This is a genomic window from Aquicella siphonis (genome assembly GCF_902459485.1).
In the GTDB taxonomy this organism is placed as follows: domain Bacteria; phylum Pseudomonadota; class Gammaproteobacteria; order DSM-16500; family DSM-16500; genus Aquicella; species Aquicella siphonis.
This window is the reverse complement of record NZ_LR699119.1, coordinates 288,358-344,665: the sequence shown is the minus strand read 5'-3', so window position 1 is coordinate 344,665 and position 56,308 is coordinate 288,358. Positions and strand designations below refer to the sequence as shown.

Here is a 56,308-nt window from a genome sequence, read left to right as displayed (position 1 = left end):
GAGCATGGAACTGCTTGCATCCTTTATTTCATAAAGTCAAAATGATCGGTCTCAATCATTGTTATCATTGATCAAAAATGAATTATTCCCATCGCGCTTATCTGAACACCCTGGAAATCCTGGCCTGGCAGCAACGGAATCCCCGCGCCGCAGACTCAACCCCGGCCTGTCCGCGCTTGCCTGACTGGGCTTCCCTGCAATCCCGGGTCGCCGCCTGTACAGCCTGCGGCCTGCACTCCTCGCGGACGCAAACAGTATTTGGCACAGGCTCCCGGACAGCCAGCCTCATGGTTATCGGGGAAGCGCCAGGCTTTCATGAAGACCAGCAGGGCGAGCCTTTTGTCGGCCGCGCCGGCCAATTGCTGACTGCCATGCTCAAAAGCATCGGTTTTGAACGCAGCCAGGTCTATATCGCCAATATTCTTAAATGCAGACCGCCCAATAACCGCGACCCGCAGCCAGAGGAAGTCGCGCAATGCACGCCGTTTCTAGATCAGCAAATTATACTCATCCAGCCGGATGTCATCCTGGCCGTAGGAAGAATCGCTTCGCATTACCTGTTAAAAACCCGGTCCTCACTGGAATCATTGCGCGGCAAAGTGCATTCTTACAGCGACCGTCAGATCCCCCTCATTGTTACCTATCATCCCGCGTATTTATTGAGGAATCCCATAGACAAGAAAAAAGCCTATGTGGATTTGCGATTTGCACGAACATTGTTACAACCATCAGGAGCTTCAACAAATGGAACAATACCCCTCTCTGCCCAGCAAACGCTATCACGAACTCAGACATGAAATCCGTTCCGGTGACATTTTGTTGTGTTCAGGCAATTCTGTATTTTCAACGCTGATCAAGAAAGCCACAAACAGCGTCTGGAGCCATGTAGGATTCATTTTGCGGCTGGACGCGATTGAACGCATCATGGTACTTGAAAGCGTGGAAAGCATAGGCGTGCGCGCCATTCCCCTGAGCAATTATGTACACGATTACAACGCCACTGGTAAGGGCTATGAAGGCAAACTGATGCTGGCCCGCCACCAGGATGTCAGGGAAGAAAATATCAGCAAGCTGTCACGTTCCGCGGTGGATTTGCTGGGATACCCTTACCGCACGGAAGAAATAGTCCATATCGCCGCGCGGCTTGGTTTTCATACGCTGGGCTTGCCCGGCCAGAAAGCGGATGCGGAATCCCAACGCGCATTTATCTGTTCTGAATATGCTTATACCTGTTTCAAATCTATTGGCGTGACCATTAACTACAATACAGTCGGATTCATCTCGCCCGATGATTTTGCCAGACACGAAAAAGTGGAGCCTATCTGTTTCATCGAATCCGAGGCCGGCCAGCGCAAACCCGCAAACCTGCTGAATCACTTGAAAGTCGCCAAATAAACCGGCCTGGCGCCAGCGAGGACGTTTATTGCCCTGGTACGGTGCGTCCTCGCGCAATCAACCATGCGGCCCCTGAACGCCAGGGCTGGCGGCGCATTAGAATATTTCCGGCATATCCAGTCTGCGGTATTCAGAAATGATGTTTAACTCCGCGGGTTCAGTGGTCGGAATGAGATGAATGTGGTGTTGATCGATTTCATACACTGAAATGATATCATCGATAGACAAATTGTCATCGCAATGCCGCTCCATCAGCGCAAGACATAACTCTTCTTTGGCGCGGGCCAGCACTTCAGGCTTGGATGTTCCCACATAAAATGCGGTTTCATGCACTTCGCCAAAATACCCAGGCTTGTAAGCGCCAAAATTCACGAAAAATAATTTTTTATCATCTGCCGGCGCTTCCCTGCTGATCACGATCTCATGACCGTCTACGTATTTAAGCTCCACTGTTGAGTCGATGTGCAGACGCTTTTTGCTGCCAAACCATTTTCCTATCAGCTTAGGGTAGGTTTCTTCCAGCGTGCGTCCCGCCACGAAAACCACATCATGCAATTCTATATTGCAGCCATTTGCGCGGCCGCCCAGTAACACAGCAAATAGTTTCATTATCAGACACCTCTCGTTTAAAACGTTTCGCGCCGCTGTTAACGAATCAATTGCGAACTGATGGCACTGCTTACCAATTCAATCTGTTTGCTGAGTGCTCCCCGGTTGCGGGAAATGACCTGCAAGGCCCGCGCACCCATTTGTTCGCGCTCCTGCGGATGCCGCATCAAATTCATGAGGCCTTCCGCAAGCGACTGCGCATCCGTCACTTTATTCAGAGCGTTTGCGGCTACAAATAACTCACTGATTTCTGCAAAATTAAACAAATGCGGCCCGGTCAGTATCGGCTTGCCCAGCGCTCCGGGCTCCAGCATATTATGCCCTCCGCGCGGAATCAGACTGCCCGCAACAAACGCCACATCAGATGCGCCGTACATAAGCAGCAGTTCTCCCATCGTGTCACCCAGATAAACGGCTGTATCGGGCGTGCATTTCTCTTGCCGGCTGCGGCGCGCTGTCATAAACATCTGCGCGGCCAGATGCGCGATCGCATCGAATCGGGCAGGATGGCGCGGCACAAGAATCAACAAGGCACTGGGGTTTTGCGCCCGTATCAACTCATGCGCGGCAAGAATGATTTCTTCCTCGCCTTCATGTGTGCTGGCGGCTATCCAGACAAACCGCGCGCCGCCCATCTCCGCGCGCAGGGAAGCGCTGCGCTCCTGCAAATCCTGCGGCAATTCGATATCAAATTTTATATTTCCCGTGGTAATCATGCGTTCCCTGTAGGCGCCCAGTGCTACAAACCGTTCCGCATCCGCCTGCCCATGCGCCGCAATCAAATCAATTCTCCTCAGCATTTCCCTGGCCAGAGATGCAATCCGCCCATACCCCTTCGCGGATTTTTCCGAAAGCCGGGCATTCACGAGACAAACGGGTATTTTGCGGCGGCTGCAAGCAGCCAGTAAATTCGGCCATAATTCGGTTTCCATGATCACGCACACGACAGGATGCATAGTGGCGATAAAACGCTGCATCGCGCCCGGCAAGTCATAGGGAATATACGCATGCTTCACACTGTCGCCAAACGCGGATTTGACCCGTTCCGCGCCTGTAGGCGTCATGGTTGTCACCAGCAGAGGCACATGGGGATAGCGCGCCTTCAGGCCTTTGATCAGGGGGATAGCGGCAAGCGTCTCACCCACTGACACGGCATGCACCCAGATGCATTTTTCCAGCCTGAAGGGATAATATCCCAGCCGTTCGCCCAGGCGTTCGCGGTATTCCGGCTGATTCCGTGACTTCCACCACAAGCGCAGAAAAACAAACGGTAATGCAAGATAAAACAAGAAGGTATACAGGTATCGCACGTTTAATGTCCCGGTGCCCGTCAATTAATATTCATATAGTCCGTGCGGTCTCAACCCGCGCAAACGAGGGCTAATGTTGCAAGATCAGCCTGGCATTTGCAAGTCATGATGCTGCCCTGCCGCGTGAGCCGGCAGCCTGGAGCGGTACTGATAGTTTTGCCCCCCTCTATTGAAAATGATAGAATCTCGCAAATTTGAATTCAGCCAGGGATAACATGCAATACCCACTGCCGCAGTCATTACCCGATTTTGGCACCGCTTCGGTCCTCGTGATCGGCGATGTCATGCTTGACCGTTACTGGTTCGGAGATACGTCACGAATTTCCCCCGAGGCGCCGGTTCCCATTGTGAAAATTGAAGGCGCGGATAATCGTCCGGGCGGAGCGGGTAATGTCGCGCTGAATATCGCTGCCCTGGGTGCGAAAACCACGTTGCTCGGCATCACCGGCAACGACGAGGCCGCTGGCCTGCTGGACCGCCAGTTGACTGCCGCCGGGGTGATCCATGATTTATGCAGGCTGGACAACCTTTCCACCATCATCAAGCTGCGCGTGATCAGCCGGCATCAGCAATTATTACGCATGGATTTCGAAGAAAAAGTCGTTGCTTCCAGCAAGGATTTGCTGATCGAGCGCTGCAGAAAATACCTGGGCGGCGCGAACCTTTTGATCCTGTCAGACTATAAAAAGGGCACCTTGTCCAACCCCCAGGCCTTGATACAGCTCGCGCGCGAAGCCGGCGTGCCCGTTCTTGTAGATCCCAAGGGACAGGATTTCAGTATTTACCGGCATGCGAATATCATTACCCCGAACTTCAAGGAATTCGAAGCGGTGGTGGGTTACTGTGGAAGCGAGCAGGAAATACTTCAAAAAGGCCGTGAATTACTCGCCCGCTATGCCATTGATACGCTTCTCGTCACCCGCGGGGAAGACGGAATGACGCTCATAGAGAAAGACTCTTCCCTGCATTTGCCCGCTTATGCACGAGAAGTCCTGGATGTGACTGGCGCCGGCGACACCGTTATCAGCATGCTGGGCACCGCCGTCGCGGCCGGCATGGCTCTGCCGCAAGCCACCGCGCTCGCCAATCTAGCAGCCAGTATCGCCGTTGGCAAACTGGGTGCCGCTATCGTGAGCACACCCGAACTGCAAGTCGCCCTGACGGGCAAAACCAGTTTTGCCACTGGCATCATGAATGAAGAGCAATTGCTTAGAGCTGTCAAGGAAGCCCGCGCCCAAGGAAAAAGAATTATCTTCACCAACGGCTGCTTCGACATCATCCACGCAGGCCATGTCACCTGCCTGCAAATGGCCAAACAACTGGGCGACTTCCTGGTTGTAGCCGTCAATGACGATGCTTCCATACAAAAGCTGAAAGGCCCCAGCCGCCCCGTCAACCACCTGGAACACCGTATGACGGTGTTGGCTGGTTTGGATGCCGTGGATTGGGTCGTGCCTTTTGCCGATGACACGCCTGAACGGCTTCTGCGCATTCTTAAACCGGATGTGCTGGTCAAGGGCGGCGAATACCGGCTGGACCAGGTGGTAGGCGCAGACATTGTGCGCTCGTACGGCGGTGAGGTGCGAATACTGGGAAACAAGATTTCCTCTAGCAGCACCATTATCAACCGCATTCTGGATCTCGCGGGAGAAACAGGCAATAACCTGGATGAGGCTCGCCAATATGGCTGAAACCGGGAATCTTTACATCATCGCCGCCCCTTCCGGCGCCGGCAAGACCTCGCTGGTCAAAGCTGTGGTGGATTCCATTCCTAAAATCACGGTGTCCATTTCCCATACCACCCGTCCCAAACGCCCCGGAGAGACGCACGGCGTCAATTATTATTTCGTGGACAATATGGAATTCCAGCGCATGATAGAACATCATGATTTTCTTGAGCATGCGATGATTTTCGGCAACCAGTACGGCACTTCAAAAAGCTGGGTGGAGAAAACACTGGCACAAGGAATGGATGTCATACTGGAAATTGACTGGCAGGGGCAGCAGCAAATCAAGCGCCTGTTTCCTCAATCAACAGGAATTTTTATACTTCCTCCCTCCTTGAATGATTTGCAAGACCGGCTGATCAAACGCAATCAAGACCATCCTGAAGTTATCAAAAAACGGCTGGCGGATGTGCAAGAAACGGTTTCTCATATTCACGAATTTGATTATGTCGTGGTCAACGATGAATTTTCCCGCGCCCAGCATGACATCACCGTCATTATCGAAGCGGGACGACTGGTGCAAAAACGCCAGGCATCCCGGTATGCCAAACTGATCGATGAACTCGTCACTATCCGCCCGGCCTGATAAGCCTGGGAGAGATTGCGCCTATTTTGCCAAATAAATCAGCGTCATGCCCTGCGCCGGTGGAAACGCCCGATGAAACATACCTTTTTAAGATAAATTCTTGTATCATATGTGGCTTTCTGTGAACCATAAAAGTTAAAGGTATAGACCATGGCGAGAGTGACAGTTGAAGATTGCTTGAAGAACGTCAAAAACCGGTTTGAATTGGTTATTGTGGCAGCCAAACGGGCACGCCAGTTAATGCGCGGCAAAGAACCCCGGGTGGATTGGGACAATGACAAGCCCACGGTGGTCGCCTTACGGGAAATCGCTGCGGGTTATACCAGCATGCAGAATGTGAACATGATGGAATCCCAGGAAGAACAACTGGGAAGCATATCCAATTCGCATCATGGCAGCGAATCCCACGATACGGCCATCGATCACGAAACCACTATCGCTCACCCGGCAACACCCTCTGACGAAGAATAAAATCATGCGCCTGAAAACTCTAGCTTCCTTATTGCTGGCCGGCACGCTGTCGGCTTCCATGCTGGTTTACGCCAAAGAACCCGTCAATTTGGCATTCATCAAAAAAGACCTCAAGCATTATCACGATTCCGGCGAATATGATCATGACATCAGCAGCATGATGCAGCAAGCCATGCGCTATCTGGAAATGCGTATCGACCAAGGAAAATTTCACGGTAAAAAGCCTGCCATAGTCCTGGATATTGATGAAACCTCATTATCAAATTATCCCGACATGGTCAGGCTGGATTTTGGCGGCACGCTGGAAGAAATTCGCCAGGATGAAGACAAGGGCGAGGATGAAGCCATCGCGCCAACGCTGAAACTGTATCGGTATGCCAAAGCCAATCAAATCGCCGTGTTTTTCATCACCGGCAGGCAGGAAGAAGAACGCGAAGTCACTGAAAAAAACCTGAAAAAAGCCGGGTATGTCAATCATGACGGATTAATCCTGCGCGCCGGAGAATATAAAAAGGCGCCGGCATCAGTTTACAAGATCGCCATGCGCAAACAGCTGGCCGATCAAGGGTATGACATCCTCCTGAATATCGGCGACCAAAAGAGCGATTTGCGCGGCGGATACGCAGACAAGACTTACAAGCTGCCTAATCCCTATTACCACATTCCGTGACTTGCTGTTCCGGTTTCCTCGCATAGGATTTCCTGCCAGTATACAGGTCTTCTAAAACATCTCCTGTGTTATGTTGCCAGCTTAAGAATCCTTGGGAGCAGTGCCTTTTCTGGATTCCGCTGCTTCTTTTTCCCGCAGGACTTGTTCAGCCCTAAGCTCGGCTTCTCTTGCCTTGGCAGTGGCCAGCTCGGCTTCAGCCTGCAATTTCGCGACGCGCTCCGCCGCTTCTTTCAACTCCTGCTGATGCCGCGCTTCCAATTCACGTTTTGCAAGCTCCGCCGCCTCCAGAAGTTTTTGCCGCGCCTCAGCTTCCCGCACGGCCTGTTCATGCCTGGATTCCAGCTCGCGTTTCGCGCGCTCTGCCAAATCAAGCTGTCTTTGACGTTCTTCAGCGTCTCTAAGCACTCTCTCGTGCTGCAAGACCAGTTCACGCTTCGCATCTTCAGCCGCCTGCAACTCCCGGCGATGAAGCTCCGCTTCCCTTAACGCCTGCTCATGCTGTTCCGCGAGAACATTTTTTTCACGATCCACCGCGGTGAACCTTTCCCGTTCATGATGCAATTCATCCATGATGCGCAATGTTGTGTTCCTGACTTCCTGAGTTTCAGCAAGCAGCAGGTTTTTGTCATGCTCCAGATTTAGCGCGCGCTGTTCGTGCTGGTACGCATTCGCGGCATGCTGCTGTATTTGCAGCATTTGCCGCATGCTGGTATTGATTTTCCGCAAGCCGGTCTGGGTATTTTCCAGTCCCGCCTTGGTGGTGGACAAACTATCAATTTTTTTCTGCTGGGCACGCGATACCGTGTAATTGATGACTACCGCAAGCGTACCAACCGCGACCGCGCCGGCAATAATGCCCAGCATCGCCCAACCTACCGGATTGGACAAGAGAGCGCCCGCCGCCGCTGCGCCCGCAACGAAAGACATAATACCTACGCCTATCGCAACGCCTGCCGTCGCGCCGCCCAAAAAATCCAGGGCACGGTTGCCCAGTTTTTGAAAAAACACTCTGGGGCTGTGAAACCAGCCTTTTTCCGCTTTTACCGGAGTGACCCTGGCAATGTGACGGTGATGCTCCTGGTGCGCAGATCCCGGAACATCTCTGAGCCGGTCTATTCGCGCCTTGCAACTACGAATACGCTGTTCGACATCATGGGTGCGCAAATAGGTTTCGTAGCGGGCCGCCGGCGTATGGGGATTGTCCGGATCCATGGTTTTTTTGACTGCCGCAAGCGGCTTCAGGCGATTCAGCGACTCTTCCATTTCACAGACATGCGCATATAGCATCTCCCTGTCCGGCTTGACCGCAGCATGGCTTTCCAGGGAGTCCACCAGCGTTTCCAGCATGTCAATATCAGTATTCCTTTGAAATTCATCCATGCTTTCATCCACCAGCCGGTTCACTTCACTGGTCAGGTGTTTTTCTTCCTGGTGCTTCTTGCGAATATCCCAGACAGTCTTTGCTGTATAGGCGATCGCTCCCGCAGCAAGCAGACCGATAATGAGAAAGTGTGCGGTCGGAACCAGCGCCATAATGCCCACCAGAGTGCCGGCGCCCAATAAAACTCCCCAAAGAATTTTCATGGCATATCCGCCTAGCCGCTGGCGGGTGGGAAAAGCCAGATGCCTTTTTGCGCTTTTCAATTGCGCAGGCTCGACCTGGAGGGGTTCCACAGGATGCCCATGCCCATCGTCAGCCGGGTGAGCTGACCGTAACAGCGGCTGGCGCGGGGCAAGCAGACGCTGTCTTTCTTCTTCAATCTCGCGCGCATCTTCATCAACGCTCAAACTGTGACGACGCCGCGCTTCGTCAGACAATCTGTCATTCCTGTTTTCAGTCATGCTTACGTCCTCTCAGTTCTTTGCTTAAAAAACGCCGCAAGTTAACGAACAACGCGAGACTCGCCATCCGTTTGATATCTTTTGTTAATTATAAATCAAATTCACGGTAAATTTTTTAATGAAATCTTATCAAGGCGCCTCGACGCCTGATCAAAAACTTCTTTGGATTCGGCGTCCAGCCACTCAAGGTTGTTCCAGGAACGCAGCCAGGTCATTTGGCGTTTTGCCAGTTGACGGGTCGCCGCGACAGCTTTTTCACGCATGTCGTCATAACCCACGTCGCCAGCCAGGTATTCCCATATTTGCCGATAGCCGACCGAACGCATGGAGGGTAAATCCGGAGACAAATCAGTCCGTAAAAATAAACGCCGCACTTCCTCCACTAACCCTGATGAAAGCATTTGGTCAAAGCGCAATGCGATCCGCTCATGAAGGCGCAAGCGGTCTGACGGCGCCAGGGCAAGCTGATAAACATGATATCCGGATAACGGGCGGGTCTGGTCCCTCAGCCAGGAAGACAGGTTTTTACCGGTCAGAAGAAAAACTTCCAGAGCGCGCTGGATCCGCTGGCTGTCAGACGGATGAATGCGCCGCGCCGCCGCGGGATCCACACTGGATAAATAGGCATGCAATGCTTCCCAGCCTTCCTGGCGGGCGCGTGACTGCAATTCATGCCGCAGTGCATGATCGGCCTGCGGCAGTTCAGCCAATCCCTGCAACAAGATGCGGAAATACATCATTGTGCCGCCTACCAGCAGGGGAATTTTATTCCCGGCAAGTATGTCGTCGATTTCGCGCAGTGCATCACGTCTGAATTGTCCCGCAGAATAAGCTTCCCGCGGATCAAGAATATCAATCAAACGATGCGGAGCGGCGCTCAGAGTTTCCTTGTCCGGCTTGGCGGTACCGATATCCATGCCTCGATAAATCATCGCCGAATCCACACTGATAATTTCACAGGGAAACTGCTGAACCAGTTTTATTGCAAGCGGCGTCTTGCCCGATGCGGTAGGCCCCATCAGACAGATAACAGGTTTTTGAACCGTATCGCTGCTCATTCATGGTCCTTTAATGACACGGGAATCAACGGCCGCGCATAAATAATTTGTCCAGATCATCCATGGACAGCCGCACACAAGTCGGACGACCATGGTTGCATTGGCCGCTGTGTTCAGTTTTCTCCATATCCCTCAAAAGCGCGTTCATTTCCGGAACCGTGAGTTTACGGTGCGCGCGCACGGAACTGCGGCAAGCCAGCGTTCCCAGCAGCCGGTGAATAGTTTCCTGCGCGCGCGTGCTTGCGCCCTGGTCCAGAAGGTCCGCAAGAATATCGCGTATCAATTGCTCAATCGGTCCGTGCGCCAACAATTGCGGCACCGCCCGCAACGCCAAAGTTTCCTTGCCAATACGCTGCAGATTAAAACCCAGCTTCACAAAAAGTTCTTGCGCTGAATCCGCCAGATCAGCTTCTCTTTCACTGACCGAGAGGGTGAGAGGGACCAGCAGGGCTTGTACCGGAAGTGAGTGAACTGAAAGTTCCGCCTTCATTTTTTCATACAGGATACGCTCATGCGCGGCATGCATGTCTACCATCACCAGGCCCTGGTCATTTTCCGCAAGGATGTAAATACCCTGAAGCTGCCCCAGCGCATAACCCAGTGAAGGAACAGGAGCGTGACCGGCAGGCGCCGGCGGCGGGTCATCGGCGCGTAAAGCCTGATAAATCGCCATTTTTTCCTGAATGACTTCTGCATGCTTGTCATGACAGGCAGACACGCTCTGCGGCCTTTCATTCAAAACAGGAGCGGCGGACGGCGCGCATACGGTATGCGGCGCCGCGTTTAGGCGCTCATCGCCAGGACGCGTGTTTGCCAGGGCATCATGCACCGCCCTGGAAATGAAATCATGCACAAGACGGCCGTCACGGAACCGCACTTCGTGTTTAGCCGGATGGACATTCACGTCCACCTGTGTGGACAAGATCTCCAGAAAAAGAATATACGCCGGGTGCCGGTCACGATAGAGAACATCATGGTAAGCGCGCTTGAGCGCATGAATGACCAGTTTGTCCCTGACCATACGTCCATTCACATAAAAATATTGCAAATCAGTCTGACTGCGGGAAAAAGACGGCAGTGCAATCCAGCCGGAAAGACGCATGCCTGCACCCTCGGCATCCAGGTGCAGCGCATGTTCTACAAATATCTTGCCGCAGAGCGCCGCCAGACGCTCTTCCGCCTGCAGGCGTGAGGAAGCAGGATGATACTGCCTGACCTGGCGCTGGTTGTGCTTCAGCGTAAATCCGGTCTCAAACGATGCCAAAGCCATCCGTTTGATTAAATCATCAATATGATCGAATTCCGTTTTTTCAGCACGCAAAAACTTGCGGCGCGCCGGGGTATTAAAAAACAGGTCCCGGACTTCGACGGTGGTTCCGCGCGGATGAGCAGCTGGAGCCACTTCCGGCTCCCCGTCACCCGCCACGGCAATTTGCCAGCCGGGGCTTTTATCTACGGCCGAAGCAAGCACCAGGCGTGAAACCGAACCCACACTGGCCAGAGCTTCCCCGCGGAATCCCAGCGTCATGATCCTGGCCAGATCCTCGGATCGATGTATCTTGCTGGTTGCATGACGGCTCAGCGCCAGCGGCAAATCTTCATGGTGAATGCCGCTGCCATTGTCTCGCACGCGTATCAGGCTGGCTCCGCCCTGTTCAATCTCGATGTCTATCCGGGTGGCGCCGGCATCCATGCTGTTTTCCACCAGTTCCTTGACCACAGATGCCGGACGTTCAATGACTTCGCCGGCCGCAATCTGATTGGCCAGAAGCGGAGTCAGCTTTTGGATTCGTTTAATCATGCGTTTCACCGCTATACAAGGATGCCTAACGATAAGATTTGCAGACTCCCGGGTCAAGTCCCTATGCCCGTCCGGCACGCCGGTCTGTGGTTTTATCACTGTAGAAACCCGGAGTTTACTGCCTCTTCACGGCGTATTGTTGAACATAGCGGGAAATCCCCAGGCTCAAGGCCTGGGCAAGCCTGTCCTGATACACCGGATCCGCCAGCCGTTTTTCTTCAGCTGGATTCGTGATAAATCCGGTTTCCACCAGAACGGAAGGAATATCCGGAGACTTGAGAACGACAAATGGAGCGCGCTCCACATGAGTGTAATGCAGCGAAGAAACATCATCCAGCGCATCCAGCACCTTATTACCCAGACGGATACTGTCCTGAATGGTGGCGGTTTGCGCAAGATCCAGCAGCACCGAACGCAGGACAGGGTCGCGATCCGCCACCGCATCCAGCTCCACTCCCCCCAGCTCGGAATAATTGTCCCGCTGCGCTAGCCAGCGCGCGGCTTCGTTGCTGGCGCCGCGCTGGGACAACGCATAGACAGATGCGCCGGTCGCATCATTCTCATAATAAGCATCTGCGTGAATAGCGACGAACAAATCAGCCTTTCCGCGGCGCGCAAGCATCAGCCGTTCGCGCAGCGGCACAAAATAATCTTTGCTGCGTGTCAGCACGGCGCGCATGTTCGCTTGTTCATTGATTTTTTTCGCCAGTTTTTTTGCAATGCCCAGCACAATATCTTTTTCTTTTGTTCCTCTGGATCCCAGCGCGCCAGAATCCTTGCCTCCATGTCCGGCGTCTATGACCACAATAAAGGTATGCGGTTTTTTCGCCTCCGTGCCCTGCCGCTGCGCACTCGTCTCGACAACAGTGGTTTCAGCTGCGTCCGTCTGTCTTTTGCTTAACTCAGAAGTGAAGGTATGGAATGAATTCATCACGCTTTTTTCAAACAATTGCCGCAATTCCGGACGCGCAGCAGGCTTGACGGTATGCTGCGCGGCGGACGCGGCTGTTTTTTTCACCGTAAGAATATCCAGCTGCAAGCGTGCGCCCCCGTCTTCTTCCGCGGGCAAAAATCGAACGGCGTAATCCGCGGGGCCGCTGACATTAAACACAAAACGCAGCGTGCCGTTCCCCGCATCCTGTAAATCGATAGATTTCACGTTTGAACCATGCAAAACCGCATCCTGCATGCTGAAGTTGCGATAAGTATCGGCAAATTCAATTTCCACGCGGTCCGGATCGGGAATATATTTCACACGGCCATAGGTTTTTCGACTGAGAGTAAAGGTAAAATGCGAAACGGTTTGCGACGGCTTGATCAGAAGGCCCAGAAGATAAACCGGCTCGGCTGCGAGCAGCGTAAACGGCAGCCACACCATAAGTAATGCGAGAGTCATGCGCCTCATGAACCATTCCCTTACAACAATTTTAAAATCTCATCACCGCGCTGTGAACGGGCTTCAAGCCTCAAACTTCTTCCTTCCGGCTCAATCGCGATATGACAGATCAGGTCCGCCTCCGGCAATACAGGATAACCTTTTTCCGGCCATTCAATCAGGCACACGGAGCCAGGATCGAAATACTCCGCGATGCCGATATGCATGAGTTCTTCGGGATGATCCAATCGATAAAAATCAAAATGAAATATTTTTTTCCCCGATACCTCATAAGGCTCTACCAGAGTAAATGTGGGACTTTTCACCTTGCCCTGATAGCCCAGGCCCCGGAGAAATCCGCGCGTGAGCGTGGTTTTTCCGGCGCCCAGCTGCCCATCCAGGTAAAGTATCACACCGCTTTTGACAGCTTGCGCAAGCCTGACGCCAAACGCGAGTGTCGCGCCTTCGTTGGTTAAGTGCGTTGTAAAACGGATGTGCTTATTCATGGAAGGTAAGTTATCACAGAACATTCATGCTGAATATTCTCTGCATACAAATGACAGCCAGCGGCCAGATGTCCTTCAGTACCAGGTTATCATTCCGGCGCACCTCGGACGGGCTTGTTCCGGGCGTGATATCACAGATGCGGCTGCACCGGATTGCATAGACGGCGCAGATATGGCAGCAAGTCGGTTGCAATCATCCCGCGCTCGCCGTCTTTCGCGGCCAGATCGCCAGCCATCGCATGCATGCAGACACCCAGTTTTGCCGCCTCGCCCATTGGAATGCCTTGAGCAATCAACCCGCCTATGACGCCGCTCAGGATATCTCCCATGCCGGCAGACGCCATGCCCGGATTACCTTTATCACACAAGGCGACGAGAGAACCGGGCGCGCATACCAGGCTGCCCGCTCCCTTTAACACACAGGTCCCGCCATAGCGGCGGCCTAGTTCCCTGATGCACGCCAGCCGGTCAGACTGGACTTCCTGGACGGTTACGCCTGTCAGACGCGCCGCCTCACCCGGATGGGGGGTCAATACCCAGTTCTCATTAAATCGCGCGGACTGTGAAAGTAAATTCAACCCATCCGCATCCACCACTAGCGGGAGATTTTGCTTGAGAACATACTCCCATAATGATCTGGACCATTGCGATTGCCCCAGGCCGGGACCCAGGACCGCCAGATCAGCACGGGCAATGAGCCTATCCATCTCCTCCGGGCTGGAAACGCCGCGGCACATGATTTCAGGCCGCGAGATATTCAGCATAGCCGCATGCTCAAGCCTCGTCACGATAGTCACAAGGCCCGCGCCCACTCGCAGCGCCGCTTCCGCAGCCATGCGCGGTGCGCCGGAATAACCCTCGTCACCCCCTATCACCAGCACATGGCCGGATAATCCCTTGTGCCAGTCACGCGGCCGGGATTTGAGCAGCGCGTGATAAGCACTCAAGTGAATTTTTTCGGCAACCGGATCGATGGATGAGAGCAAATCAGAGGGAAGCTGCAAATCATGACAAACCAGATCGCCCGCATTCGCTATGCCGCTGCCGGTCAGCAAACCCAGTTTTAAACCGATAAAAGTAATCGTTGCCGTTGCATGAACCGCTGCGCCCAGAATGCGTCCGGTATCCGCCTCCACACCGGTAGGCATATCGATGGCAAGCACCGGCACTTGTGCCTTATGAATTTTTCTGACCGCGGCTATCACTTCTTCACGCAAATTTTCATGCGCGCCTATGCCGCAGATCGCATCCACCACCACATCAGGATGCTGCAAATTGACTTTGTCATCAAAACGGCTCATCGGCACTTGCGCATGTCTGCAGGCATCCAAGGCCTGTTTTGCTTCTTCTTTCATATTATCGTGGCTGCCAACCTGCCAGACCGACACATCCAGGCCGCGTTCTTGCGCATTCAGCGCGAGCACATAACCATCGCCGCCGTTATTACCGCTGCCGCAAAATACCGCCACTTTATGCGCCTGCGGCCAGCGCCGGTGTAAAAAATCAAATGCCGCCTTGCCAGCGCGCTGCATCAAAACATGCCCGGTGACGCCAAACTTTTGCTGAGCAAGATTTTCAATTTCACGGATCTGCCGGGCTTGATAAATCGGCGTCTTGATGGATTGCATAATTACATCCTTGTCTGGAAAGATGGTAAATCCGGAAACAGCCTCTATTGTCATTCTAACAAATAAATGACGCAACCGCTGAAACAAGAGAGAGGACTCTCATCAGACAGTGTCAGCCAGAATGAATTTAAACGAAAGGGTAGAAAAACAGGAATAACGCTGTAAAGACAGCCGCATGCCGACCCATCTTCGCGTGTTTATCCAGCAAGATGGAAGATGGGTCTGAGACCGGCTCAAACAGCTTTTTGTGTCGTCTTCTCGGTAATGTAACCTACCGTGAGTGTCGCGATGATAAGAAGCAGCGCCGCAATTCCCCACTTACCGGAAATCAGCAGCATGATAGCGGCAAAAATCACCAGCAGCGCCAGTAATGCCTTGTTTGCCGGCACCCGGTAACCCGCGCGGGCAAAATCCTTTTGGTAGCGCCCAGCCCATGTCATTAACGGCGGCAGCAATATCATCAGGATAAAGACGCTGATTCCGGCAAATTCCAGGCCAAGCATAAAAGCATTGGGGTAAAACAGAACCAGGGCAATAGGGGGTCCGAACGTGGCCCCCATGACAATCGCATTGCCTACGATACCTTGCTTCTTGACTTTGAAGCCGTCAGACAAAAAATCTGACAAACTCAGTGAAACACTTAAAAAGGACGTCGCCATGCAGATGGAAGTAAAAAACTTGGCAATGACAGTCACATTATCTTTTTGCAGAATGGTTGTCAGCGCGGACACCAGATCGCTGTTGGTACTGTTTGAATGCAGCATGGCCCTTAATCCAGGCGTACCGTCCAGGGGAATGACACCCATAATGACCATGTCCCAGGTGATATAACAGATCAAGGGTATTAGCGTGCCTATCAGAATGGCTTTACGCAACGTCTTGACGTCTTCGCCAAAATACGTGCGCAAGCTGGGAATAATCATCAGACAGCCAAATGACACCGCCGTTACCGTCAAACTGGAAGGCGCAACAATATTCTTGAATTCACCACTGGAAAGATTCACGGAACTGACAAAAGGCAGCACCAGACAGATCAGCAGCAGCAATGCACCCAGCTTTCCGAACATGAGGCCGCGGTTTACATAATCAACCGACCGTATTCCCATGTAAACCACCGCTCCAAATAAAACCGTAAACAACAAGGACGCCAGTGAAAGGGGAATCTGGATTCCACTGGTCGCGAGGATATAATGAAACAGATCGCCGCCTCCGGCGATGTAAGCACATATAATGGAATACAAGAGCACCAGATAAACAACCCAGGCGACGGCCTGTCCGCCCTTCCCTAATGTGGCGCCCGCCATGGAGACAAGATTACTGTTCGGGGGAAGCCAGAGATTCACTTCCAGAAATAAAAAGGCACACGCGGTCATCACACCCCAGCACGCAAACAGCAACACCGTTGATCCCCAGAATCCGAGCTGGGCCGTGGCAACCGGCAATGCCAGCATGCCCGCACCGATTGTCGTGCCCACCACTAACAAAATACCGCCTAACAATTTTGAATTCATTCCAGAATCCTCAAGTATGTGATAAACGCCTATCCAACATCTTAACGATCAATACTTAACACTATCTGACCATGCGGGCGAGGACATCATTAATCTATTGATAAATAAAATTAAATTATTCCGTTTTAACCCTGACGGCGCGGCATGATATGCAATGACCGTTCAACTGGATTTATGAGAGAAGAACAACTCTTCTGGCGGTCCAGACTTTTATGTATTTTCATGAAATAACCGCAATTTCCCATGCTATAAAAATTTTATACAATTGTCAAAATGCGGCCGGTCGCCCAGTCCATTATCCCTGCAGCCCTTTTATCATCATCACAAAGGAAAACACCGCCAGCAAAACCAGCAGAAATTTTCCGCCCGGAACCATAAATCCATTAGAGATTTTTTTCCGATAACGGCCGACCCAGACCATCCACGCAGGCAGTAGAATGAGCAGAATGATGCAGTAAATTCCTGCGTATTCGATCGCACGGATAAAAACACCCGGGAAAAACAACACGGTGACCAGCGGCGGAAGAAAGGTGGCCGCATTGATAATCAGATTGTTTCTTCCCTTTTTTTCCATCTGCAATGCATCAGCCCAAAAGTCATTCAGGCATAACGACACCCCCAAAAAGGAAGTCAGTACGCAAATCGAAGTAAATAATTGCGCGAATAACGTGACCGACGGCTGCGCGGCGGCGGCGCTCAAGGTTTTCACCAGATCACTCGTAGAATTCTGCGATTTCAATATCGCGCCCAATCCATGAATACCTTCCAAGGGAACCACTCCCATAATGGCCATGTCCCAGAGGATATAACACACCAGCGGTATGAGGCTGCCTATGAATATGGCTTTCTTCAGACCGCGGACATCGCCGGCGAAATAGATACGCAGACTGGGAACAATCGCAGCGTAACCGAACGAAGTGATGGTAACAGTCATCGCCGAAGCCGACGTGATATTCTGAATCTGGCCTGCGGCGAGCTTGGCGGATGAAACCAGCGGCATCAACAGAATAACCAACAGAAAATAAGCGCTGAACTTCACAAACATCAATCCCCGGTTGACATAATCAACGGATTTAATACCCAGATAAACCACTGAGCCAAATATGGAAGTAAATATCAGAGACGACGCCCAGCGCGGGATCGATATGCCAGCTGCCGCCAGCAGATTATGGAACAAGTCACTGCCGCCGCCGATATATGCGCACAAAAGAGAGTAAAGCAAAAGTAAAAACGCGAGCCAGGAGACAATTTGCCCTATCGGACCTATGGTTGCCCTTGCCATGGTATTGAGATTGCTGTTAGAAGGCATCCACAAATTGACTTCCAATAACAAAAAAGCTCCCGCAGTCATGACAAACCAGCAGACCAGCAAGAGTATGATCGAACCCATGAATCCCAGCTGCGCTGTCGCGATGGGAAGCGCCAGCATGCCAGCGCCGATTGAGGTACCCACGATCAGCAGGATACTGCCCAGTAATTTGAAATTCATTCTGTTTTTCCTCTTTACATTCGTTATACATTACCTAGGGCCTGCTGACATTGCCACCATCCGCGGCAAAACGCTGGCTTCCCCCGCGTTTCTCAGCTTGACTGGCAGCCTGCATGACGCCTTTCAAAACTCGCCTTGCGACAGGCAAGCGCGAGCAGGATCAGGCTTCCCTTCAGGCCCGGTGTTTTTTAAGAATATGATTTGTAATATTAAGTTGAGTTACCTGCGTGCGCAGGCAAAATAAAAGGAAAAAAAGCGGATATAAGAAATGCGCCCGTCGCTGTGAAACAGCGGCACAGAAGAAAACCTGTTCAAGAGTGTTTGGCGCATAAGTAATTAATCTATTATAATCTGCATTAATATTACCTATTAATAGCAGTTTGTGTCAAAACATTTCCTATGCATTCAATAAAAGACAAAATCAGACAGTGGGGGCGCGAACTGGGTTTTCAGCAAATCGGCATCGCCGATACTGACCTTGCCCATTATGAGCAGCGTTTTCTTCAGTGGCTGGCTCAAGGCATGCACGGCAAAATGGATTATATGGAAAAACATGGCAGTAAACGCGCACGGCCAGGCGAACTGATCCCTGGCACCCTGCGCATCATCTCGGCGCGCCTGGACTACCTGCCGCCGGACACCCACTGCATGCAAGTACTGCGGGATACACAAAAAGGCTATATCTCCCGCTACGCTCTCGGGCGTGACTATCATAGACTGATGCGTAAACGGCTGGACCATCTGGCGGAAAAAATCAGCCTGCTCGCGGGCGAATTCGGTTACCGGGCATTTTGTGACAGCGCGCCCGTCCTGGAAAAACCCATTGCTGAAAAAGCCGGACTTGGCTGGATAGGCAAACATACCAATCTCATTCATCCCAAAACCGGCTCATGGTTTTTTCTCGGAGAAATCTACACAGACTTGCCCCTGCCGATTGATGAGCCCATGACAAAAAGCCATTGCGGCAGTTGCACAGCCTGTCTGGACGTTTGCCCCACCCAGGCCATTATCGGACCCTATCAGCTGGATGCGCGCCGCTGCATTTCCTATCTCACTATTGAATTACGTGACGCCATACCCGCGGAGCTGCGGCCATTGATAGGCAACCGCATCTATGGCTGCGATGACTGCCAGCTGGTTTGCCCATGGAACAAGTTCGCCAAACCCACACAAGAACAGGATTTTCACCCCCGTCATGATTTTTCGTCGCCCGATCTGATTGAATTGTTTGCCTGGACAGAAGAAATTTTCCTGAAAAAGACCGAGGGTTCCGCTATCCGCCGTATCGGCCATGCATGCTGGCTGCGAAATATCGCCGTCGCTCTGGGCAACGCACCACGCAGCGAAGCAGTTATCCACTCATTACGCAGCCGGCTGCAGCATCCCTCCGCCATGGTGCGGGAGCACACGACATGGGCGCTGGAAAGACAGCTGACAGCAGCCAAAGAAAGAACCTGAGCTTGGAGAACTAGCTTGTTTTTAACACGCCCTGATTCAGCAGGCGCTCCCGGTAATAACGCAGTTCGCCTATGGAATCATGAATGTCAGCCAGCGCAAGGTGTCTGGATTCTTTCTGATATCCGCCGTATATCTTGGGCGCCCAGCGTAGCGCGAGTTCTTTCAGCGTGCTGACGTCTATCATGCGATAGTGAAAATATTTTTCCAGCTCCGGCATGAATCGCGACAGAAAACGCCTGTCCTGCCAGACGCTGTTGCCGCACATGGGCGACTTTCCTTCCGGAACATATTTCCTCAAAAACTCCAGCGTAGCGGTTTCAGCCATTTGTTCGGTTATTACGCTTTCCTGTACACGCCCAACCAGTCCGGAATCATTATGCTGACGCGTATTCCATTCATCCATTTGCTCCAGCAGTGAACCGGACTGATGGATAGCAAACTCCGGGCCTTCAGCCAGCACATTCAAGTCTGAATCTGTCACCACGGTTGCGATTTCAATAATGCGGTCGCGTTCCGGATTAAGCCCGGTCATTTCGAGATCGATCCAGATAAGATTGCTTGGGTTGAGCGGCATGGCATTTTATCCTTGTGTCATACTATCTATCACCACCGGCATGGATGGATATCCTCCCCGGTAACCCGCCTGAATCCCAATTCAGACAGCGATTCAATCCTAGCATTTTTATACTGACTGTATAACCCATTTTTTTATCATAATTGACAAAACAGGAATCATAATGACATCATTTCGCGCTCAATCATCCATGAGGCCCAACATGAAATCAAGCAGAACCGCGCATCTCCCGCCCAAAAAACGCCTGCTTGCCGCATTTCGCAATAACAATACAAGCTCGGCAACCGTGGAAGAACCGGGGCGGCCTGATACGAGACTGGAAACAGTCAATCCAACGGAGTTTGACATCACAGATTGTTCGCAGCCGAAACGCATCAGAGGTGCAGAAACGACCTCACCCGGACTAAAACAGAATTCTCTATTTCCAGTCGTGCAGCCTGTGTTGGCCAAGCCACCTTTAGTGGTCGCCCTGGAACAACATCTGGGCCTCATGAATCCACAGGGATTGAAATATTTTCATCTCAGCGAAATTTTGCGTGAAATCGCTCTTTATCATCGGCAAAAACGGCATACACACACGCCGCAAGAAGCAGATATTCTCTCCGCCATTTTATTTTTATACGAGAAAGCCATTGTCATCGACCCGCACAATATCTACGCAGAAAATGAATACAAGACTTACCAAGAGCACGTGCCGCTATCGTTTACCGCCACGGAAACGCTGGCAAGAAAATCCCGCTATCAGAAGGAGTGCGCCCAGCATGGGACAGTGAATTTTTTCTGGGATTCACTGAACAAATATATTCAGCGTCTCGTGATAATTTTTCCGGACAAGGTGAATGACGTTCTGGCTGATTTGTGCAACCATCTCAATACCACGGCTGCCATCCTGCATATGCGAAACAAGCATATCGAACCCAAGCTGCATGACCAGTCTGTCGCTGCGTTTTCAAGTGCGGCGCTTTTGCTGCAGCCTCAGGAGACCGTCGTCAAATTCGGCTTTTAATCCATGCTCGCAAGGAGTTGGCAGCCGCCCCCTCCTCATGTAAATTATCCCCACCTTTTACCTGAAGGCACTTAAATCCTATGCCGAATTTCGAGATCGCTGCCGGCGTCATCGCTGCTTACCTCATGGGTTCAATATCAAGCGCCATCCTTGTCTGCAAAGTCATGGGATTACCCGATCCGCGCACCCAGGGTTCACGCAACCCCGGCGCAACAAATGTCTTGCGTATAGGCGGAAAAAAAGCCGCGGCCATTACCCTGCTGGGTGACTTGCTCAAAGGCGTCATCCCGGTGGTGATTGCGAAAGGATGGGGATTCGGATCAGAAGGTTTGGCACTGGTCGCCTTCGCTGCATTCCTTGGGCATTTGTATCCTGTGTATTTCCGCTTCGAGGGAGGCAAAGGTGTCGCGACCGCGCTAGGATGTCTGCTTGCGCTGAACTGGCCTACAGGTTTGTGCTGGATGGCAGCGTGGGGAGCGACCGCCGCGCTTTCGCGCTATTCCTCTCTTTCCTCGCTTACCGCCTCCCTGCTCGCCCCCGTTTTCATCTGGATTTTCACCGCAAACACGGCCTGGACTCTCACGGTCGCGGTCATGACTCTGATTTTATTTTTCCGCCACCGCAGCAATATCCTCAAACTGATTAACGGTGAAGAAAGCCGGATAGGCAGAAAAAACCGCTGAAACGGCGGCAGCGCGCCATGCTCACTCCAAACGATCCAACGGCCAGCGCGGATAGACTTCCACGCTTAAGTCATCCTGCGCGCCGGCAAGCAGCCGCTGACAGCCGACATATGCAATCATCGCCCCATTGTCAGTGCAGAATTCCAGCCTGGGAAAATACAGTAAGGCCTCGAGTTTCTTGCACATGACATGCAGCGCATGCCTTAACGCGGTATTCGCTCCCACTCCGCCCGCGACGACCAGCGTCCGCAGCCCTGTTTCCCGCAGTGCACGGCGGCATTTGATAGTCAGCGTTTCCACCACGGCTTCTTCAAACGCCCGCGCGATATCAGCGCGTGTTTGATCGTCCTTTTCATTTGCTTCAATCGTATTCAGGGCGAAAGTCTTGAGCCCGCTGAAGCTGAAATCCAGACCCGGCCGGTCTGTCATGGGACGGGGAAAATGAAAACGGCCCGAAGATCCCCGTTCCGCCAGTTTTGCCAGTGCGGCGCCGCCCGGGTATCCCAGACCCAATAACTTGGCGGTCTTGTCAAACGCTTCCCCAGCGGCGTCATCCAGGGTGTCGCCCAGGATTTCATATTTTCCCAGCTTTTCGACTTTCACCAATTCGGTATGCCCCCCGGAAACCAGCAACGCCAGAAATGGAAAGGCTGGCGGCTCGGGTTCCAGAAAGGGTGCCAGCAGATGCCCCTCCAGATGATGCACGCCGATAGCGGGGATCCCCCAGGCAAACCCCAGTGTACGTCCCAGCATGGCGCCGATTAATAGCGCTCCCACCAGGCCAGGCCCCTTGGTATAGGCAATGCCGTCCAGATCTTTTCCCGCCAGCCCTGCGCCGCCAAGCACTTCTTCTATCAAGGGAAGGGTCTTGCGCACATGGTCGCGCGATGCCAGCTCCGGCACCACCCCGCCCCACTGCGCATGAATCGCCGTCTGGCTGTAAAGCGCATGCGCAAGCAGGCCGCGATCGGAATCATAGATTGCAACACCCGTCTCATCGCAAGAAGTTTCTATGCCTAAAACACGCATGGCCGCCTTTACCTGGATCAAAAAAATGTGTCATATTCTAGCGGTTTTCGCTTAAAAATAGATAGCGTCAATGTCACTGGCCATGAATACACACCAGAATCCGTTGACTTTTTTCTTGCCGGCACAAACAACCGCGAAATATCGAGCCACTCAGGAGTAAAAAGACATGATACCCTCTTCCACAGACCTGACTTACTTCCTTGAAGTTGCCAATCTGTTAAATCTTTCGCGCGCCGCGGAAACCATAGGCATCAGCCAGCCCTCCCTGACGCTTGCCATGCAGCGGCTGGAAACAGCTGTCGGCACCGCCATCCTGATTCGTCACAAACGCGGCGTCTCTCTCACCAAGGCCGGGAAACAATTACTGCTGCACGCGAGAAAATTATTGCAGCAATGGGACACCATCAAGTCTGAAACCCTCGCTTCCGTGCATGAAGTGCAGGGATCGTTTAAAATCGGCTGCCATCCGTCGGTCGCGCTTTACTTCCTGCCTCGCGTTTTGGGCGATTTGCTGGAAAGCTATCCTGACCTGGAAATCCACCTGAAACATGACAGTTCACGCAAAGTCACTGAGCAAATCATCAATCTGTCTGTAGACATAGGCATAGTGGTCAACCCCGTCAAACACCCCGACCTGGTCATCAAAAAACTGGATGATGACAGAATCACGCTTTGGAAAGGCCAGGGACAGAGAGCCATTCAGGATATTCATTCTTCCCAGGCCTTGCTCATCTGCGACCCGGATTTGATGCAGACCCAGGCGATTTTAAGAAAACTGAAAAAAGCCGGCACGCTTCCCAGCCGGCTGCTCACGACAAATAGCCTGGAAGTCATTGCTGAACTGACGGCGAACAACTGCGGAATTGGTATTTTGCCGGAAAAAATCGCCCGCTCAAAACACCTTAATCCCCTCCCTAAAGCGCCGAATTATGATGATGAGATTTGTGTGCTGTATCATGGCAGCAACCGCGATATCAAAGCCATTCAGATGATTGTGGAATCCATCAGGAAAATATTGACAAAAAAGCCAAAAGCACATCAATAAGCATCCTATTGGCATTATAATGAATAATGTGTGGTTCATTTTTGATCATTGGCGGGAGCCGGGAAGAGGGAAGCATACCTAGTCTTTGCATTTCTCCGCTTCTGGCATTAGAATTGGCGCTCTTCATTGATTAATAATTTAGGATACAGCTTACGTTATGCCAACAGTACGTGTAAGAGATAATGAAAATTTTGAATTAAGCCTGCGCCGCTTTAAGCGTCTTTGTGAAAAAGCCGGCATTCTTGCTGACTTGAGACGTCATGAATTCTACGAAAAACCCACCTGGAAACGTAAGCGTAAAAAAGCTGCCGCCGTCAAGCGCTACCAGAAGAAGATTTTACGTGAGCATATGGCTTTAGAGCGTGACCGCCAGCCTATCGGCACGGGCGGCAAGAAAGAAGCTGCTTAACCATTTCTTTAGCGGGAGCAATCCGATGACATCTGTGATCAAGGACAAAATCCTTGAAGATATGAAAGTCGCCATGCGCAGCCAGGAAAAAGAACGCCTGGCCACCATACGCCTTATCATGGCCGCCCTCAAACAGCGGGAAGTGGATGAAAGGATTGAATTAAGCGATGAACAGATCATCGCCACCCTGAACAAAATGATCAAGCAGCGCCGGGATTCCATTTCCCAGTTCGAAGCCGGCAACCGCCAGGACCTGGCACAGAAAGAAATGGAAGAAGTCCGCATCATTCAGCAATACCTCCCTGCCCAGCTTTCCGAAACCGAAGTGGAACAAGCTGTTGTTGCCGCCATACAGGAATCCGGCGCGACTTCCGCAAAAGACATGGGCAAAGTCATGGGCGTTTTGAAGACCAAACTGCAAGGCAAGGCTGACATGACCGTAGTCAGCTCCAAGGTCAAGGAAAAACTGGCGGGATAATATCCGCCAGGCTCCATTCCCATTATCATCATAGGCACGTCGGCGTTATCCACAGGCATTCAAACCCGGCACTTGCCGGATCACGCCATTCCGGCTACCTAAACCTGTCCGGCTCTGTTATAACTATCACTCTAAAGAACAGTCACTCTCTTTTATAGTGATAGTGCGGCAGAACGGATCCGAGATGAGGTCACAACGTGAATATCCCACGGGAGTTTATCGAATTACTTTTAGCCAAGATTGACATTGTTGACCTCATCAACGCGCAAGTTCCCTTGCGGAAAAAATCGGGCAGCAATTACTTCGCTCGCTGCCCGTTTCATAATGAAAAAAGCGCTTCCTTTTCTGTCAGCCAGCCCAAACAATTCTATTATTGTTTCGGCTGCGGAGCACATGGCAATGCCATTGATTTCATGATCCAGCATGAGCGCCTGAGCTTCCCGGAAGCCATAGAAACACTGGCGCGCCAGGCCGGCATGGAAGTTCCGCATGCCGGTCCCGCCGCCAAAAAAGAAGATTCGCTCCCCGCCTTATTCGAGCTCATGCTGCAGGTCACGCAGGATTATTACGATCAGATGCGCCGCTCGCAGCGCGCCATCCGTTATTTAAAAAGCCGCGGCATTTCCGGAAAAATCGCAAAATTGTTCAGCCTCGGATACGCCCCCCCAGGCTGGAGCCATGTTCTTGATCAGTTCGGCAAATCTGAAGCTGAAAAAAAACGGCTGCTAGACGCCGGGCTTATCATCAAGAAGGAAGAAGGGGGATTTTACGACCGTTTTCGCGACCGTGTCATGTTTCCCATTCATGATTACCGCGGTCGAATCATCGGATTTGGAGGACGTATTCTGGACCAGGGCGAACCCAAGTATCTGAATTCGCCGGAAACCGCCTTGTTCCAGAAAGGCCATGAATTATACGGACTCTATCAAGCCCTGAAATCCAGCCATAAGCTGGACCGCATACTGGTGGTCGAAGGCTATATGGATGTAGTAGCACTCTTTCAACATGATATCACCTATGCAGTTGCCACACTGGGGACAGCAACCACCAGTCATCACTTGCACAGACTGATGCGCTATACTTCAGAAATCGTCTTCTGTTTTGACGGCGATGAGGCTGGGCGTACCGCCGCATGGCGCGCCCTGCAAGTCTTGTTCCCGCTCCTGCAGGACAACCTGCAAATCCGTTTCCTCTTTTTACCCGACGGCGAAGACCCTGACTCCCTGGTACGCAAGGAAGGCAAGCCTGCATTTGAAAAGCGCCTGGTATCAGCCGCGTCTCTTTCGGCTTTTTTCTTTCAAACCCTGGGACGCCAGTGCGATCTCGCCACCATGGAAGGGCGCGCGCGTTTTGCCGCATCCGCACTGGGTTTTATCAAGCAGATTCCTGGCGGCATTCTGCCGGAAATCCTGGTGGAAGAACTGGCCAAACGTGCCCGAATTGATGTCAATGAATTGAAGCTGCAAATCAAAAACCCGGGTGCCGCGGTGCCGCAGTCCATGCCCAATCCCCCGCAGGAAACCCAGACCGACCTTGCCAGACCCAAACTCAAACCGCCCATGCAAACCGCTCTGGCACTGATGGTGCAAAACCCGTCCCTGGCAGCCCTGCTCACGGATCCTTTGCCGGACAACCGCTTGCCGGGTTATACCTTTTTGAGACGCCTCACTGAACTCCTCAGACAACGTCCCGGCATGAATACCGCTTCCCTGATCGAATTTTGGCGCGGACAAAAAGAAGAGTCTTTTGTCGCCAGTCTGGCGTGCTGGGAACACATGATTCCCGAAACCGGTCTTGCCAGTGAGTTTCTCTGGGCCATGCGCCAGATCACCCTGCTCGGCATCGATGAAGAAATCAACCGCCTGCTCGCAAAAGCCTCTCAGGACAGTTTGTCCGATGAAGAAAAACAGGAATTATCCGGTTGGATTGTGAAAAAGAAAGTCGCCGCCGCTGAAACCAGATAAAATATTTCAATATAAATATATACATGAATTCCATTTTCCAGAAAACCGCGCCCGCGCGCGCCCTATCGCGCAGATCACAGGGTTGACCGGCGGGAAAGGAAAATTGCGGCCGTATCCCACAGGATAACTCGCTTATCACCATGACATTTTATTCAAAATAGTGGATAATATACGATTGTCTTGTTTTGCATGAATTTGGCTATACTATATACAGACAACCGTTTTAACTTCAGACAGGTTACCATACTATGGATCAACAAGATTCCCAAAAAGAATCACAGAAATCTCGCCTAAAAGAACTCATTACACGCGGCAAAGAACAAGGCTACCTCACTTACGCCGAGGTGAATGACCACTTGCCCGCGGATATCACCGATCCCGAACAGATCGAAGATATCATCAGCATGATTAACGACATGGGCATTAAAGTGTCTGAAGATGCGCCCGAGATGGAGGAATTGCTGCTCGCAGAAGGTGAAGCCTCGGAAGATGAAGTCGCGGCAGAAGAAGTTGCCAACGCCCTGGCTGTCGTGGATGGCGAGCTGGGCCGCACAACCGACCCTGTACGCATGTATATGCGGGAAATGGGACGCGTCGAACTGCTATCACGCGAAGGTGAAATTGCCATTGCGAAACGCATAGAGGAAGGCGTGAACCAGATGCTCACCACGCTTGCGTACCAGCCGCAGATGATCGCTGAAGTATTGAATGATTTTGACCGTGTTGAAAAAGGCGAACTGCGCCTGAGTGACGTGATCAGCGGCTATATTGAGCCTGATCTCGAAAATGTCGATGAAGAAAGCGAAGACGAGGAAGGCGGCGGCGGTAAAGTCAATAATGCCAAGGCAGCCGAACCGGCAGCCGATGTGGATGAAGACGCCGAAGACGCGGATCCGTTTGATGACGAAGCCGGACTGGATCCTGTGAAGGCGAAAGAACGCTTCGAAGAACTTCGTAAAATTTATACCGACACGCTCGCCATAGAAAAGAAACATGGCCAGAAGCATAAAAAAACCATTGCTCAGCGTGATGATCTTGCCAAGTTTTTCATGGATATTAAATTGTCGCCGCGCCAGTTTAACAAGCTGTCGAGAAAAATGCGCAGCATGCTGGATGAAATCCGCACACAGGAACGCATGATCATGGATTTGTGCGTGAATAAAGGAAAACTGCCGCGCAAGGCTTTTATTACTTCCTTCATCAATAATGAAACCAATGTCGACTGGGTACAAGAGCACAAAAACAAGGCCTACTACAGCGACCTGGAAAAATTCGTTCCGGATGTCCTGCGCGCGCAGAAAAAGCTGATTTCCCTGGAAGAACAGATGCGCATGACCATCGCTGAAATCAAGGAAGTAAACCGCAGGCTCTCTATTGGCGAAGCGAAAGCCCGCCGCGCCAAGAAGGAAATGGTGGAAGCGAATTTACGCCTCGTCATTTCCATCGCGAAGAAATACACCAACCGCGGACTGCAGTTCCTGGATCTCATACAGGAAGGCAATATCGGTCTGATGAAAGCCGTGGACAAATTTGAATATCAGCGCGGATACAAGTTTTCAACGTATGCGACCTGGTGGATACGCCAGGCCATTACACGGTCCATCGCCGACCAGGCGCGCACCATCCGCATCCCGGTTCACATGATAGAAACCATAAACAAGTTAAACCGTATTTCACGTCAGCTTTTGCAGGAAACCGGGCAGGAACCCACACCCGAAGAATTAAGCCGCCGCATGAATATTCCCGAGGATAAAATCCGCAAGATCCTCAAAATTGCCAAGGAACCGATTTCCATGGAAACGCCTATCGGCGATGATGAAGATTCGCATCTGGGTGATTTCATCGAAGATCTCAACACCTTGTCTCCGATAGACGCAGCCACCAATTTTGGCTTATCAGAAGCGGTACAAAAGGTATTGGGATCATTGACGCCGCGCGAAGCCAAAGTTTTACGCATGCGCTTCGGCATCAACATGAATACGGACCATACCCTGGAAGAAGTGGGCAAACAATTCGACGTGACCCGTGAACGTATCCGCCAGATCGAAGCCAAGGCGCTGCGAAAACTGCGTCACCCATCCCGAGCGGAGCAATTGCGCAGCTTCCTGGAAGAACAGGAATAAACCTCTCAATACCATCCCGCTGATTGAAATTTACCCAACCTGATCAGCGGGAATCCGGTATAATAAAATGGTAATCAGAGGAGCCGCGCCATGTTGATCATCAGTCTGCTGATCATTCTCGCCGTTGTCATCTTGTATATTATACTCACTTATAACCAGCTGGTCCGCTTGCAAAACCTCACACGCGAGGGCTGGAGCGGCATTGATGTCCAGCTTAAGCAGCGTGCGAACCTGATTCCCAATCTGGTTGAAACCGTCAAGGGATACATGGGACACGAGCGCGGCGTGCTGGAAAAAGTCACGGAATTGCGCAGCCAGGCGCTTGCTTCCGGCAGCGTCCCCGAGCGGGCCGCCAATGAAAACATGCTCACCAGCGCCCTGCGGCAGCTGTTTGCGGTCTCGGAAAACTACCCTGATCTGAAGGCAAGCCAGAATTTCATTGAATTGCAAAACACTCTTACTTCCATTGAAAACCAGATTCAGCTTTCAAGGCGATATTACAATGGCGCCGTCAGGGATCTTAATATCGCTATCCAGTCTTTCCCAAGCAATTTGATCGCTAAAAGTTTTCATTTCACTCCCGCCGAATTTTTTGAAATCGAAGATGCAAAAGAACGTGAAGTTCCAACTGTCAAGCTGGTCTGATTCGAACAGACAGGATACAGGAGGCGCTTTCATGAAAAAAATTCTTTTCTGGATTTCCCTCACAGGCATGCTTGCGCTTGCGTTGGGAAACAATGCACGGGCCGATCTTGCTTCTGAGAAAATTTACGATTTTGTCAGTCATGTTCTGGTCAATCCGGATGCCTCCATTGATATCACCGAATTCATTTCGGTGTACGCGAATCGAAACCGTATTGTACATGGCATTGTACGCCGGCTGCCGACCCGCTATACCGACAGCTACGGCATCACGCGGCACACTCAATACAATATCCAGGAAATACTCAAAAATAAAAATCCATCCGTTTATCATGTGCAAAAGAGCAATAACGAACTCGATATTTATATAGGCGAGAGAAATACGATTCTCCCATCGGGCGATTACGTTTATACCATTCGATATCACGTGAATAACGCAGTCAATTTTTTGCGCGATGGCGATGAAATCTATTGGAATATCACGGGAAACGGCTGGGATTTCACCATAGACAGAGCTCAAGCCGTCATCCAACTGCCCGCTCAGGCAAAAATTTCTCATTACGCGGCTTATACCGGTGCAAAAGGCGAAAAAGGCCAGAATTTTACCGTCAGCCAGACTGCGGATAATGAAATCACCTTTACCACCACCAAGCCTTTGCTGCCCGGAGAAGGTTTTACCGTTGCGGCCGCCTGGCAAAAAGGCATAGTACAACAGCCGCAGGGCATGACAGGGTTGCTGATGCAGTTTCAGAATGCTGAATGGCTCATCATAGGGTTGACTATCGCCGTGTTTATTTATTATTTTTCTGTCTGGCACGCTTATGGAAGAGACCTGGAAAAGGGAACCATTGTTCCGCTGTTTGAACCACCGGAAGGATTGACACCCGAAGCCCTGCGGTATATCGAGCGCATGGGATTCGACAATAAGACATTCAGCGCCGCTATCGTCAATATGGCCGCGAGCGGGTATTTGTCCATTGATAATCAGGACAATAACTTTGAACTCAAGCTGACTGCTTCTGTAAACCGGCCATTGCCGGACGAAGAACAAGCATTGGCGCAGAAACTGTTTTCCTCCGGATCTTCGTTTCAGATCTCCCAGACAAATCACGATACTATTCGCAAGGCACGCTCAGAACTAAACAGGATCTTGCGCGCGAATTATCAGGACAAGTATTTTCTCACCAACAGAAAATACCTTGCCGGGGGCTGGATCATGACAGCCCTGGCATTTTTATCCGCCATTCTGTTTTCCGATGATCCCGCGAATGCGGGATTTGCGGTTTTCTGGCTCAGCGGCTGGACAGCGGGCTGCGCCTTTTTGCTGTGGCAAGCATTTAATGCCATTCGGCTTGCATATATCACGCGCTCATGGCTAAAAACTACAGGCGCCGTATTTATGGCCTTGTTTGCCCTGCCTTTTCTGCTGGGGGAAGTCCTGGGAATATACGCACTGGGAGGCGCCATTCCCATTTTCACCATTCCCATGCTGTTTCTGCTTGTGGTGCTGAATATCTTGTTTTGGAACATCCTTAAAGCACCGACCCGGGACGGCAGGAGGCTGATGGATAAAATCGAGGGATTTAAGTTATTTTTTAAAACAACAGAAAAATATCGTCTGCAACAAATGTCCGCCCCGCAAAAAACACCTGAGTTGTATGAAAAATATTTGCCTTACGCCATTGCACTGGATGTGGAAAATGAATGGAGCGCGCAGTTTAATGACATTTTACGGCAGTCAGGCATAGAACCCGCCGGCTATCATCCCGGGTGGTATTCCGGCCCGGCATGGTCTACCCGGAATGTCGCCGCCCTGCCCGTTTTCCTGGGTGCAGGTCTTGCCTCATCACTGGCTGCCGCTTCCGTTTCATCCTCTTCCTCAGCCAGCGGCGGCGGAGGATCTTCCGGAGGCGGCGGGGGCGGCGGCGGGGGCGGCGGCTGGTGAAACGGTATCGAAGCACTCTTTATGATCATTTATTAATTAATTATTAATGTTTGCTTAATATTTATACTATAAAATACGGCCATTCTTATAATCCCAAGATGATGAGAGTGGCTTTCATGCAAAGACGAAAAATCCAACCCAACCGCATCATTGATATTGATGAATCCACATTAGGCGCGCTTGCTTCTTCTGGCGGTGATTATTCAGTATTGTCTACTGAAATCTATGAAAGCTTGTCTCTGTTGGGCAACATCCATACCGAAGATAACCGCTTTTATTTTCGCGCCACGCGTAACAGCAAAAAATGCGCCCAGACCTTTCTGTCATTAGTGATTAACACGCCGAAGGTTTGCGCCGCCATTACCGAGGCATTAGAATCAAAGCAACAAAATACCTCTGAAGAAGGCAGGAAAGTCTGGCCAAACTGCATTTCTTTTATCACCGCGACTTTAAACGGTGAAAATATCTGCCTGATCGCGCTCTCCGGAAAATCCGAAGAGAATTATGATAAATCCGAATTAATGAGAGAGCTGGACAACATAGCCAATACATTGAATAAATTTCGGCGCGGAAGAAACGATGCTTATCATTACGCCGTCATTATTGAAGGCAGTCCCAGATTTACCAGTCATATGAGAAAGCTCACCGGCGCCGTCAGAACATGCTCGGAATATGATTTTGGCGCGGTGCTGGCGAAACTGTATGAACAATACGGTGACGGGCTGAAAGTTGAAGGCGTGGTAAATTGTGCTTTTTATCCCTATGAAAACAGCCTGAACATCAGTTATACAAGCAACGGCCGGGGCGGAAAAGTCATGCGGGTAAAGCAAAAAGCTGTCGAATCCGGTATTGCGATGAAATTCAGGCATGGAGAACGCATGACCATTAACAATCTTGACAAAAAATATGAAATTCTTGTCATGCCGTGCTGTCAGACATGCCAGCAAAACAAGCATGCCTTCATGTGCACGCTGATGCAGATGCAGCAAGAAGGAATTGCCAGAAGGAATGAAAAGGGAAACAGTGCCGGCTCATGCAGAGCCAGACTGAAAATGTCGCAAATCAAGGAGCGTGCTGACCGCAGTACAAGCATTTACGCCTTTTTTAATCCGGGTGTTTATAGTGTTTATGAAAATGAGCCGGTCAAAAATACGCTTCCTGCGAGAAAATCATCGACCCAGACTTCCAGGGAAGAGGTAAACGAGTTATTTACCATTGAATTTGCAGCAAACACGACAGAACAGGCCGAATCGGAAAAATCTCAAACAGACGATTATGTCAGGCCAAAGCGGTGCCAGAAAAGGCAGGCCTTTATTTATAACCCGCCTGCGCGCAGGAAAAACAGCAAAAACAAGGGCAAACAGGAAAAGGACACGATCTCTGAGCATGAAACAAAGACCAGCACAGGCAGCCATCAGCATCCCGCTGTCAGCAAGCGCAAACCATCCGGTAAACCAGTCAACCTGGTCATGCCTGACGGCGCTGAAGACATGGGATCAGACCTCATGGCAAGCCACGTGCCGGAACAGTCTTGCAGCATCTGGAGCTCGATAAAAAGTGTTATCTTCTCATGCTGCCCAACCAGCGATGATGATAATGATTATCCCGAAGAACCCTCCATCAAACCCAAGCGTGATTAATTTTTGATCTGGACTGCAGGCAGACGGAACCCACATTCCTGCCGGCCGGCCTGCCTGCAGGAATAACCCGAAATACACGTCAACCAAGACTAGAAACCTGTTTCACTTCGATATATTATTGGCACTCTTAAGTCTTCCCGAACGGGCCCATAGCTCAGTTGGTTAGAGCAGAGGACTCATAATCCTTTGGTCCTAGGTTCAAGTCCTAGTGGGCCCATTGTAGAATCAAGTAGTTGTGAGTGTTTCCCGCCGCGGCAAATAAGAGTATGTGTAATTTTGGTGTAATTGAGCAACTACTCCAAACCTCAACGTTTCCAATTTGATATAATTAATCATGAAGTCAGAACGGACGCTGCCTAACTATGGATTATCTTACTGAAATTTCGATTAAAGCTACAGCTGTAGCCACCATTGTTATTGCCTGGTTCTCGTACGTAAGCAATAAGCTTGCTAAAGAAATTAAAAGACAGGACATAAGTCACAAAAATGAGCTTAGTGACCTCTATCAAGCAATCGTTATAGTTATAGCTACTATTGTTGGCGGTCAGGGCTCAAATACAGGAGCAGTAAATGGTTGTATTCAGACCTTCAAACAACACCACAAAGGCGTAACCAAGATTTTCAAAGACGATAATTAAGTTTCAATCAACAATAACGATTCACGTATTCATTATGGAGGTACCTTATGGATAAACCATTATACAAAGGATATAGCTTTGAACCAGCGTCTGAAAAATCATTAAATGGCAAATATTTTCCAAGAGGACAAATTGTAAGACAAACAACAGATGGCGAAGGCAAGGTATTAAAAACCTTTGACGGTGAATATCTCACTAAAAGTGCAGCTGACTCTGCTTTTATCGAGTTGGCAAAAAAATATATAGATAACTTAGTTAAATCCTAATTTGGATTATTATTTTACTCACACCAAACCTCGCAGGTTCTTTTTGTTCTTGTGTTGTATAAGGTAGCTGAAACACAAGCACCTAAAGCACTCCCATCTAAGAAGGCTATTTGATCTCCTTCTTGCATGTCGAAACAATATGTTTTCGCTTCAAAATTTTCATCATTAATTATAAATTTTTCATCATTTACAGATGCTTGTAATTCATAAGTTTCAAGAGCGTAAGCCATGTTCATAGAAGATAATAAGCAAAATAGTAATATTAATATAAAATAAAAAGGAAAAATTGATTTGGAATTATCTACCCTCATAGCCACCCCTCCTTTTTTAGTTCTTTTTATAATTATATATCACCCATTATTATCTTATTGAAAATCTGTTACCTTTCACCATTAGCATTAAATTTTATTAATTTGTTTCAAATCATAACGTTGCTCCAACGCATCCATCGCACTCCGAATATGCTCGCCATTCTGATGACTATACCGCACCACCATCTGCAAAGTCTTATGCCCTGAAATACGCTGAACAGTTGGCAAATCTACACCCGCTTGCACCAAGTGGGTAATCGCTGTATGACGCAACGTGTGGCGCAACACTTCTTTGGGATTTAATCCAGCAGCTGCAATTACACGCCGGAACTGCTTCTCAACATTCATGATATGCCCTGATTCAGAATGTTTTGAAGGGAACAACCAGACTTGATCAGGCTTGGCAGTCTCAATGTATCCTTTCAGGAAATCAGCCAAATATTGTGGTATTGGTTGCTCACGCGCACCTGCTTTTGCATGCGGAATAAAAATCACACGCTTATCCAAATCAATATTTTTAATTTGAATAGACAGAATTTCCATTCGCCGCATGGAAGTACCAAGACCTATCACGATAAACGGATAAATATACGTACATTGATCCGCTTTCGCGGCTTCCAAAACATTAGAAATTTGTTCTGTCGTCAAATAAACAATACGACCGCTATCTTCTTTAAATCGCTTGATATTACAAGGCTTGTGATCCAGCCACTTCCAATCAATCGCTTTATTAATTAAATGAGAAATCACTGACAATTCACGGTTAATTGTACCCGGCTTTGCATTGGACTCTCTGCGCCCCTTCTTGTATCGCTCAATATCAAACGTGCATATTTTATTTAAAACCATACTGCCAAAAAAAGGAATCACATGCATATCAAGCCGATATTTTTTTGCGACCAAATCCTTACCGCCCTCTTCCTCTAGCTTCCCCAAATATTTTTTTGCTGCTTCTGCAAAAGTAAATTGCAACTTGCGGCCTTTAGGCAGATTTAGCCTGCCATGTCTGGCATCCGTGCGTAGCTTGGCGATTAATTCTTCTGCTTGAATTCGAGTTACACCTTCAGATTCTTTACCAACCACACGATGAATACGCTGGCCATCAACCATAATATTTATTTTATATCTGCCATCACCATTAACTAATCGCTCAAATGTGATGCCATGCTCTTCTAATTTATCGCCAGCATTAAGATTTCTTTGGTTAATACGAGTTATTTTCGTGAACTTGAGTGCCATAAAATATGTTCCTGATAAATTTTATCGACCATTTCCTTTTGTTCTTCAGGAGTAGGGAAAACTATTTTTTTCTCATGCTTCTTCCCTTCTGGCGTTTCGACCGGCACCCATATTTCTTTTATCAACTGATGGATATTTTGTTTCCAAATATCTGCATGATCAATTGGAAACATCCCATCAACATTAATATAAGCTTTCTTAGGTTCTTCGAATTCGAAATCAACACCTGGAGGAGGAGGAATAATCCTTCCCATTTCATTTGGAATTTTTTGCAATAGAGTTACGTCTTCATTTTTAAGTGCATACCAATGCTCAGTCAAATTCTCTTCTATCAGGCTTTCTAGAGCATGATGTCTACGATATTCCGTTCTGGTTATATTGCCACTCTCATCTTTATATTTAACTTCGTAAAAAGACCAAAAATAGTTATAACAAGTAAGGAAATAAAAAAAATCTTCTTCTTCAAATGTAAGCGAACTTGGTAAAATATATGCTCTTCTAATAAATCTTACACCTTCATCAGAACTCCAAATCAGCTCAAGCAGATCGGACACACTCATTTCTTCGGAAGGATGAATTTTTTTACTGACTTTAAATTTATAACTCTCAGAGAGTTTTTCCAATGACATTTCAACCAAACTGGATAGAGTGCACTTTTCTTTATTCGCGATTAGCTCAGAACCAAATTTCAACCGCGGACCAAGCCGTGCTTGAATAATCTCACTGCGATTTAATTTAGCACCACCTTTTTTCCTAGCCATTATTACCTCTATCTCTTCTTTTTAGTTCTACATAATTCTAATTTTGCGAATCTTATATTGTAATGGTTTACATTACAATTATTTTATTCTCCGCACCCTTCTCACTATTTAATTCTATATAAGGAAGTTCGCATGATTATAAGAAGTACAAACGTGGAAGCTATCCAAATCATCATGTTTCCAGATGGCAGATTAGACACCAGAAATGCAGCACTTTATCTCGGCCTTAAAGAAAAAACATTGGCCATGATGCGCGGAAGCGGCACCGGCCCAAAATTCATCAAACGTGGAAGAGTGTTTTACTTCAAGGAAGATTTAGATGCTTGGATAAACGCAGAAGGACGACTCATCTCTACCGCACAATCTTTTCATAAGTAGAAAGGGCAAATAATGAGCATGCTACATATTGGAGAAATCATGAATCGAATCTTACCCAAACCACAGGCACTGGAGGTTACCAGTGTTTATGAGTTCGTTAAAAGAGAATTGCCGCCGCGTGAAAACATTCTTGCACCATGGCTGCCCGTGCAGGGGCTCACCATGATTTACGCACCACGCGGCATAGGCAAAACTCACGTTGCATTAGGCATTGCACATGCGGTTGCCAATGGTACCACTTTTTTGAATTGGAGTGCACCCAAGCCTCGAAGTGTTTTGTATCTGGATGGCGAAATGCCGGCAACACTCATGCAAGAACGGTTAAAAGCATTAATGAAGGATCCGACGCAAAAACCAAAAGCGTTATTTCAATTATTAACGCCTGATTTGCAACACGGTGCCATGCCTGATCTTGCCACTTACAAAGGGCAAGAAATGCTTGAGCCTCACTTGAAAGATATTGATTTAATTATTATCGATAACATTTCAACCCTATGCCGCAACAGCAAAGAAAATGAAGCTGATTCCTGGTTACCCGTTCAAGACTGGGCGCTAACACAACGAGCAGCTGGAAAATCCATTTTATTTATTCATCATGCTGGCAAAGGCGGTCATCAACGAGGAACCAGCAAGCGGGAAGATATTCTGGATACCGTCATCGCATTGAAGCGACCTGATGATTACAACGCCAAAGATGGCGCTATTTTCCAAGTAACATTTGAAAAAGCACGATGCTTCATGGGTAATGATGCAGAGGGATTTGAAGCTCAGTTAATTATTAACAATGACGTCCACGAATGGCAGACGCGTGCGATTCCAGGAACAATGTATGAACAAGTGATTAGCATGGCCAAACAAGGACTCAAGCAAAAGGAAATCGCTGAAAAGATGAATCTTGATAAATCAGGTGTCAGCCGTTACATCAAGACCGCTCATCAGGAAGGCAGAATCCAATAGTATGGCATGAAGTTGCGCGGTTGCTGTGCTTTAGCACCGCAACCGTGCAACTGCTAGCTAAAAAGTATACGCAACTCTCTAACAGCCCCTATACACAAAATATAGGAGATCAATAACTTCTAAAGCCACAACCACGCAGGTTAGAGCGGCGCTCTGGCTCCTGACCAACCAATAAAAGCGTCTACGACTTATCGGTTGGTCAGGAGCCAGAGCGCCGCAGCAAGACCAATGGAAATTCATCTCAGGTAAAAAGCAAAAGAAGAGAGGTTTTGAATATGAAAATGACCCAGCGTGACATAGATATTCTGGAGTTTATTAATGAGTTTTGGTTTTGTGAAATTACTCAGATAGAGCAGAAGTTTGATTTAAAGAAACCCAGGTCTTATCAGATTATGCAACGGTTAATAAAAGAAAAGCTGGTCATCCATGAAAGGGTGTTTCATGGGCGCAATGGAATTTATTATCTCAGCAAACAGGGTGCCAGCCATTTTGATTTACCAGCAATGAGTAATGTGCCAATAGCGATATACGATCATCAGCTTGCTATTATCGATATCTATTTCAAGTTAATGCATCTACATCCTGAAGCACAATGGATTAGCGAACGCAGGTTGAAACGTGAGAGATTTGCCAAAGGGATTGGGAGACTTGGACATATTTCTGATGGGCTGTTGGTCTTTCCAGTTGATAAACAAATAGCGATTGAAGTGGAACTGACAATGAAAGGAAAATTGCGGCTTGAAAAAATATTCAAGGCATACGCGAGTCAGCTTGAGATAAAGGAAATCTGGTATTTCTGCTCACCAGAGATTTTGCCGAAAATGCAGAAGGCGGCGGAGAAGCGGCCGTATATCAAGATACATAGGCTGTGAGTTACTGGCAGGCTGTGCCAAAACTCACGTAATATAACGGAATTCGTTATATTGGCGGGGTTTTGGCACAATCTTTTTAGGGAATTCGCTATAAAATACAGGTAATTGGAATTATGTGAAAATTGACCCTATCTGCCTTTACAAATGAATCACATACTGTACTTGTTGTCGACTTCTAATAGATATCTGTATATTGAAATACCCATCGATAGAATCAAGTTAAATAGCTCAGGAGGAACAGAATTGTTCACCTGCTCTGCCTTACCGTGACGATATTTGTGACACATTTTTACCCATTTAGAAAATATACCGCGGATATTTTCCGCCGCCTCTTTATCATGATTGCCATATGAGGAATCGCTGTTTATTTTTTCTTTGATCTTGTTCAGCAAGGTATCAATTAATGAATCGTTCAAAATAGTAAATTTCTTCTCGTTATTCATTGAAAGAGTAAAAATTTCAAGACACTTGAAAAATTCATGTATCGGCGATTCTTTATTTGGATTTTTATAAATTTCACCCAGAACTTCATTGAACAATTTAAGATTATCTGAATACTTTGGCAGATTTAACAATGCAAGTGTGCTTTTCACAGATTTGTAAAATTCCTCATCCGGATAATATCGAATGCGTCCATCGTCATTTAGCACATAACACATCGCCTCTTCTTTCAGAATGCGATTTATGTCATTTATATAATTTTCAAACTTTTCCTTATGAACATCTGATAGTTCATCTCTATGTGGCAGAATCGAATCATAAACAATAGTAATTAAATCCAAAATATCTGAAATAGAGATACCTGAAACACTGAATGTCTCTTCAACACAATATTTTATATCATTTCTATGACGACCAAGATTTTCTTGCTTTATAGTAATCCCAAGCTCAGAACGACAAAGACGATTTGTTTCAGCTGGATAAAAAATTTGAACAAAATCTTCTAGGTATTTTAAAATCCTATTTCTAAATTTCGGCTTATCTTCATTTTTAGTTTGGTCTGTATTGTAAAATTTAGAAAAAACCAGCTTCTCACTCATGAACTTAACCCTTTTTATAAGAAAGCACTGCTGAATTTATAATTCATTTACTCCATTTCACATCGATCGGCAATCCGTTTAGATCAAGCGCCCGAGCAATTAATAAAAGAGTTGACCTCCTCGGCATTGCATTTGAATTAAAAAAACGTGATAAAGATGGCTGCGGGATACCAGTCAATTCAGATAATTTATTTATTCCACCTCGCTTCATCACTTCTTGATATAAAGTATCCTTAAAAGCTCTGATATCTCGAGCAATTGCCTCAAGGTCGTTAAACTTGATATACATTTCTTCATGTTTATCTTTTTGTTCGCATGCTTCGATCATGTCCTGGATATCTGCAATAATTTCTTCTCTTTCTTTTTTCTCTGTCTCTTCTGCCCAGAGACTCATAAGATCGGCAACGCCATCAAATTCTAATGCAACACGAACAGCATTAACGATGAATGAATCTGACAAACCAGATTTATTCATTTTTTTAGCAATAGAAAACAGCTTCATTTGTTTAGCCAATGCAGCGTGCTCTTCTTTTTTTATATGTGAGCTGCCATGGGAAATCTTATGCCCATTTTGCTTCTTTAATGTTTGTGCTGTCATACTAATTTACCCCTAGTTATAAATCGTCCCTTCCTGATTAAATCCAAATACACTTTGAGTTTAGCCATCATCCTTTTATCAAGCTTATCATCACTCTTAACATAAGCCTCACATAGATAAGCCTCGCCTCCAACTATACCCACCATCAGTCTCAACTGAACAAGCCCACAACCAATTTGGTGCCATTTCATTTTATAGCCATCTGCAATAACAATACCGTTTCCCATAGTAGCCTGCGACCAAAACTTATTCTGTGTAAATTTAAGATCATTTGGATATGTTAATAATCGCAATACATCTGGTCTTATAATTTGTCTATACTCTTGATCAGAAAAAACCTTTTTTTGCTTTAAGTCCAAATATGAATCAAGTGCCCACTGGGTAATATTTATGTCCATCTTAAAACCGCTCCTGCGTTAATATAACAATTATAACATGTATAACATACATATCATAATATGCAAGCCAATATTTTGTGTGTAATTCTTGTGTAATCATGCCAAGAAAAGCACCGAAAAACAGGGTGTTTCATAGACAACGCCAGAACATCACCAAAGACAAAATATCCTTTAAATTAACAACTTAGAAATCTCTAGACAAACCCAGAATTTTCCTCTACCCTCCTCATAATCCTTTGGTCCTAGGTTCAAGTCCTAGTGGGCCCATAGTAGAATCAAGGAGTTACGTAGCATCGCCAAATCTCAGAAAGTTCATGTAGAAGTAATGTAGAAATTGAAATTTAATCTTTTACATTAAAAACTTAAAAAAAATCCTGTCTAATAGCATAATGGTTAAAATCAGTATCCTCTTTCGCAATCGGTGAGCAAATGAGCACAATGAAGGTCGAACAAATATCGATAAAAAACTATAAAATGTTTAAAGATGCTTCTGTTAAAAGTCTGCCACCAATGAGCGTTTTTGTTGGAGCTAATGGCGCTGGGAAATCAACTTTTTTTGATGTCTTTGGTTTCTTAAGCGATGCACTAAAAGAAAATGTATCAATTGCAATTAATCGCAGGGGTGGTTTTAAGGAAGTAATAACTCGAGGCTGCAATGAAAATGATTTGATTGAAATCGAGATTAAATTTAGAAACCTACAAGAAGAATTAGAATCATCACCACTAATAACATATCAACTTAAAGTCGGGCAGGAAGAAAACAAAATAATTGTTCACACTGAAGTGCTAAAATATCGACGAGGCATGAGAGGAAAACCTTGGCATTTTTTAAACTTTCATAGAGGCAAGGGAACAGCAATTACTAACGAAGATCAATATGGTCAACAAGATGCTGAGGAAAATCGTGAAGAACAAACCTTAAGCTCACCTGATATTCTCGCTATTAAAGGATTAGGACAATTCGAACGATTCAAAGCAATATCTTCATTCCGCAAGTTACTTGAAGGTTGGTTTGTTTCTAATCTTCAAATTGAAGCTGCCCGAACAATAGGAGATGTTGGATTTGCTCCGCATCTAAGTAGCAAAGGAGAAAATCTAGCACAGGTTACAAAATATATCTTTGAAAACCATAAAACAATCTTCGATAAAATATGCAAAAAAATGTCAGAAAGAGTCCCTGGAATTGGAAATGTTGAAGCAATACAAAACGATGCCGGCCAAATAATATTAAAATTTAGAGACGGAAGCTTTAAAGATCCTTTTATTTCCCGTTATGTTTCTGATGGAACGATTAAAATGTTTGCATATCTAGTTCTATTATATGACCCAAACCCCCATCCTTTGTTATGCATTGAAGAACCAGAAAATTATCTTTATCCTCAATTATTAACTGAACTTGTAGATGAACTCAGAATTTACTCTCGCCGTGGCGGCCAAGTTTTTATCACAACACATTCGCCTGATTTTTTAAATGCTCTTGATATAGAAGAGGTATTTTGTATTATTAAAAAAAATGGGATTTCAAGCATTTGTAGAGCCAAAGATATTCCATCGGTTGTCAGCCTTTGGGAAGAGGGTGAGAAACTCGGCGCACTTTGGAGAAGAGGTTATTTCCGAGAAGGCGGCTTGTTCTAATGAAGTTTTATTTTTTGCTCGAAGAGTACTCTATGTCTCTTTTTTTAAGAGACCTCCTCCCGAGGTTATTTCCTACTTTTATTGATGAGGAGCACTATTCCCTTCGTCATCACGATGGAAAAGAGGACTTAATAGGTGCCATCCCTCCCTTTATAAAAGGCATAGCCTCTAAATTTGAAGTTAGCGTGATAATCATACACGATCAAGATAATAAAGACTGTGTGCAGTTAAAAGCTGAAATTAAGCAATTATGCAAACATTCTACAGCTCCTGTATTTATTCCCATCCCGTGTCGCGAGCTGGAAGCCTGGTATCTTGGTGATCCAGAGGGATTCTCATCCATATATCAAGAATTCGATAAAGTTAAAAAGAAAAATGTTTTTCGAAGAAATCCGGATGATCTAATAAAACCATCTAAGATTATTAAAGATTATGTACCATCATTCAGCAAGACAGACGCAGCTCGTAATATGGGCAAGATAATAAATACTGACAAAAATAAATCAAAAAGTTTTCAGTATTTCATCAGAGAGCTAAAAAAGTTTGTGCAAAAATCAATCAAAATTAATTGATATCAAATTCATCATTCAAAAATGCAGATACACCAAACTATACTGGCCATCCTGGTAATTGGTCATAGTGCAATCTTAATTTGACAAAAACTGATTAAAGATTTTATTGCTATCTAACATGTAAAAGTTCCGGCTTCGTCCAACAGCTGAGAAGGTTGATCTTTACCCATCATTAAGAAAATCACTTACAATATGCGTAAGATATTCTCTATTTTTAAGCTCGCATTCCCAGAGCAAAAGAATAGACCAGCCCAATGTCCTCAATTTTTCAATATTTTTATTATCTCTATTAATGTTGCCTGTTATTTTATTAGTCCAAAATTCAATTCGTGATTTTGGTATTCTGCCAAGGTGGCAATTATGTCCATGCCAGAAGCAACCATTAACAAAAATAATTTTTTTTCGTGAAACAAACACCAAATCGGGCTTTCCTGGCAAATCAGATTTGTGAAGACGGTAGCGGTATCCCATTCGATGAACAAGTCGTCTTACGAGCATTTCAGGCTTCGTATTTTTCGATTTTACAAGCGCCATTTGAGCACTTCTCTTTTTTGAAATAGAGTCATTCATTATTGGTGTTTGATATTATCAGTTTAGATGTCAAATTATGTGGAATCGATTATAGTAATTCAGCACATTGTTTTTTTAATTTATCCTTAAAAGTAGCAGTATTTTTATCTCCTTTTCTTTTGAAAAATTTATTTTTTTCGCTCAATATTTCAGTAATTTTCATTCCTATTACTTCCGCGAGAGCAACTGGGACAGCATTACCTATTTGACGCATTGCTTCGCCCCATGAACCATGAATATAAAAGTTATCTGGAAATGTTTGAATTCTTTTTGCTTCAAAAATAGTAAAATATCTCACTGTGTCATCATGGTATCTGATCATATTCTCACCGCCCGGAACACCGTGGTCACCAGCTTTTATTGTTTTAGATGGCCAGTCATAATAACTTCCACTATGGCCAGGATATATTTTTGCACCATCTCGAAATATATGATCTCGAATATTGTGAAATGATCTCGGGTCAGGAATATCTGATAATGCATCTCTGACCGTCCGCCATGGTCTTAATTGGGGTGAAAACATATCGAATTGATTTTTTAATTTTATCACTTTATCTTTAGTATCTTTAGATACAATTAAGGGATGATTTCTTTTAGATTTAGGAATTTTATATTTTTCCCAATATTCGCCCGAAATACACATATTCCATAATAACATTTTTTCGGAATGGGTTTGCGTGGGAAATGTCCAATCAACATTTAAATCGGATCTTAGGCCAATAATGACAACGCGCTCACGACATTGAGGAACTCCATAATCAGCCGCATTTAATAATTTGTAAGTTACTTTATATTTAATCCCTGTATAGGATGAAAAGTTTATATTGTTTAGAATGAGTAAATGCTTTCTCCAGTCTTTAGAGTTTGACTGGCATTCAGGATAAGTTAGGCGGAGAATAATATATTTAAAATAATCCGAAAATGAGGGTCTTAATAATCCTTTAACGTTTTCGAAAAAAAAAGCTTTTGGTGTAAGCGTTTCGATCGCTTTTATTGCATAGGGAAACATATCTCGATTGTCTTGATTGGCTTTATGTTTTCCTCCAAGAGAAAATGGTTGGCAAGGAGGTCCGCCGGCGACAATATCAATAGTGGGCAAATTGCAATATTCATAATCCTCTATATCTCCGCAAAAAATATTTCTACTTTTAAAATTTGCCTTTAAAGTAGCGCATGCATTCTTGTTATTTTCAACAAAAGCAACATGGTTTATTCCCGCAATTTCAAGACCTTTAGCTAAACCACCAGCACCAGAAAAAATTTCTACAGATTTCATATGCTATCATCCAAGATTTTTGAAGTATTTTTCAATTTTGGAGAAAATTTCGTGTGCTGATTTGTGAGCACCTTTGCATTTTTCAGACCATTGTCTACCTGGATGTATAACATCCCATTCTGATTTTGCCTGCTCATATCTACCTTTGCCTGGATCATGATTTCCAAATCCATCTATTACTGTGTTCCATAATGGTTTATTTAATTTAATTAAAGCAGCTTCAAGTGAACCAATCATATCCGATGCTGCGTCTTCAAAAATTACAAATCGACATTTGAAATCGTCAATATTAAAACCAGATACTAACTTAATGTTACGTCCATGTTCTCGCAGTCTATTGTAAAGTTCATGAGATTGATGCAGCGAGCTATGACTAATTCGTGATTGACGCCACCCTTTAGGAACTGCTTTTCCAATATAAAGTGGGTAATCATATGATAATCGATTTAGTTCGGAAAATCTTTCATAAGGGCTGCTCGATCCTGTATAGTAAATTGCATAAACTCCAGTACCAAGAAAGCTCTCGGGAGGTGGAAGAGAATGAACAGGGGTACCATTGAAGAATCTTATAGCATCTTTCACTATGCCTACAAATGCTTCGCTTGTGTAGACATGTTCATTCCTGTCAAATTTCACATTTTTCATACTATCTGCATTAAATAAAGTCTATATTTTAATATTAAACTAAAAAGAGGCAAAATAAACTTATTTAGCCTCATCTTTTCAATAATGTTTAGATTTGTAATTTGTGGGTACATATTTTGTTAGATGTGCAATATTTGTTCATTTACTTGAAAATATGTGAGAATTGGAAATAATCAAAAAAAATTTAATGGATACAAAGGATAACAAACCAGAACTAGCAAAGTGCTGAATATGTTTTTAGCAATCTGTCAGGAGTTTGATTTTTACATCTTGATTCATAACTATCCTCTACTAGTTAGAGCTATTTTTCACCGATGCTCGTCTTTTATATGAGATCAGAATACGGCATTGCGTTAAATTCGAACAATTCAGCCAAACTAAAAATCTTAATATATGTATCGTGATCCTCTGCCGCTTTGAGCATTTTTCTCATAATCTGGGGCGCGCAATAATACCAAGCACCTTTAAAATCAAAATCCGTGATCAAATTTTTAATGATTTTCTCTAACCTCCAACTTCCTTTCATGGTTAATTCAACTTCAATCGCAATTTGTCTATTATCCGGAAACAACAAGACACCATCTGCCATATGTCCGCGTTGCCCCGCTTGCATTTTATATTTTTTGAACTTATCGCGTATTAATTCTCGTTCACTGATCCAGGCTGCTTCCGGATGTAGTTTAATCAACTTCATATAAACTTCAATCACCATTAACTGATGATAATAATTCCCCATATAAATTTTATCTAAGGCTGGTAAATCCGTATGTTTTGCTCCTTCTCGACTCAATCGATATATCCCATGCCTACCATGTAAAATACGCTCATGTATCACCAGTCCTGCCTCTATCAATCGCTGCATCACTTTATAGCTTCTTGGTTTTCTTAAACCAAACCATTTCTCAATCTGCACAATTTCACAAAAACCAAAGCGATTAATGAATCTCATTATTTCAACATCCCGATTCGTTAATTGCATATTTACTCTCCCGTCATATTTTTTGCTTTTAAAACTGTCCAGTCGCTCCCCGGTATCCTTCCCGCCGGCGCCTGACCACAATAACATCTCTTTATGATTTGTTATTGTGGTCAGGCGCCGGCGGGAAGAGGAAACCCCGATACCACAGGCTTTTCCAGCCCCTACCCCCTATAATCCGAGTAGCCACTTTAGTCCACAGCTTGTGGACTTTTTTGATGGATCCCCGTTCTAACCGACAAAACTGACAAAACCACTTTTGTCAGTTGTCGGGTGCCCCCTCCTGATTTAAAAAATATTTTCTTCCGTTGGGCTATTGATTCGGAGTTTAGGGTTTATCACATACATAGGTGATTGAGGCCTGCCACCTTGATACTCTGGTAATTCAAGTCGCAGCCATCTCGCCGACTCAAGCTCATTGCAAGCCGCCAGGATGATCTTTTTATCCGTCAGCATCTTCCATTCCTTGCGGTATATATCTCGAATGGTGAAAGGCGTAGTAAGCTCACCCTCTTGAATCTTTCTGGCCAGTTTGATCACTGCCTGATTAAGGCTTTGGTTGACCAAGCCATAGATACGCCTGGCATGGCGCTCCAGATAAGCACACCAAGCTAAAGCCATTAATGCGCTATCTGCTGAAACGCCAGCCCGCTGCGCACCATCTGCCTTATCAATCAGATGGAATATCAGCGCAAGGCTTGGAAATAGACTGCGATACTTTGATAAATGCTCAATCAGCATAGGATGGTCTTTTGTCTCCAGCCGGTATTTTTAATGAATGGCTGACTCATTGGCAGGCCGATCAATTAGCCTCCAATTGCTTGGCTCATCAGGATATACCATCAACTGAAATCGCTGGAATAACCCGTCATTGTCCTTGCCACACATGGATTGATACAGATAGGGTGTAATTTTGTCCGGCTGTGTATTGCCAAAAATGGACACACAGAGATTTTTCACATGAATAGTCCCTCGCCCTATTCGGTCAATAGTCATTGAACCATCGCCATTCCATGCCTCGATGAAAAATGCCCTGTCGGCATCCCTACCATCTCGCTCCCAGCTTGCGAGTAACCCAGCCAGTTCATCGCGACGCAGTAGTAATCCTCGTGGATTTTCTGCCAATAATTCGCTTAATTTTTCCACGGTAGGGTCGTTGGTTTTATAACGCTTCCAGACTGGCTTGACTGGTTCTGACGCCGCATGCAATTCTTCAGTAAGCGCAGAAGTTTCAAGTGAATTAGCCGCTGACTTTCCTTTCAGTTCCTGTTTCTTTCTCTTGATCAACTCTGCTTTAATGGCTTCTCTGGTGGCTTTGTAGACCTCCATATCTGCCAGATAACGAGCCATATCCGCATCGTAAGCCTTCTTGGCAGACGCTTCCAAAGGCTTTAGTAACCGCATGACCTCACCCACAGAAGGCGTTTTCAGCATCCCAGGACGGCCAATCAGGCCGCCCCATAGGTTTGGTATCACCAGCCAGTCATCCTGTTGTTTAGGCTTGATGCCGCATCCGCTGCCAATCAATGCAGAGGTCAAGACAATGGCGGCGACCGCGACAAAATCCAGATGGCATTGCATACGCTCGGCAACATCCGTAATCCAGTCACGATATGGCTCTGGAATATGGTTTACCGGCAAAGGATGAACTTCCATTAATACATTTTGGATAGACTCTGGTTCAGTCCATTCAGCATCTGTGGAACTAACGTCATTCTTATCGGCACCAGAATGAAATGCGTGAAATAAATTTTTTATTTTCATAATTATTCTCCAAGTTCGTATTTTCCTAGGGTTATATGAATAACTTCGAAAAACTATGAAATTACCGAACCATCAGAAGTTGACTGCCTGGATTTATGCTTTCCTATCCATATCAGTACATCTTCTTTCTTATATCGAACCAGCCTGCCCATTTTAACAAATGGAATCCCTATGCCAATCCAGCGTTCTCGCTCCAACGTTGCCAATGAACAATCTCGTATTGCGGCTACTGTTTCCTGTGAAAATAACGCCCATTCCGGGGCAAGTTCAAATTCCTTTATATGTTCGATGCGAGAATATTGTTTTTTCATATAGCATGCTCCTTTATTCCTGTTGTAATGACAGGTTGCAGAACGAATTATAAAGAAAGTTAACTGCACATTTGCATCAGGAATTTCCCCTGGGGAATCTCCCCAGTGACAAGAGAGCATTAATCTGTTAAGGCCATGTAGGTATATTTAAAAATAACGGAGACATACCCGACAACTGACAAAAGTGCTTTTGTCAGTTTTGTCGGGTAGCTAGTTTTATTGCGTCACAAATTTTCATTCTCTATTTTGGTAATTTTATTTTTCAGTCGCTCGTAACTTTCCTGTGCCGAAATTTTTTGGCCTTTCCTTAATTGGGTCAAGCCTGTATCGATAGCTTTATTCAGGTCATCTAATTTTGCTTCCATCTCATCATGCCTTGACGAACCAGATATTAAGTCTTTTGGGCAAACCATAGATTTTCTATCCTCAATCAAATTGGTAAAATGACCGTGACCTATACAGTGCCATCGAATTTCACTATAATTAACAATAACTTAAATTATATACAACCGTCATTGATGTGTTATAATGACTTTATGACTACTAAACCACTGATTAAAACAAATCCCTATCTCAAGGATGCGGCTACCAGAAAAAAACTGATAGCCCGCTCGGTGAGAACATCCTGTGGCGTTGAAGGCATCAAACCCAAACAGGATAGTACCGTTGTGCCAAAGATCACCCATCGTAAAGACAAGAAAATCTATAAACTCGTCAAACGGACTGTTCGAGCAGCATCTTAAATACTTTCTTTATCGGTTCATAATTGCCGCCATGTCCAGCATGTATCGCTAAGATATATTGGTCGAACCCTTCTGGATTTTCAGTTTGATCAATGGCACTGTAATTTAATGGTGCTTTTTTCGATTGCATAGCCATGAGATCTGCCAATAATCTTGCTACTCTGCCATTTCCTTCACGGAATGGATGAATCACGATAAACTCAATATGGACAATCCCGAGAGCGAATGCAAGCTGGTCATTATCCGTATAATGGCAAGGCGTATATTTTGCGAGATACTTTGATTCTAATTCAGCCATTAAAAATTCAATACGGTCGGCGGGAGCAAAGATAAAATTTGCTTTAGACATGTTTACAGTGCGATATTTTCCTGCAAATGGATATATATCACCCAACCATAATTCGTGTATGGCGCAAATATACTCAGCTGTAAATTGCTGATCTTCATCCACTTCGTTCAATAATTCAGATTCAGTGCGCTCTAATTCACTTTCCTCCAAGATTTCGATCTCATCCTTCGATTTAATGCCGAGTTTATTTTTAAGAACCTCCTGATTTGAATCGGGTTCAAAATCTTCATCTGATGGGACTGCATACCGCCCTGATTTTTTAAAATCCATACAATTCCTGTTTAATAGTTTAAATTCATAGTTAATCAACTATCCTGCTTTTATATCTTTCTTGTGATCTGCAATATTTACAACTTCGGCGGATTTCATTATTCCTGCCAGTTTCAACAAATGATCGGTGATTTTCTGCATGGGCACTCTTAACCGCTCCACATCCATAACGATATACCCTGCCGTCACATCCTGTGTCATTTTATGATTCAGCAATCGTTTTAACGCATACGCCGGAATATCAAGGCTCTCTGCCACCGTTATAAAAGTCCTTCGCAAATCATGTAGCGTAAACGTCACCCCTGATTGGTCAATAATCTTTTTCATGACCTTGCGTGGTTCAACATTGTAGCCAGTCTTGCCATCACCGGGGAATGCGAATCTGCAATCCGGGTCTGAATCAGCTTTACGGTTCGTGAACAACTCCATGAGAAAATCAGACAATGGCAATACATGCGTATGCCGGTTTTTTGTATCCTTGATTGTGAGAGTCTTGTCCTTTAAATCAACCCTGTCCCACGTTAATTCAATAGCCTCCCGCCTTCTCAAACCGGTAAAAAGCAATAACAGAAAATAATCCCGCAAGATGGATGATTTCCCTGTACTGCGCTCATCCTTAACCTCCATGACCGCCTTAAACCACGCAGGCAATTCATGCCCCTTGATCACAGTCTGCTTACGGTCTATCCGATACCAGGCACGTGTATGCGACAGCCGCTTGACCGGATTCTCCGGCACCAGTGACCTGCCTTGCGAATCTTCATATTCACCCGCGGCAAAGTTGAAAATCGCCCGCAATAAACGCATGGCTGAATTAGACCTCGCCTTGCTTCTCTCACCAAATATACGGTGACGCTTGGCAATCATGTCTTTTGTTATATCCAGCAGCGGCTTGCTCTGCCAGTCAGAGAACACCTGCTTCATGAGCCGGTTATAATCCAGCAAAGTGGTTGGCTTGAGTTCTTTTCTGGCGACCAGATAGGCATCGAAGGCTTCCTTGAGTGTAATCGATTTAACCTTCTTCTCTTTTTTCTCAGCAATAGGGTCAATGCCGGTCGCAATCTTGCCTAAGAGCTTTTTGGCTTCATTACGCGCCTGCTCTGCTGTCAGCTTGCCATACTTGCCCAGCGTCATGCGCCGGACTTTATTGCCGATCAAGGTTTCAACCACGAAACTCTTGACGCCGCTGGACGTGACCCGCAGGGCAAACCCCTTGAGCTCTCCGTCACGGTAAAAAAATCTGGTCTTTATCCTTCGGCGCTTCTGCTTTTTCCACGAACGCTTTTGTCAGCTTCATTCACTCCTCCCGTTTCCATGTAGAAGCCATGTAGAAAGAATGTAGAAAATTTATTAGAAAACCATAGGACGGATTATAAATGTCATTAGTTGATTGTAAATAGGTTTATTAAGTAGTTAGAAAAATGTAGAAGCCATTAAAAGCCGATTTTTCACGCTCATAATCCTTTGGTCCTAGGTTCAAGTCCTAGTGGGCCCAGTTAAAAATCCCCCCTTATTTGAGGAAGAGCCGCATTTGCGCAATGTATTGAGTTACCTTTAAGCCTTCTGGAGTATGGATCATGCTCAATGTAACTTTTAACGTAGAAGTCGGCATTTTGGTTCCTCCTGGAAATTTGTAAGTAACGTCTACAGGTACAATCGCAATGATAGTATCTTTTGATTGAGAAAACTGAATTGGGCTCACGATCTTTCCAGACATGGTCGTTTGTCTTTTAATCATGGCATCTAAATTACGAGAAACATCCAGTGCTTTCTTATACCCCACCCAACCAGAGTTGGTAAAATAGCTTGATGCCAATTTCAATTGACTTTCATAATTTTGATAATTGTAATTATTTACAGCTTGAACTACTTTTTTATGTTTCTTGATCTTGAGAGGTGTTTATTTCTGAATTAACTGGCACATGCCGCGATCACACTATTGTTCCTGTCATACCCTCTTGACAGGTATGTTAATATGAAATTTTAATCTTTTAATCTGAGAGGCTTGATATGTTGGTTAGAACGATAGTATTGAATAAAAAAACAGCTGAAATTATTTCAGCTTTCAAGAATGCAATAGATAAATATGATGAATCTTGTCGAGTAATTTTCGAAGGCCCATCAAAAGAAGCGATCAATCGAAAGACCGCACTTAATCTTCTACTCAGTAAATTACATAATGAGATGCCTGAGGATGCAACATGGCGGCTTTACAGGTTCTATATAAATCACTATCAATCTGGCAGCCGTCTAATTGAGAATATGACTTCCGCATTTTATGAGTTATTTGGCATAGACAATAGTGAAGTAGAACACTGTAGTAGATGCAACCCATGTCACGGCTGTGTTACTGAGAATCAAAGACACAGTCTGTTTAAATCAAATATGAGGGAACTGAAAAAGCAAAGCAAAAGAGCTCAGGAAGAAGATGAATTTATGGAAGAAGTTTATCAAGTAAAGAGAATTGCACGATTTTTAGCGATAGGTAAAAAAAATTCTCATAGTCCATTTTACGAGCTTCCTGAAGAATTATTGATGAATATCGCAGCATCAATTGCAAAGAGAATGCCTGAAGTATATGCAAAAATGATTGCAAAAGAAAATCTGAATAGACCAATGCGGTGAATTCAATAGGATGATAAATTAGTAAGCATCTAGGAATATACACAGCTAGATGCTTATTATTTTAACGATTGACCGATTAATCTTATAACGACACTAAAAAAGTATATGATTGAGAGATAATTTTTTGTATTGATTTGAAGTATCAACAGGCGCCATGTAGAAAGAAACATCGCCTGGGATTGCTTCCAGTAAACAAACTCCAATAGCAAGAACGTTTAGAATAATTAACAGAAATGACATCATGGGATTTATGTAAAATATAACACAATACGTAAATATCGCCGAGAAGCTTATCTATTCAATACTATCAAGGTTTTTTTGAAAAAGAGGAATTGAATTATTTTGTAAACTATACTTAAATTTGGATTAACATACATCGGGAAAAATGCAATGCCAAAGAAATCTTCCAAACCCACAACAAGCGCTTCAGTCGAGACAAACGATGAAGTCGTTAACAAGATAGTTGATTTGATGAAACTGCTTGGCTCATATAAGGATTTCAAGGATGTAAAACCAAATGAATTTAAAATATTATACATTGATATCCTAGACGCGTTCGGCCAGCCCAAACCGACAGCGGCTGATTTAAAAGAGGCAAGCGCTCAACTTTTAGAAATTTTTCCACCTGATCAAATTTTTAAAGCGGCAAGTCGTTTGCTCAGTGTGGTTGATGCTGAAATCAAAAGTCGCAGCGATCGCAATTTAAGCCCTTCTCTCAAGGAAAATCTCAAAAATATTACCCAATTTGCGCACAAATTTACATCAAATGCGATGGCTAAAAAGCGCCCTGAATTCAACCCTACCGGAGCCACAAGGCAGCTGGAAGAAAAGCGTAATAAATTCATTGCGCAAGAGAAAAGGAAATCGGGCGGCACGCCACATGCCTTGTTCAAAGAAAGCGGTCGAGAAGGGTCAGAATCAGAAAAATCAAACTTAGATAAACCAGGAAATTACGATATCATTACGAAATCCAAAAAATAATACTGCTTAACCAAGCCACGTCGGGTATTGGGATTATATCCAGGCTGTGCTTGTAGCGCTTCCCGCTATATTTCCATTATATTAACCCAGATTTGCCATTCTCTGACCTTGCCTCTTTCAAGTTTATATAAATTCATAACATCAAGCCTGACTTGTACGCCGACAGGTATGTGCTTAGTAAAAACGGCATTTTGTTCCACGCGAAAAGCTATACGATTTTCCTCGGTGGTCACATCCTTTACCTCACTTCTTAAGTCCTTGAATATTTCATGCAAAACGGGCAAACGTGATTTCAAGTCGTTCAAATCAAGCTGTTTTTTCATTGTATGGTTAAACATTACAAGATCGGAAGCAAAATATTTATCAAGCATATGCTCGTTTCCAGGTGCAAAAGCGGTTACAAATGAATCGAATGCGAATTTATGTGCAAAGCCAACGAATAATTCTTCATCAGATATGGTTATTTCATCTCTCAAGCGCGCAATGGTTTGGTCAATTGTCTTAATCAATTTTTTTGTTCGATCAAGACTCTCTGCAAGGACTTGTTTGTGAGACAGCAAGGCATCGATTTTGTTGAAGTCATCACTGCTGATAATCCTCTGGATATTATTGAGAGAAAATCCTATTTCACGATAAAATAAAATTTGCTGCAGCATCAAGACCTGCTCTTCTTCATAATAGCGATAATTATTATCGCCATAATAGGCAGGCTTTAGTAATCCTATCGTATCGTAAAAACGCAGCGTTCGAATGCTGACCCCTGATAGCTTTGCCAATTTCTTTACTGTATAAGACATTTTGATTTTCTCATCACTGATGTTCAGCATCATATAGGATGACGTTACGAGAGAGTCAATACAATTATAATATTTTCATTTAAGTTGCTTCGCCTATCGCTGGTCCTGAATTTTTCAGCAAGGCGTTGCCTGGCGGGCATCGCACCTAGAATGCGCTTAAAATAATTTCATTTATCATCATGTTATTGATGAAATAACAAAGTCTTTTGTGCTTAGTGGTAAAATAAATAAAATAAAGACGAGGAAACTAGTTTATGAAATTCATAATAAAAGCTAGCAAATACTCTTTATTGCACTGCTATCTTATTATCATATTAGCCACAATACCAATTGCCTCATCCGCGCAGAATATCGTAGATACCTCATCACCGCAGGATCACCTGGTTGAACCCGCTATCGTAATGACACCGTCTACAGTTGAACCTGATTGCCATACTTATACGGGATGCGGTCTCATTATTGTAAAAAAATATTATTATAACAAGCCCAAACAATACAAACCCAAACAACACCGCATCTACCACCAACCTTGCTGTGTCATTGGCGGCTGTTACGTGCGCCCTGTGATAGGACAGTGCTGGTAATTCAAAGGGGTCAAGTCTAGACTTGACCCCACTACTCGTTCCAAGCCCTCCCATGGTATATACGCCTGTAAACAGGTATGATTATCAACCTTATATAGCATTGGCAATGCAATGCACATCCTGGTGTCCTCATGATAAAAACTCACGAAATCAAATCCACCTTCACACTGGTACTGCCGCTGATGGCGGCCTTTCTGGCTCAAAAGGGCATGCAATTTATTGACACGCTCATGATGGGGTGGCTGGGGCCCAGCGCATTGGCGGCAGGAGCACTGGGAACAGGTCTTTTTATCACCACCCTGGTATTCTGCTTGGGCACGCTCAGCGCGGTCGGCGTTTTTATTGCACGAGCAAAAGGCGCCGATGACAGCAGCGACATTCAATCCAGCCTGCAACATGGAATATGCCTCGCTCTATTATTATCCATCCCTTGTATGGCATTAATCTGGTTTATGCCGCCAATTCTGGCGGTTATTGGACAAAATCAGCAAGTGGTTGACAATGTCACCTTGTTATTACACGGGTTGGTTTGGGGACTGCCCGGGTTTTTGCTGTTTTTTGTGTTTCGTGAATTTATTTCCGCGTTCGCACTGACGAAAACCGTAATGATTGTTGCGCTCGGCTCGATTCCGCTGACCTTTATCATGAATTATGTTTTGATTTATGGAAAATACGGATTTCCACAGTTAGGCATTGCCGGCATTGGTTTTGCCGGAGGCATAGTCATGTGGTTCATGTTTGCATGCTTGTTATTATTCAGCAAAAAACATTTCCTCATAAAGGAATATGTTTCATTTAAAGGATTCAGATTCAGGCGCGATAAAATTATCGATATGCTGTTTATTGGCGTACCCAGCGGCTCTCTCTTCATATTGGAATCCGGAATGTTTTTATCGGCTGCAACGCTGATGGGTTACTTTGGCGTCGATTCCTTGGCAGCCTATCAAGTCGCCTTGCAATGGGCCAGTATCGCTTATTCGATCCCCTTTGCCATGTCCATGGCAACAGCATTACAGATAAGCCACGCCCTGGGAGAAAAAAACCCGCTCAAGGCAAAACGCATCGCCTTCTTCAACCTTGGCCTGGGTGTAGTATTTTCTGCAATAGTGGCAATCATCTTTATCCTGTTCCCCGAAGCAATGGTTAAAATATTTTTGTATAGCGGTGAAACCCAGATGCAAGAAACCCGATTGGCAGTCTCTTTTCTCACCATAGCCGCCATTTTTCAATGCATGGATGCTGTGCAAGGCATTGCTAACGGCGCTTTAAGAGGATACAAGGATACTCTTATACCCATGCTTCTAAGCAGCGGATGTTATTGGTTTCTCGGTGTGGGCAGCGCTTATTACCTTTCATTTCATACCCGCCTTCAAGCAACGGGCATCTGGTACGGTTTAACCATCGGCATTTGCAGCGTAGGGGTTGTGTTGACTCCGCGCTTGCTGAAGCGGATACAATATGAAAAACAACCCTCTTGTGAGCAGCCAAGACGCTGAAGCCTGCCTTTACGATTCCTTCAATGAACCGATACGATATTTAACTTGCACAAACCCGCCATCGAATGTTTGCGTTTCCACATGATGTAATTCTATGTCGTTTTTTAGCGGCCCAAATAATGATCGGCCGCTGCCCAAAAGCACCGGTATGAATGTAATAGTCATTTCATTAATGAGATTATTGGCTAAAAATCCCTGGATAGTGATTCCGCCGTCAATATAAAGATGCCTGGCTTCTTGCCTTGATAAGCGCTGAACCAAGGCAACTGGCGTTTCCGCTGA

At 46.2% G+C, this 56,308-nt stretch carries 61 protein-coding genes and 1 tRNA gene (2 of these 62 running past the window's edge); 31 read left to right on the top strand and 31 right to left on the bottom strand.

Translation table 11 applies throughout. The features are described 5' to 3' along the window. The 3 genes from AQULUS_RS01615 to AQULUS_RS01605 all read left to right on the top strand — a co-directional run. Positions 1-2, top strand: partial view of an NAD-dependent malic enzyme gene (locus tag AQULUS_RS01615; protein WP_148337990.1) — a 2-nt sliver only. Its footprint begins 1,717 nt before the window's first position; just 2 of its 1,719 coding nucleotides fall inside the window; its start codon lies off the left edge, out of view; the stop codon is cut by the window's left edge — 2 of its three bases fall inside, at positions 1-2. A gap of 75 nt (positions 3-77) precedes the next feature. Then, on the top strand, positions 78-797 hold the full coding sequence (locus AQULUS_RS01610; RefSeq protein ID WP_148337988.1) for a uracil-DNA glycosylase: 720 nt from the start codon (positions 78-80) through the stop codon (positions 795-797). Further along, the gene (locus AQULUS_RS01605) at positions 745-1,395 is read left to right on the top strand and encodes a YiiX/YebB-like N1pC/P60 family cysteine hydrolase (protein ID WP_148337986.1); all 651 of its coding nucleotides are present in this window, start codon (positions 745-747) and stop codon (positions 1,393-1,395) included. Before AQULUS_RS01610 ends, AQULUS_RS01605 begins: the two co-directional genes overlap by 53 nt. Before the next feature lie 96 nt (positions 1,396-1,491). On the opposite strand, the gene AQULUS_RS01600 is transcribed toward AQULUS_RS01605, so the two are convergent. Further along, the gene (locus AQULUS_RS01600) at positions 1,492-2,004 is read right to left on the bottom strand and encodes a DUF1543 domain-containing protein (RefSeq protein WP_148337984.1); all 513 of its coding nucleotides are present in this window, start codon (positions 2,002-2,004) and stop codon (positions 1,492-1,494) included. A 38-nt stretch (positions 2,005-2,042) separates the two neighbouring features. Next, positions 2,043-3,314, bottom strand: a complete 1,272-nt coding sequence (waaA, locus tag AQULUS_RS01595; RefSeq protein ID WP_148337982.1) for a lipid IV(A) 3-deoxy-D-manno-octulosonic acid transferase — start codon at positions 3,312-3,314, stop codon at positions 2,043-2,045. 215 nt (positions 3,315-3,529) lie between these two features. Here waaA and hldE point away from each other — a divergent pair, with 215 nt between their 5' ends. The 4 genes from hldE to AQULUS_RS01575 all read left to right on the top strand — a co-directional run bounded on the left by hldE (position 3,530) and on the right by AQULUS_RS01575 (position 6,768). Beyond that, complete coding sequence (gene hldE / locus AQULUS_RS01590; protein WP_232051812.1) at positions 3,530-5,005, top strand: bifunctional D-glycero-beta-D-manno-heptose-7-phosphate kinase/D-glycero-beta-D-manno-heptose 1-phosphate adenylyltransferase HldE; 1,476 nt, start codon at positions 3,530-3,532, stop codon at positions 5,003-5,005. After that, positions 4,998-5,627 carry a guanylate kinase gene (gene gmk, locus AQULUS_RS01585; RefSeq protein WP_148337980.1) on the top strand — a complete coding sequence of 210 codons (630 nt, stop codon included), beginning with the start codon at positions 4,998-5,000 and terminating at the stop codon, positions 5,625-5,627. Before hldE ends, gmk begins: the two co-directional genes overlap by 8 nt. A 150-nt stretch (positions 5,628-5,777) precedes the next feature. Then, on the top strand, positions 5,778-6,098 hold the full coding sequence (rpoZ, locus tag AQULUS_RS13175; RefSeq protein ID WP_148337978.1) for a DNA-directed RNA polymerase subunit omega: 321 nt from the start codon (positions 5,778-5,780) through the stop codon (positions 6,096-6,098). A 4-nt stretch (positions 6,099-6,102) separates the two neighbouring features. Beyond that, positions 6,103-6,768, top strand: a complete 666-nt coding sequence (locus AQULUS_RS01575) for an HAD family acid phosphatase (protein WP_148337976.1) — start codon at positions 6,103-6,105, stop codon at positions 6,766-6,768. An 81-nt stretch (positions 6,769-6,849) separates the two neighbouring features. Here the strand turns inward: AQULUS_RS01575 and AQULUS_RS01570 are convergent, their stop codons facing one another. From AQULUS_RS01570 to AQULUS_RS01535, 8 genes are all read right to left on the bottom strand, one after another. Beyond that, positions 6,850-8,610 carry a coiled-coil domain-containing protein gene (locus AQULUS_RS01570; RefSeq protein WP_148337974.1) on the bottom strand — a complete coding sequence of 587 codons (1,761 nt, stop codon included), beginning with the start codon at positions 8,608-8,610 and terminating at the stop codon, positions 6,850-6,852. A 101-nt stretch (positions 8,611-8,711) separates the two neighbouring features. Next, on the bottom strand, positions 8,712-9,629 hold the full coding sequence (gene miaA, locus AQULUS_RS01565) for a tRNA (adenosine(37)-N6)-dimethylallyltransferase MiaA (protein WP_408608948.1): 918 nt from the start codon (positions 9,627-9,629) through the stop codon (positions 8,712-8,714). A gap of 64 nt (positions 9,630-9,693) precedes the next feature. Then, positions 9,694-11,469, bottom strand: coding sequence for a DNA mismatch repair endonuclease MutL (gene mutL, locus AQULUS_RS01560; RefSeq protein ID WP_148337970.1), 1,776 nt, complete (start codon positions 11,467-11,469; stop codon positions 9,694-9,696). Between the two features lie 115 nt (positions 11,470-11,584). Next, positions 11,585-12,874, bottom strand: coding sequence for an N-acetylmuramoyl-L-alanine amidase (locus AQULUS_RS01555; protein ID WP_232051811.1), 1,290 nt, complete (start codon positions 12,872-12,874; stop codon positions 11,585-11,587). A gap of 11 nt (positions 12,875-12,885) precedes the next feature. Continuing rightward, positions 12,886-13,350, bottom strand: a complete 465-nt coding sequence (gene tsaE / locus AQULUS_RS01550; RefSeq protein ID WP_148337967.1) for a tRNA (adenosine(37)-N6)-threonylcarbamoyltransferase complex ATPase subunit type 1 TsaE — start codon at positions 13,348-13,350, stop codon at positions 12,886-12,888. 131 nt (positions 13,351-13,481) lie between these two features. After that, positions 13,482-14,978, bottom strand: a complete 1,497-nt coding sequence (locus AQULUS_RS01545; RefSeq protein ID WP_172622690.1) for an NAD(P)H-hydrate dehydratase — start codon at positions 14,976-14,978, stop codon at positions 13,482-13,484. Positions 14,979-15,211: 233 nt separating this feature from the next. Next, positions 15,212-16,489, bottom strand: coding sequence for an amino acid permease (locus AQULUS_RS01540; protein ID WP_148337963.1), 1,278 nt, complete (start codon positions 16,487-16,489; stop codon positions 15,212-15,214). Positions 16,490-16,784: 295 nt separating this feature from the next. After that, positions 16,785-17,978 (bottom strand): amino acid permease, encoded by a 1,194-nt coding sequence (locus AQULUS_RS01535; protein ID WP_148337961.1) that lies wholly within the window; start codon positions 17,976-17,978, stop codon positions 16,785-16,787. 399 nt (positions 17,979-18,377) lie between these two features. Between AQULUS_RS01535 and queG the strand changes: the two genes are divergently transcribed. Then, entirely contained in the window at positions 18,378-19,436 is a 1,059-nt protein-coding gene (gene queG, locus AQULUS_RS01530) for a tRNA epoxyqueuosine(34) reductase QueG (RefSeq protein ID WP_148337959.1), read from the top strand. A gap of 10 nt (positions 19,437-19,446) precedes the next feature. Here queG and orn read toward each other — a convergent pair whose 3' ends face one another. Next, on the bottom strand, positions 19,447-20,010 hold the full coding sequence (gene orn / locus AQULUS_RS01525) for an oligoribonuclease (protein WP_148337957.1): 564 nt from the start codon (positions 20,008-20,010) through the stop codon (positions 19,447-19,449). A 202-nt stretch (positions 20,011-20,212) separates the two neighbouring features. Here orn and AQULUS_RS01520 point away from each other — a divergent pair, with 202 nt between their 5' ends. Both AQULUS_RS01520 and plsY read left to right on the top strand, forming a co-directional pair. After that, complete coding sequence (locus AQULUS_RS01520; RefSeq protein WP_148337955.1) at positions 20,213-21,016, top strand: hypothetical protein; 804 nt, start codon at positions 20,213-20,215, stop codon at positions 21,014-21,016. A gap of 80 nt (positions 21,017-21,096) precedes the next feature. Continuing rightward, a complete protein-coding gene (plsY, locus tag AQULUS_RS01515) occupies positions 21,097-21,699 on the top strand; it encodes a glycerol-3-phosphate 1-O-acyltransferase PlsY (protein WP_148337953.1) in 603 nt (200 codons plus the stop codon). 21 nt (positions 21,700-21,720) lie between these two features. Here plsY and tsaD read toward each other — a convergent pair whose 3' ends face one another. Continuing rightward, entirely contained in the window at positions 21,721-22,728 is a 1,008-nt protein-coding gene (gene tsaD / locus AQULUS_RS01510) for a tRNA (adenosine(37)-N6)-threonylcarbamoyltransferase complex transferase subunit TsaD (RefSeq protein WP_148337951.1), read from the bottom strand. A 166-nt stretch (positions 22,729-22,894) separates the two neighbouring features. Here tsaD and AQULUS_RS01505 point away from each other — a divergent pair, with 166 nt between their 5' ends. From AQULUS_RS01505 to AQULUS_RS01455, 11 genes are all read left to right on the top strand, one after another. Further along, entirely contained in the window at positions 22,895-23,773 is an 879-nt protein-coding gene (locus AQULUS_RS01505; protein ID WP_148337948.1) for a LysR family transcriptional regulator, read from the top strand. Positions 23,774-23,930: 157 nt separating this feature from the next. Beyond that, the gene (gene rpsU / locus AQULUS_RS01500) at positions 23,931-24,182 is read left to right on the top strand and encodes a 30S ribosomal protein S21 (RefSeq protein WP_148337946.1); all 252 of its coding nucleotides are present in this window, start codon (positions 23,931-23,933) and stop codon (positions 24,180-24,182) included. A 25-nt stretch (positions 24,183-24,207) separates the two neighbouring features. Next, the gene (locus AQULUS_RS01495; RefSeq protein ID WP_148337944.1) at positions 24,208-24,660 is read left to right on the top strand and encodes a GatB/YqeY domain-containing protein; all 453 of its coding nucleotides are present in this window, start codon (positions 24,208-24,210) and stop codon (positions 24,658-24,660) included. Between the two features lie 197 nt (positions 24,661-24,857). After that, positions 24,858-26,624 carry a DNA primase gene (gene dnaG / locus AQULUS_RS01490; protein ID WP_148337942.1) on the top strand — a complete coding sequence of 589 codons (1,767 nt, stop codon included), beginning with the start codon at positions 24,858-24,860 and terminating at the stop codon, positions 26,622-26,624. Positions 26,625-26,872: 248 nt separating this feature from the next. Further along, on the top strand, positions 26,873-28,747 hold the full coding sequence (rpoD, locus tag AQULUS_RS01485; RefSeq protein WP_148337940.1) for an RNA polymerase sigma factor RpoD: 1,875 nt from the start codon (positions 26,873-26,875) through the stop codon (positions 28,745-28,747). A gap of 90 nt (positions 28,748-28,837) precedes the next feature. Beyond that, positions 28,838-29,392 carry a LemA family protein gene (locus AQULUS_RS01480; protein ID WP_148337938.1) on the top strand — a complete coding sequence of 185 codons (555 nt, stop codon included), beginning with the start codon at positions 28,838-28,840 and terminating at the stop codon, positions 29,390-29,392. A 31-nt stretch (positions 29,393-29,423) separates the two neighbouring features. Next, positions 29,424-31,334 (top strand): DUF2207 domain-containing protein, encoded by a 1,911-nt coding sequence (locus tag AQULUS_RS01475; RefSeq protein WP_172622689.1) that lies wholly within the window; start codon positions 29,424-29,426, stop codon positions 31,332-31,334. 116 nt (positions 31,335-31,450) lie between these two features. Further along, positions 31,451-32,974 (top strand): hypothetical protein, encoded by a 1,524-nt coding sequence (locus tag AQULUS_RS01470; RefSeq protein WP_148337934.1) that lies wholly within the window; start codon positions 31,451-31,453, stop codon positions 32,972-32,974. Positions 32,975-33,117: 143 nt separating this feature from the next. Further along, positions 33,118-33,191, top strand: a tRNA-Ile gene (locus tag AQULUS_RS01465). Positions 33,192-33,336: 145 nt separating this feature from the next. Next, a complete protein-coding gene (locus AQULUS_RS01460; RefSeq protein WP_148337932.1) occupies positions 33,337-33,612 on the top strand; it encodes a hypothetical protein in 276 nt (91 codons plus the stop codon). Between the two features lie 47 nt (positions 33,613-33,659). Continuing rightward, on the top strand, positions 33,660-33,878 hold the full coding sequence (locus AQULUS_RS01455; RefSeq protein ID WP_148337930.1) for a hypothetical protein: 219 nt from the start codon (positions 33,660-33,662) through the stop codon (positions 33,876-33,878). A gap of 14 nt (positions 33,879-33,892) precedes the next feature. Here AQULUS_RS01455 and AQULUS_RS01450 read toward each other — a convergent pair whose 3' ends face one another. From AQULUS_RS01450 to AQULUS_RS01440, 3 genes are all read right to left on the bottom strand, one after another. Then, a complete protein-coding gene (locus tag AQULUS_RS01450) occupies positions 33,893-34,189 on the bottom strand; it encodes a hypothetical protein (protein WP_197737271.1) in 297 nt (98 codons plus the stop codon). 87 nt (positions 34,190-34,276) lie between these two features. Continuing rightward, positions 34,277-35,428 carry a tyrosine-type recombinase/integrase gene (locus AQULUS_RS01445; RefSeq protein WP_148337928.1) on the bottom strand — a complete coding sequence of 384 codons (1,152 nt, stop codon included), beginning with the start codon at positions 35,426-35,428 and terminating at the stop codon, positions 34,277-34,279. Next, the gene (locus AQULUS_RS01440; RefSeq protein WP_148337926.1) at positions 35,404-36,189 is read right to left on the bottom strand and encodes a hypothetical protein; all 786 of its coding nucleotides are present in this window, start codon (positions 36,187-36,189) and stop codon (positions 35,404-35,406) included. Before AQULUS_RS01440 ends, AQULUS_RS01445 begins: the two co-directional genes overlap by 25 nt. Positions 36,190-36,321: 132 nt before the next feature. On the opposite strand from AQULUS_RS01440, the gene AQULUS_RS01435 reads away from it, so the two are divergent. From AQULUS_RS01435 to AQULUS_RS01425, 3 genes are all read left to right on the top strand, one after another. After that, the gene (locus tag AQULUS_RS01435) at positions 36,322-36,567 is read left to right on the top strand and encodes a helix-turn-helix transcriptional regulator (protein WP_197737270.1); all 246 of its coding nucleotides are present in this window, start codon (positions 36,322-36,324) and stop codon (positions 36,565-36,567) included. 12 nt (positions 36,568-36,579) lie between these two features. Beyond that, positions 36,580-37,524 (top strand): AAA family ATPase, encoded by a 945-nt coding sequence (locus AQULUS_RS01430; protein ID WP_148340239.1) that lies wholly within the window; start codon positions 36,580-36,582, stop codon positions 37,522-37,524. Positions 37,525-37,799: 275 nt separating this feature from the next. Next, a complete protein-coding gene (locus AQULUS_RS01425; protein ID WP_148337924.1) occupies positions 37,800-38,396 on the top strand; it encodes a replication-relaxation family protein in 597 nt (198 codons plus the stop codon). Between the two features lie 149 nt (positions 38,397-38,545). On the opposite strand, the gene AQULUS_RS01420 is transcribed toward AQULUS_RS01425, so the two are convergent. The 3 genes from AQULUS_RS01420 to AQULUS_RS01410 are packed head-to-tail and all read right to left on the bottom strand — an operon-like array spanning position 38,546 to position 40,432. Beyond that, positions 38,546-39,436, bottom strand: a complete 891-nt coding sequence (locus AQULUS_RS01420) for a hypothetical protein (protein ID WP_148337922.1) — start codon at positions 39,434-39,436, stop codon at positions 38,546-38,548. Between the two features lie 43 nt (positions 39,437-39,479). Continuing rightward, the gene (locus tag AQULUS_RS01415) at positions 39,480-40,034 is read right to left on the bottom strand and encodes a helix-turn-helix domain-containing protein (RefSeq protein ID WP_148337920.1); all 555 of its coding nucleotides are present in this window, start codon (positions 40,032-40,034) and stop codon (positions 39,480-39,482) included. Beyond that, on the bottom strand, positions 40,031-40,432 hold the full coding sequence (locus tag AQULUS_RS01410; RefSeq protein ID WP_148337918.1) for a hypothetical protein: 402 nt from the start codon (positions 40,430-40,432) through the stop codon (positions 40,031-40,033). Before AQULUS_RS01410 ends, AQULUS_RS01415 begins: the two co-directional genes overlap by 4 nt. Before the next feature lie 438 nt (positions 40,433-40,870). On the opposite strand from AQULUS_RS01410, the gene AQULUS_RS01405 reads away from it, so the two are divergent. Together AQULUS_RS01405 and AQULUS_RS01400 are read left to right on the top strand one after the other, a co-directional pair. Beyond that, on the top strand, positions 40,871-42,067 hold the full coding sequence (locus AQULUS_RS01405; protein WP_148337917.1) for an AAA family ATPase: 1,197 nt from the start codon (positions 40,871-40,873) through the stop codon (positions 42,065-42,067). Positions 42,068-42,099: 32 nt separating this feature from the next. Beyond that, on the top strand, positions 42,100-42,639 hold the full coding sequence (locus AQULUS_RS01400; protein WP_172622688.1) for a DUF4276 family protein: 540 nt from the start codon (positions 42,100-42,102) through the stop codon (positions 42,637-42,639). A 162-nt stretch (positions 42,640-42,801) separates the two neighbouring features. Here AQULUS_RS01400 and AQULUS_RS01395 read toward each other — a convergent pair whose 3' ends face one another. The 8 genes from AQULUS_RS01395 to AQULUS_RS01360 form a co-directional block, all read right to left on the bottom strand. Beyond that, positions 42,802-43,209: a very short patch repair endonuclease gene (locus tag AQULUS_RS01395; protein ID WP_148337913.1), complete on the bottom strand. Its 408-nt coding sequence runs from the start codon at positions 43,207-43,209 to the stop codon at positions 42,802-42,804. A gap of 49 nt (positions 43,210-43,258) precedes the next feature. Further along, positions 43,259-44,485, bottom strand: coding sequence for a DNA cytosine methyltransferase (locus AQULUS_RS01390; protein ID WP_148337911.1), 1,227 nt, complete (start codon positions 44,483-44,485; stop codon positions 43,259-43,261). Between the two features lie 6 nt (positions 44,486-44,491). Continuing rightward, positions 44,492-45,130: an Eco29kI family restriction endonuclease gene (locus AQULUS_RS01385; protein ID WP_148337909.1), complete on the bottom strand. Its 639-nt coding sequence runs from the start codon at positions 45,128-45,130 to the stop codon at positions 44,492-44,494. 325 nt (positions 45,131-45,455) lie between these two features. Then, positions 45,456-46,109, bottom strand: coding sequence for a hypothetical protein (locus tag AQULUS_RS01380; protein ID WP_148337907.1), 654 nt, complete (start codon positions 46,107-46,109; stop codon positions 45,456-45,458). Between the two features lie 285 nt (positions 46,110-46,394). Then, positions 46,395-46,847, bottom strand: a complete 453-nt coding sequence (locus AQULUS_RS01375) for a DUF3987 domain-containing protein (protein WP_148337905.1) — start codon at positions 46,845-46,847, stop codon at positions 46,395-46,397. Positions 46,848-46,877: 30 nt separating this feature from the next. Continuing rightward, positions 46,878-47,870 carry a DUF3987 domain-containing protein gene (locus AQULUS_RS01370; protein WP_148337903.1) on the bottom strand — a complete coding sequence of 331 codons (993 nt, stop codon included), beginning with the start codon at positions 47,868-47,870 and terminating at the stop codon, positions 46,878-46,880. A 53-nt stretch (positions 47,871-47,923) separates the two neighbouring features. Then, positions 47,924-48,181: a DNA-binding protein gene (locus tag AQULUS_RS01365; RefSeq protein WP_148337901.1), complete on the bottom strand. Its 258-nt coding sequence runs from the start codon at positions 48,179-48,181 to the stop codon at positions 47,924-47,926. Positions 48,182-48,405: 224 nt separating this feature from the next. Beyond that, positions 48,406-48,546 carry a hypothetical protein gene (locus AQULUS_RS01360; RefSeq protein WP_172622687.1) on the bottom strand — a complete coding sequence of 47 codons (141 nt, stop codon included), beginning with the start codon at positions 48,544-48,546 and terminating at the stop codon, positions 48,406-48,408. A 171-nt stretch (positions 48,547-48,717) separates the two neighbouring features. Here AQULUS_RS01360 and AQULUS_RS01355 point away from each other — a divergent pair, with 171 nt between their 5' ends. Further along, a complete protein-coding gene (locus AQULUS_RS01355) occupies positions 48,718-48,924 on the top strand; it encodes a hypothetical protein (RefSeq protein ID WP_148337899.1) in 207 nt (68 codons plus the stop codon). Here the strand turns inward: AQULUS_RS01355 and AQULUS_RS01350 are convergent. From AQULUS_RS01350 to AQULUS_RS01340, 3 genes are all read right to left on the bottom strand, one after another. After that, positions 48,896-49,543: a Fic/DOC family protein gene (locus AQULUS_RS01350; protein ID WP_148337897.1), complete on the bottom strand. Its 648-nt coding sequence runs from the start codon at positions 49,541-49,543 to the stop codon at positions 48,896-48,898. The two genes, AQULUS_RS01355 and AQULUS_RS01350, sit on opposite strands and share 29 nt — an antisense overlap. Positions 49,544-49,582: 39 nt before the next feature. Continuing rightward, a complete protein-coding gene (locus AQULUS_RS01345) occupies positions 49,583-50,746 on the bottom strand; it encodes a tyrosine-type recombinase/integrase (protein ID WP_332066321.1) in 1,164 nt (387 codons plus the stop codon). A gap of 307 nt (positions 50,747-51,053) precedes the next feature. Beyond that, a complete protein-coding gene (locus AQULUS_RS01340; RefSeq protein WP_148337896.1) occupies positions 51,054-51,431 on the bottom strand; it encodes a DotI/IcmL/TraM family protein in 378 nt (125 codons plus the stop codon). A 122-nt stretch (positions 51,432-51,553) separates the two neighbouring features. Here AQULUS_RS01340 and AQULUS_RS01335 point away from each other — a divergent pair, with 122 nt between their 5' ends. Then, positions 51,554-52,168 carry a hypothetical protein gene (locus tag AQULUS_RS01335; RefSeq protein ID WP_148337894.1) on the top strand — a complete coding sequence of 205 codons (615 nt, stop codon included), beginning with the start codon at positions 51,554-51,556 and terminating at the stop codon, positions 52,166-52,168. A gap of 390 nt (positions 52,169-52,558) precedes the next feature. Further along, entirely contained in the window at positions 52,559-53,149 is a 591-nt protein-coding gene (locus AQULUS_RS01330; RefSeq protein ID WP_148337892.1) for a hypothetical protein, read from the top strand. Between the two features lie 65 nt (positions 53,150-53,214). Here AQULUS_RS01330 and AQULUS_RS01325 read toward each other — a convergent pair whose 3' ends face one another. Further along, a complete protein-coding gene (locus AQULUS_RS01325) occupies positions 53,215-53,946 on the bottom strand; it encodes a MerR family transcriptional regulator (RefSeq protein WP_232051895.1) in 732 nt (243 codons plus the stop codon). Between the two features lie 254 nt (positions 53,947-54,200). Between AQULUS_RS01325 and AQULUS_RS01320 the strand changes: the two genes are divergently transcribed. Continuing rightward, positions 54,201-54,530 (top strand): hypothetical protein, encoded by a 330-nt coding sequence (locus AQULUS_RS01320; RefSeq protein WP_148337888.1) that lies wholly within the window; start codon positions 54,201-54,203, stop codon positions 54,528-54,530. A gap of 131 nt (positions 54,531-54,661) precedes the next feature. Then, a complete protein-coding gene (locus AQULUS_RS01315; RefSeq protein WP_148337886.1) occupies positions 54,662-56,026 on the top strand; it encodes an MATE family efflux transporter in 1,365 nt (454 codons plus the stop codon). A gap of 9 nt (positions 56,027-56,035) precedes the next feature. Here the strand turns inward: AQULUS_RS01315 and AQULUS_RS01310 are convergent, their stop codons facing one another. Continuing rightward, on the bottom strand, positions 56,036-56,308 hold the 3' portion of the coding sequence (locus AQULUS_RS01310; protein WP_148337884.1) for a dihydrofolate reductase family protein. 285 nt of this gene lie beyond the right edge of the window; only the last 273 of its 558 coding nucleotides appear in the window; its start codon lies off the right edge, out of view — the gene reads right to left on this strand; its stop codon occupies positions 56,036-56,038.

What these genes read in the sequence shown, in the direction of transcription:
- AQULUS_RS01610 (WP_148337988.1), top strand. Translation starts at nt 78, where the DNA reads ATGAATTATTCCCATCGCGCTTATCTGAACACCCTGGAAATCCTGGCC.
- AQULUS_RS01605 (WP_148337986.1), top strand. Translation starts at nt 745, where the DNA reads ATGGAACAATACCCCTCTCTGCCCAGCAAACGCTATCACGAACTCAGA.
- AQULUS_RS01600 (WP_148337984.1), bottom strand. Translation starts at nt 2,004, where the DNA reads ATGAAACTATTTGCTGTGTTACTGGGCGGCCGCGCAAATGGCTGCAAT.
- hldE (WP_232051812.1), top strand. Translation starts at nt 3,530, where the DNA reads ATGCAATACCCACTGCCGCAGTCATTACCCGATTTTGGCACCGCTTCG.
- gmk (WP_148337980.1), top strand. Translation starts at nt 4,998, where the DNA reads ATGGCTGAAACCGGGAATCTTTACATCATCGCCGCCCCTTCCGGCGCC.
- rpoZ (WP_148337978.1), top strand. Translation starts at nt 5,778, where the DNA reads ATGGCGAGAGTGACAGTTGAAGATTGCTTGAAGAACGTCAAAAACCGG.
- AQULUS_RS01575 (WP_148337976.1), top strand. Translation starts at nt 6,103, where the DNA reads ATGCGCCTGAAAACTCTAGCTTCCTTATTGCTGGCCGGCACGCTGTCG.
- AQULUS_RS01570 (WP_148337974.1), bottom strand. Translation starts at nt 8,610, where the DNA reads ATGACTGAAAACAGGAATGACAGATTGTCTGACGAAGCGCGGCGTCGT.
- miaA (WP_408608948.1), bottom strand. Translation starts at nt 9,629, where the DNA reads ATGGGGCCTACCGCATCGGGCAAGACGCCGCTTGCAATAAAACTGGTT.
- mutL (WP_148337970.1), bottom strand. Translation starts at nt 11,469, where the DNA reads ATGATTAAACGAATCCAAAAGCTGACTCCGCTTCTGGCCAATCAGATT.
- AQULUS_RS01555 (WP_232051811.1), bottom strand. Translation starts at nt 12,874, where the DNA reads ATGAGGCGCATGACTCTCGCATTACTTATGGTGTGGCTGCCGTTTACG.
- tsaE (WP_148337967.1), bottom strand. Translation starts at nt 13,350, where the DNA reads ATGAATAAGCACATCCGTTTTACAACGCACTTAACCAACGAAGGCGCG.
- AQULUS_RS01545 (WP_172622690.1), bottom strand. Translation starts at nt 14,978, where the DNA reads ATGCAATCCATCAAGACGCCGATTTATCAAGCCCGGCAGATCCGTGAA.
- AQULUS_RS01540 (WP_148337963.1), bottom strand. Translation starts at nt 16,489, where the DNA reads ATGAATTCAAAATTGTTAGGCGGTATTTTGTTAGTGGTGGGCACGACA.
- AQULUS_RS01535 (WP_148337961.1), bottom strand. Translation starts at nt 17,978, where the DNA reads ATGAATTTCAAATTACTGGGCAGTATCCTGCTGATCGTGGGTACCTCA.
- queG (WP_148337959.1), top strand. Translation starts at nt 18,378, where the DNA reads ATGCATTCAATAAAAGACAAAATCAGACAGTGGGGGCGCGAACTGGGT.
- orn (WP_148337957.1), bottom strand. Translation starts at nt 20,010, where the DNA reads ATGCCGCTCAACCCAAGCAATCTTATCTGGATCGATCTCGAAATGACC.
- AQULUS_RS01520 (WP_148337955.1), top strand. Translation starts at nt 20,213, where the DNA reads ATGAAATCAAGCAGAACCGCGCATCTCCCGCCCAAAAAACGCCTGCTT.
- plsY (WP_148337953.1), top strand. Translation starts at nt 21,097, where the DNA reads ATGCCGAATTTCGAGATCGCTGCCGGCGTCATCGCTGCTTACCTCATG.
- tsaD (WP_148337951.1), bottom strand. Translation starts at nt 22,728, where the DNA reads ATGCGTGTTTTAGGCATAGAAACTTCTTGCGATGAGACGGGTGTTGCA.
- AQULUS_RS01505 (WP_148337948.1), top strand. Translation starts at nt 22,895, where the DNA reads ATGATACCCTCTTCCACAGACCTGACTTACTTCCTTGAAGTTGCCAAT.
- rpsU (WP_148337946.1), top strand. Translation starts at nt 23,931, where the DNA reads ATGCCAACAGTACGTGTAAGAGATAATGAAAATTTTGAATTAAGCCTG.
- AQULUS_RS01495 (WP_148337944.1), top strand. Translation starts at nt 24,208, where the DNA reads ATGACATCTGTGATCAAGGACAAAATCCTTGAAGATATGAAAGTCGCC.
- rpoD (WP_148337940.1), top strand. Translation starts at nt 26,873, where the DNA reads ATGGATCAACAAGATTCCCAAAAAGAATCACAGAAATCTCGCCTAAAA.
- AQULUS_RS01480 (WP_148337938.1), top strand. Translation starts at nt 28,838, where the DNA reads ATGTTGATCATCAGTCTGCTGATCATTCTCGCCGTTGTCATCTTGTAT.
- AQULUS_RS01475 (WP_172622689.1), top strand. Translation starts at nt 29,424, where the DNA reads ATGAAAAAAATTCTTTTCTGGATTTCCCTCACAGGCATGCTTGCGCTT.
- AQULUS_RS01470 (WP_148337934.1), top strand. Translation starts at nt 31,451, where the DNA reads ATGCAAAGACGAAAAATCCAACCCAACCGCATCATTGATATTGATGAA.
- AQULUS_RS01460 (WP_148337932.1), top strand. Translation starts at nt 33,337, where the DNA reads ATGGATTATCTTACTGAAATTTCGATTAAAGCTACAGCTGTAGCCACC.
- AQULUS_RS01455 (WP_148337930.1), top strand. Translation starts at nt 33,660, where the DNA reads ATGGATAAACCATTATACAAAGGATATAGCTTTGAACCAGCGTCTGAA.
- AQULUS_RS01450 (WP_197737271.1), bottom strand. Translation starts at nt 34,189, where the DNA reads ATGAGGGTAGATAATTCCAAATCAATTTTTCCTTTTTATTTTATATTA.
- AQULUS_RS01445 (WP_148337928.1), bottom strand. Translation starts at nt 35,428, where the DNA reads ATGGCACTCAAGTTCACGAAAATAACTCGTATTAACCAAAGAAATCTT.
- AQULUS_RS01440 (WP_148337926.1), bottom strand. Translation starts at nt 36,189, where the DNA reads ATGGCTAGGAAAAAAGGTGGTGCTAAATTAAATCGCAGTGAGATTATT.
- AQULUS_RS01435 (WP_197737270.1), top strand. Translation starts at nt 36,322, where the DNA reads ATGATTATAAGAAGTACAAACGTGGAAGCTATCCAAATCATCATGTTT.
- AQULUS_RS01430 (WP_148340239.1), top strand. Translation starts at nt 36,580, where the DNA reads ATGAGCATGCTACATATTGGAGAAATCATGAATCGAATCTTACCCAAA.
- AQULUS_RS01425 (WP_148337924.1), top strand. Translation starts at nt 37,800, where the DNA reads ATGAAAATGACCCAGCGTGACATAGATATTCTGGAGTTTATTAATGAG.
- AQULUS_RS01420 (WP_148337922.1), bottom strand. Translation starts at nt 39,436, where the DNA reads ATGAGTGAGAAGCTGGTTTTTTCTAAATTTTACAATACAGACCAAACT.
- AQULUS_RS01415 (WP_148337920.1), bottom strand. Translation starts at nt 40,034, where the DNA reads ATGACAGCACAAACATTAAAGAAGCAAAATGGGCATAAGATTTCCCAT.
- AQULUS_RS01410 (WP_148337918.1), bottom strand. Translation starts at nt 40,432, where the DNA reads ATGGACATAAATATTACCCAGTGGGCACTTGATTCATATTTGGACTTA.
- AQULUS_RS01405 (WP_148337917.1), top strand. Translation starts at nt 40,871, where the DNA reads ATGAAGGTCGAACAAATATCGATAAAAAACTATAAAATGTTTAAAGAT.
- AQULUS_RS01400 (WP_172622688.1), top strand. Translation starts at nt 42,100, where the DNA reads ATGTCTCTTTTTTTAAGAGACCTCCTCCCGAGGTTATTTCCTACTTTT.
- AQULUS_RS01395 (WP_148337913.1), bottom strand. Translation starts at nt 43,209, where the DNA reads ATGAATGACTCTATTTCAAAAAAGAGAAGTGCTCAAATGGCGCTTGTA.
- AQULUS_RS01390 (WP_148337911.1), bottom strand. Translation starts at nt 44,485, where the DNA reads ATGAAATCTGTAGAAATTTTTTCTGGTGCTGGTGGTTTAGCTAAAGGT.
- AQULUS_RS01385 (WP_148337909.1), bottom strand. Translation starts at nt 45,130, where the DNA reads ATGAAAAATGTGAAATTTGACAGGAATGAACATGTCTACACAAGCGAA.
- AQULUS_RS01380 (WP_148337907.1), bottom strand. Translation starts at nt 46,109, where the DNA reads ATGCAATTAACGAATCGGGATGTTGAAATAATGAGATTCATTAATCGC.
- AQULUS_RS01375 (WP_148337905.1), bottom strand. Translation starts at nt 46,847, where the DNA reads ATGCTGATTGAGCATTTATCAAAGTATCGCAGTCTATTTCCAAGCCTT.
- AQULUS_RS01370 (WP_148337903.1), bottom strand. Translation starts at nt 47,870, where the DNA reads ATGAAAATAAAAAATTTATTTCACGCATTTCATTCTGGTGCCGATAAG.
- AQULUS_RS01365 (WP_148337901.1), bottom strand. Translation starts at nt 48,181, where the DNA reads ATGAAAAAACAATATTCTCGCATCGAACATATAAAGGAATTTGAACTT.
- AQULUS_RS01360 (WP_172622687.1), bottom strand. Translation starts at nt 48,546, where the DNA reads ATGGAAGCAAAATTAGATGACCTGAATAAAGCTATCGATACAGGCTTG.
- AQULUS_RS01355 (WP_148337899.1), top strand. Translation starts at nt 48,718, where the DNA reads ATGACTACTAAACCACTGATTAAAACAAATCCCTATCTCAAGGATGCG.
- AQULUS_RS01350 (WP_148337897.1), bottom strand. Translation starts at nt 49,543, where the DNA reads ATGGATTTTAAAAAATCAGGGCGGTATGCAGTCCCATCAGATGAAGAT.
- AQULUS_RS01335 (WP_148337894.1), top strand. Translation starts at nt 51,554, where the DNA reads ATGTTGGTTAGAACGATAGTATTGAATAAAAAAACAGCTGAAATTATT.
- AQULUS_RS01330 (WP_148337892.1), top strand. Translation starts at nt 52,559, where the DNA reads ATGCCAAAGAAATCTTCCAAACCCACAACAAGCGCTTCAGTCGAGACA.
- AQULUS_RS01325 (WP_232051895.1), bottom strand. Translation starts at nt 53,946, where the DNA reads ATGTCTTATACAGTAAAGAAATTGGCAAAGCTATCAGGGGTCAGCATT.
- AQULUS_RS01320 (WP_148337888.1), top strand. Translation starts at nt 54,201, where the DNA reads ATGAAATTCATAATAAAAGCTAGCAAATACTCTTTATTGCACTGCTAT.
- AQULUS_RS01315 (WP_148337886.1), top strand. Translation starts at nt 54,662, where the DNA reads ATGATAAAAACTCACGAAATCAAATCCACCTTCACACTGGTACTGCCG.